At 68.7% G+C, this 55,740-nt stretch carries 59 protein-coding genes and 1 pseudogene (2 of these 60 only partly in view); 26 read left to right on the top strand and 34 right to left on the bottom strand.

Going from position 1 to position 55,740, the window contains the following annotated elements; translation table 11 throughout:
- The 4 genes in view from CA982_RS04150 to CA982_RS04165 are tightly spaced (at most 10 nt apart) and all read right to left on the bottom strand, a layout consistent with a single transcriptional unit that may run on beyond the window.
- A protein-coding gene (locus CA982_RS04150; RefSeq protein ID WP_086534077.1) for a 3-oxoacid CoA-transferase subunit B crosses the window boundary here: on the bottom strand, positions 1–199 show its 5' end (the start). Its footprint begins 461 nt before the window's first position; only the first 199 of its 660 coding nucleotides appear in the window; it begins with the start codon at positions 197–199; the stop codon falls past the left edge of the window.
- A 10-nt stretch (positions 200–209) separates the two neighbouring features.
- On the bottom strand, positions 210–1,043 hold the full coding sequence (locus CA982_RS04155; protein WP_086534078.1) for a CoA transferase subunit A: 834 nt from the start codon (positions 1,041–1,043) through the stop codon (positions 210–212).
- Positions 1,040–1,807, bottom strand: coding sequence for a 3-oxoadipate enol-lactonase (pcaD, locus tag CA982_RS04160; RefSeq protein WP_086534079.1), 768 nt, complete (start codon positions 1,805–1,807; stop codon positions 1,040–1,042). Before pcaD ends, CA982_RS04155 begins: the two co-directional genes overlap by 4 nt.
- A complete protein-coding gene (locus CA982_RS04165) occupies positions 1,804–3,042 on the bottom strand; it encodes an acetyl-CoA C-acetyltransferase (RefSeq protein WP_086534080.1) in 1,239 nt (412 codons plus the stop codon). The genes pcaD and CA982_RS04165 overlap by 4 nt, the downstream gene beginning before the upstream one ends.
- An 89-nt stretch (positions 3,043–3,131) precedes the next feature.
- Here CA982_RS04165 and CA982_RS04170 point away from each other — a divergent pair, with 89 nt between their 5' ends.
- Positions 3,132–4,019 (top strand): LysR substrate-binding domain-containing protein, encoded by an 888-nt coding sequence (locus CA982_RS04170; protein ID WP_086534081.1) that lies wholly within the window; start codon positions 3,132–3,134, stop codon positions 4,017–4,019.
- An 88-nt stretch (positions 4,020–4,107) separates the two neighbouring features.
- Here CA982_RS04170 and CA982_RS04175 read toward each other — a convergent pair whose 3' ends face one another.
- Entirely contained in the window at positions 4,108–4,884 is a 777-nt protein-coding gene (locus tag CA982_RS04175; protein WP_058249749.1) for an enoyl-CoA hydratase, read from the bottom strand.
- A gap of 135 nt (positions 4,885–5,019) precedes the next feature.
- The gene (locus CA982_RS04180; protein ID WP_208617879.1) at positions 5,020–6,126 is read right to left on the bottom strand and encodes an enoyl-CoA hydratase/isomerase family protein; all 1,107 of its coding nucleotides are present in this window, start codon (positions 6,124–6,126) and stop codon (positions 5,020–5,022) included.
- Between the two features lie 44 nt (positions 6,127–6,170).
- On the opposite strand from CA982_RS04180, the gene CA982_RS04185 reads away from it, so the two are divergent.
- Positions 6,171–7,043 (top strand): siderophore-interacting protein, encoded by an 873-nt coding sequence (locus CA982_RS04185; protein WP_086534083.1) that lies wholly within the window; start codon positions 6,171–6,173, stop codon positions 7,041–7,043.
- A 73-nt stretch (positions 7,044–7,116) separates the two neighbouring features.
- On the opposite strand, the pseudogene CA982_RS04190 reads toward CA982_RS04185, so the two are convergent.
- Positions 7,117–7,424: pseudogene (locus tag CA982_RS04190) on the bottom strand (Rossmann-fold NAD(P)-binding domain-containing protein); the annotation flags it as partial.
- A 41-nt stretch (positions 7,425–7,465) separates the two neighbouring features.
- The gene (locus CA982_RS04195; protein WP_086534084.1) at positions 7,466–7,957 is read right to left on the bottom strand and encodes a MarR family winged helix-turn-helix transcriptional regulator; all 492 of its coding nucleotides are present in this window, start codon (positions 7,955–7,957) and stop codon (positions 7,466–7,468) included.
- A 93-nt stretch (positions 7,958–8,050) separates the two neighbouring features.
- On the opposite strand from CA982_RS04195, the gene CA982_RS04200 reads away from it, so the two are divergent.
- The gene (locus CA982_RS04200) at positions 8,051–9,532 is read left to right on the top strand and encodes an MFS transporter (protein ID WP_086534085.1); all 1,482 of its coding nucleotides are present in this window, start codon (positions 8,051–8,053) and stop codon (positions 9,530–9,532) included.
- A 130-nt stretch (positions 9,533–9,662) separates the two neighbouring features.
- Here the strand turns inward: CA982_RS04200 and CA982_RS04205 are convergent, their stop codons facing one another.
- Positions 9,663–10,418: a GntR family transcriptional regulator gene (locus CA982_RS04205; protein WP_086534086.1), complete on the bottom strand. Its 756-nt coding sequence runs from the start codon at positions 10,416–10,418 to the stop codon at positions 9,663–9,665.
- A 34-nt stretch (positions 10,419–10,452) separates the two neighbouring features.
- A complete protein-coding gene (locus CA982_RS04210; RefSeq protein ID WP_086534087.1) occupies positions 10,453–11,604 on the bottom strand; it encodes an acyl-CoA dehydrogenase family protein in 1,152 nt (383 codons plus the stop codon).
- A 151-nt stretch (positions 11,605–11,755) separates the two neighbouring features.
- On the opposite strand from CA982_RS04210, the gene CA982_RS04215 reads away from it, so the two are divergent.
- The 3 genes from CA982_RS04215 to CA982_RS04225 are packed head-to-tail and all read left to right on the top strand — an operon-like array spanning position 11,756 to position 14,795.
- A complete protein-coding gene (locus tag CA982_RS04215; protein WP_086534088.1) occupies positions 11,756–12,589 on the top strand; it encodes an HpcH/HpaI aldolase/citrate lyase family protein in 834 nt (277 codons plus the stop codon).
- Positions 12,586–13,611 carry a MaoC family dehydratase gene (locus tag CA982_RS04220; RefSeq protein WP_086534089.1) on the top strand — a complete coding sequence of 342 codons (1,026 nt, stop codon included), beginning with the start codon at positions 12,586–12,588 and terminating at the stop codon, positions 13,609–13,611. Before CA982_RS04215 ends, CA982_RS04220 begins: the two co-directional genes overlap by 4 nt.
- Positions 13,612–13,655: 44 nt before the next feature.
- Positions 13,656–14,795 carry a CoA transferase gene (locus CA982_RS04225; protein ID WP_086534090.1) on the top strand — a complete coding sequence of 380 codons (1,140 nt, stop codon included), beginning with the start codon at positions 13,656–13,658 and terminating at the stop codon, positions 14,793–14,795.
- Positions 14,796–15,024: 229 nt separating this feature from the next.
- Here the strand turns inward: CA982_RS04225 and thpD are convergent, their stop codons facing one another.
- From thpD to CA982_RS04250, 6 genes are all read right to left on the bottom strand, one after another.
- The gene (gene thpD, locus CA982_RS04230) at positions 15,025–15,978 is read right to left on the bottom strand and encodes an ectoine hydroxylase (protein ID WP_086534153.1); all 954 of its coding nucleotides are present in this window, start codon (positions 15,976–15,978) and stop codon (positions 15,025–15,027) included.
- Between the two features lie 21 nt (positions 15,979–15,999).
- Positions 16,000–16,125: a hypothetical protein gene (locus CA982_RS27055; RefSeq protein WP_279627956.1), complete on the bottom strand. Its 126-nt coding sequence runs from the start codon at positions 16,123–16,125 to the stop codon at positions 16,000–16,002.
- A gap of 90 nt (positions 16,126–16,215) precedes the next feature.
- On the bottom strand, positions 16,216–17,565 hold the full coding sequence (gene hpnE, locus CA982_RS04235) for a hydroxysqualene dehydroxylase HpnE (protein ID WP_086534091.1): 1,350 nt from the start codon (positions 17,563–17,565) through the stop codon (positions 16,216–16,218).
- A 90-nt stretch (positions 17,566–17,655) separates the two neighbouring features.
- Positions 17,656–18,843, bottom strand: coding sequence for a CynX/NimT family MFS transporter (locus CA982_RS04240; protein ID WP_086534092.1), 1,188 nt, complete (start codon positions 18,841–18,843; stop codon positions 17,656–17,658).
- Positions 18,840–19,514, bottom strand: coding sequence for a FadR/GntR family transcriptional regulator (locus CA982_RS04245; protein ID WP_086534093.1), 675 nt, complete (start codon positions 19,512–19,514; stop codon positions 18,840–18,842). Before CA982_RS04245 ends, CA982_RS04240 begins: the two co-directional genes overlap by 4 nt.
- A 64-nt stretch (positions 19,515–19,578) precedes the next feature.
- Entirely contained in the window at positions 19,579–20,232 is a 654-nt protein-coding gene (locus CA982_RS04250) for a DsbA family protein (RefSeq protein WP_086534094.1), read from the bottom strand.
- 121 nt (positions 20,233–20,353) lie between these two features.
- On the opposite strand from CA982_RS04250, the gene CA982_RS04255 reads away from it, so the two are divergent.
- On the top strand, positions 20,354–21,343 hold the full coding sequence (locus CA982_RS04255) for an ABC transporter substrate-binding protein (RefSeq protein WP_086534095.1): 990 nt from the start codon (positions 20,354–20,356) through the stop codon (positions 21,341–21,343).
- A 71-nt stretch (positions 21,344–21,414) separates the two neighbouring features.
- Positions 21,415–22,701, top strand: a complete 1,287-nt coding sequence (locus tag CA982_RS04260; protein ID WP_086534096.1) for a lipase family protein — start codon at positions 21,415–21,417, stop codon at positions 22,699–22,701.
- Between the two features lies 1 nt (position 22,702).
- Here CA982_RS04260 and CA982_RS04265 read toward each other — a convergent pair whose 3' ends face one another.
- From CA982_RS04265 to CA982_RS04275, 3 genes are all read right to left on the bottom strand, one after another.
- Positions 22,703–23,431, bottom strand: a complete 729-nt coding sequence (locus CA982_RS04265; RefSeq protein ID WP_244176122.1) for a GAF and ANTAR domain-containing protein — start codon at positions 23,429–23,431, stop codon at positions 22,703–22,705.
- Positions 23,432–23,556: 125 nt separating this feature from the next.
- Positions 23,557–24,417 (bottom strand): SDR family oxidoreductase, encoded by an 861-nt coding sequence (locus CA982_RS04270; RefSeq protein WP_086534097.1) that lies wholly within the window; start codon positions 24,415–24,417, stop codon positions 23,557–23,559.
- A 62-nt stretch (positions 24,418–24,479) separates the two neighbouring features.
- Positions 24,480–24,728: a hypothetical protein gene (locus CA982_RS04275; protein WP_086534098.1), complete on the bottom strand. Its 249-nt coding sequence runs from the start codon at positions 24,726–24,728 to the stop codon at positions 24,480–24,482.
- A 225-nt stretch (positions 24,729–24,953) separates the two neighbouring features.
- Between CA982_RS04275 and CA982_RS04280 the strand changes: the two genes are divergently transcribed.
- The 5 genes from CA982_RS04280 to CA982_RS04300 all read left to right on the top strand — a co-directional run bounded on the left by CA982_RS04280 (position 24,954) and on the right by CA982_RS04300 (position 29,933).
- Positions 24,954–25,628 (top strand): PAS and ANTAR domain-containing protein, encoded by a 675-nt coding sequence (locus tag CA982_RS04280; protein WP_086534099.1) that lies wholly within the window; start codon positions 24,954–24,956, stop codon positions 25,626–25,628.
- A 247-nt stretch (positions 25,629–25,875) separates the two neighbouring features.
- A complete protein-coding gene (locus CA982_RS04285; RefSeq protein WP_086534155.1) occupies positions 25,876–26,997 on the top strand; it encodes a glycosyltransferase in 1,122 nt (373 codons plus the stop codon).
- Positions 26,990–28,099, top strand: a complete 1,110-nt coding sequence (locus tag CA982_RS04290) for a glycosyltransferase family 4 protein (RefSeq protein ID WP_086534100.1) — start codon at positions 26,990–26,992, stop codon at positions 28,097–28,099. Before CA982_RS04285 ends, CA982_RS04290 begins: the two co-directional genes overlap by 8 nt.
- Positions 28,096–29,076: a hypothetical protein gene (locus tag CA982_RS04295; RefSeq protein WP_086534101.1), complete on the top strand. Its 981-nt coding sequence runs from the start codon at positions 28,096–28,098 to the stop codon at positions 29,074–29,076. Before CA982_RS04290 ends, CA982_RS04295 begins: the two co-directional genes overlap by 4 nt.
- Positions 29,073–29,933, top strand: coding sequence for a glycosyltransferase family 2 protein (locus CA982_RS04300; RefSeq protein WP_086534102.1), 861 nt, complete (start codon positions 29,073–29,075; stop codon positions 29,931–29,933). Before CA982_RS04295 ends, CA982_RS04300 begins: the two co-directional genes overlap by 4 nt.
- Here the strand turns inward: CA982_RS04300 and CA982_RS04305 are convergent.
- Positions 29,905–30,330, bottom strand: a complete 426-nt coding sequence (locus tag CA982_RS04305; protein WP_086534156.1) for an ATP-binding protein — start codon at positions 30,328–30,330, stop codon at positions 29,905–29,907. The two genes, CA982_RS04300 and CA982_RS04305, sit on opposite strands and share 29 nt — an antisense overlap.
- Positions 30,331–30,650: 320 nt before the next feature.
- On the opposite strand from CA982_RS04305, the gene CA982_RS04310 reads away from it, so the two are divergent.
- Both CA982_RS04310 and CA982_RS04315 read left to right on the top strand, forming a co-directional pair.
- Positions 30,651–31,115: a hypothetical protein gene (locus tag CA982_RS04310; RefSeq protein WP_086534103.1), complete on the top strand. Its 465-nt coding sequence runs from the start codon at positions 30,651–30,653 to the stop codon at positions 31,113–31,115.
- A gap of 3 nt (positions 31,116–31,118) precedes the next feature.
- Positions 31,119–32,297 (top strand): zinc-dependent alcohol dehydrogenase, encoded by a 1,179-nt coding sequence (locus CA982_RS04315; RefSeq protein WP_086534104.1) that lies wholly within the window; start codon positions 31,119–31,121, stop codon positions 32,295–32,297.
- A 1-nt stretch (position 32,298) separates the two neighbouring features.
- Here the strand turns inward: CA982_RS04315 and CA982_RS04320 are convergent, their stop codons facing one another.
- A complete protein-coding gene (locus CA982_RS04320) occupies positions 32,299–33,159 on the bottom strand; it encodes a SigB/SigF/SigG family RNA polymerase sigma factor (protein ID WP_086534105.1) in 861 nt (286 codons plus the stop codon).
- A gap of 440 nt (positions 33,160–33,599) precedes the next feature.
- Between CA982_RS04320 and CA982_RS04325 the strand changes: the two genes are divergently transcribed.
- Positions 33,600–34,046 carry an STAS domain-containing protein gene (locus CA982_RS04325; RefSeq protein ID WP_086534106.1) on the top strand — a complete coding sequence of 149 codons (447 nt, stop codon included), beginning with the start codon at positions 33,600–33,602 and terminating at the stop codon, positions 34,044–34,046.
- A gap of 142 nt (positions 34,047–34,188) precedes the next feature.
- Here CA982_RS04325 and CA982_RS04330 read toward each other — a convergent pair whose 3' ends face one another.
- Together CA982_RS04330 and CA982_RS04335 are read right to left on the bottom strand one after the other, a co-directional pair.
- The gene (locus tag CA982_RS04330; protein WP_086534157.1) at positions 34,189–34,872 is read right to left on the bottom strand and encodes a GAF and ANTAR domain-containing protein; all 684 of its coding nucleotides are present in this window, start codon (positions 34,870–34,872) and stop codon (positions 34,189–34,191) included.
- Between the two features lie 139 nt (positions 34,873–35,011).
- Complete coding sequence (locus CA982_RS04335; RefSeq protein ID WP_086534107.1) at positions 35,012–36,199, bottom strand: acyl-CoA dehydrogenase family protein; 1,188 nt, start codon at positions 36,197–36,199, stop codon at positions 35,012–35,014.
- A 151-nt stretch (positions 36,200–36,350) separates the two neighbouring features.
- Between CA982_RS04335 and CA982_RS04340 the strand changes: the two genes are divergently transcribed.
- Positions 36,351–37,358 (top strand): LacI family DNA-binding transcriptional regulator, encoded by a 1,008-nt coding sequence (locus tag CA982_RS04340; RefSeq protein ID WP_208617880.1) that lies wholly within the window; start codon positions 36,351–36,353, stop codon positions 37,356–37,358.
- Positions 37,359–37,388: 30 nt separating this feature from the next.
- Here CA982_RS04340 and CA982_RS04345 read toward each other — a convergent pair whose 3' ends face one another.
- From CA982_RS04345 to CA982_RS04360, 4 genes are all read right to left on the bottom strand, one after another.
- A complete protein-coding gene (locus CA982_RS04345; RefSeq protein WP_086534109.1) occupies positions 37,389–38,063 on the bottom strand; it encodes a hypothetical protein in 675 nt (224 codons plus the stop codon).
- An 83-nt stretch (positions 38,064–38,146) separates the two neighbouring features.
- The gene (locus tag CA982_RS04350; RefSeq protein ID WP_086534110.1) at positions 38,147–39,754 is read right to left on the bottom strand and encodes a solute symporter family protein; all 1,608 of its coding nucleotides are present in this window, start codon (positions 39,752–39,754) and stop codon (positions 38,147–38,149) included.
- Positions 39,751–40,140 (bottom strand): DUF485 domain-containing protein, encoded by a 390-nt coding sequence (locus CA982_RS04355; protein ID WP_086534111.1) that lies wholly within the window; start codon positions 40,138–40,140, stop codon positions 39,751–39,753. The genes CA982_RS04350 and CA982_RS04355 overlap by 4 nt, the downstream gene beginning before the upstream one ends.
- Entirely contained in the window at positions 40,137–40,631 is a 495-nt protein-coding gene (locus CA982_RS04360) for a nuclear transport factor 2 family protein (protein ID WP_086534112.1), read from the bottom strand. Before CA982_RS04360 ends, CA982_RS04355 begins: the two co-directional genes overlap by 4 nt.
- A gap of 158 nt (positions 40,632–40,789) precedes the next feature.
- Here CA982_RS04360 and CA982_RS04365 point away from each other — a divergent pair, with 158 nt between their 5' ends.
- From CA982_RS04365 to CA982_RS04390, 6 genes are all read left to right on the top strand, one after another.
- Positions 40,790–41,398: a TetR/AcrR family transcriptional regulator gene (locus CA982_RS04365; protein ID WP_086534113.1), complete on the top strand. Its 609-nt coding sequence runs from the start codon at positions 40,790–40,792 to the stop codon at positions 41,396–41,398.
- A 123-nt stretch (positions 41,399–41,521) separates the two neighbouring features.
- Positions 41,522–42,715 (top strand): acyl-CoA dehydrogenase family protein, encoded by a 1,194-nt coding sequence (locus tag CA982_RS04370; protein WP_086534114.1) that lies wholly within the window; start codon positions 41,522–41,524, stop codon positions 42,713–42,715.
- The gene (locus CA982_RS04375) at positions 42,712–43,446 is read left to right on the top strand and encodes a hypothetical protein (protein ID WP_086534115.1); all 735 of its coding nucleotides are present in this window, start codon (positions 42,712–42,714) and stop codon (positions 43,444–43,446) included. Before CA982_RS04370 ends, CA982_RS04375 begins: the two co-directional genes overlap by 4 nt.
- On the top strand, positions 43,443–44,315 hold the full coding sequence (locus CA982_RS04380; protein ID WP_086534116.1) for an alpha/beta fold hydrolase: 873 nt from the start codon (positions 43,443–43,445) through the stop codon (positions 44,313–44,315). Before CA982_RS04375 ends, CA982_RS04380 begins: the two co-directional genes overlap by 4 nt.
- Positions 44,312–46,009, top strand: a complete 1,698-nt coding sequence (locus CA982_RS04385) for an AMP-binding protein (RefSeq protein ID WP_086534117.1) — start codon at positions 44,312–44,314, stop codon at positions 46,007–46,009. Before CA982_RS04380 ends, CA982_RS04385 begins: the two co-directional genes overlap by 4 nt.
- On the top strand, positions 46,006–47,247 hold the full coding sequence (locus CA982_RS04390; protein ID WP_086534118.1) for an acetyl-CoA C-acetyltransferase: 1,242 nt from the start codon (positions 46,006–46,008) through the stop codon (positions 47,245–47,247). Before CA982_RS04385 ends, CA982_RS04390 begins: the two co-directional genes overlap by 4 nt.
- On the opposite strand, the gene CA982_RS04395 is transcribed toward CA982_RS04390, so the two are convergent.
- Both CA982_RS04395 and CA982_RS04400 read right to left on the bottom strand, forming a co-directional pair.
- Positions 47,237–47,554 (bottom strand): DUF2470 domain-containing protein, encoded by a 318-nt coding sequence (locus CA982_RS04395; protein ID WP_086534119.1) that lies wholly within the window; start codon positions 47,552–47,554, stop codon positions 47,237–47,239. The genes CA982_RS04390 and CA982_RS04395 overlap by 11 nt on opposite strands.
- Positions 47,547–48,278 carry a tyrosine-protein phosphatase gene (locus CA982_RS04400; protein ID WP_086534120.1) on the bottom strand — a complete coding sequence of 244 codons (732 nt, stop codon included), beginning with the start codon at positions 48,276–48,278 and terminating at the stop codon, positions 47,547–47,549. Before CA982_RS04400 ends, CA982_RS04395 begins: the two co-directional genes overlap by 8 nt.
- Before the next feature lie 92 nt (positions 48,279–48,370).
- Here CA982_RS04400 and CA982_RS04405 point away from each other — a divergent pair, with 92 nt between their 5' ends.
- Entirely contained in the window at positions 48,371–49,003 is a 633-nt protein-coding gene (locus CA982_RS04405; protein ID WP_086534121.1) for a flavin reductase family protein, read from the top strand.
- A 21-nt stretch (positions 49,004–49,024) separates the two neighbouring features.
- On the opposite strand, the gene CA982_RS04410 is transcribed toward CA982_RS04405, so the two are convergent.
- The 5 genes from CA982_RS04410 to CA982_RS04430 form a co-directional block, all read right to left on the bottom strand.
- Positions 49,025–49,972: a PfkB family carbohydrate kinase gene (locus CA982_RS04410; protein ID WP_086534122.1), complete on the bottom strand. Its 948-nt coding sequence runs from the start codon at positions 49,970–49,972 to the stop codon at positions 49,025–49,027.
- A 146-nt stretch (positions 49,973–50,118) separates the two neighbouring features.
- Positions 50,119–50,667, bottom strand: a complete 549-nt coding sequence (msrA, locus tag CA982_RS04415) for a peptide-methionine (S)-S-oxide reductase MsrA (RefSeq protein ID WP_086534123.1) — start codon at positions 50,665–50,667, stop codon at positions 50,119–50,121.
- A complete protein-coding gene (msrB, locus tag CA982_RS04420) occupies positions 50,664–51,146 on the bottom strand; it encodes a peptide-methionine (R)-S-oxide reductase MsrB (protein ID WP_086534124.1) in 483 nt (160 codons plus the stop codon). The genes msrA and msrB overlap by 4 nt, the downstream gene beginning before the upstream one ends.
- Positions 51,147–51,302: 156 nt before the next feature.
- Entirely contained in the window at positions 51,303–52,568 is a 1,266-nt protein-coding gene (locus CA982_RS04425) for an acyl-CoA dehydrogenase family protein (RefSeq protein WP_086534125.1), read from the bottom strand.
- A 12-nt stretch (positions 52,569–52,580) separates the two neighbouring features.
- Positions 52,581–53,669, bottom strand: a complete 1,089-nt coding sequence (locus tag CA982_RS04430; RefSeq protein WP_086534126.1) for a VOC family protein — start codon at positions 53,667–53,669, stop codon at positions 52,581–52,583.
- Positions 53,670–53,915: 246 nt separating this feature from the next.
- On the opposite strand from CA982_RS04430, the gene CA982_RS04435 reads away from it, so the two are divergent.
- Both CA982_RS04435 and dmpG read left to right on the top strand, forming a co-directional pair.
- Positions 53,916–54,809, top strand: coding sequence for an acetaldehyde dehydrogenase (acetylating) (locus tag CA982_RS04435; protein ID WP_086534127.1), 894 nt, complete (start codon positions 53,916–53,918; stop codon positions 54,807–54,809).
- Positions 54,806–55,740: the 5' portion of a 4-hydroxy-2-oxovalerate aldolase gene (gene dmpG / locus CA982_RS04440; protein WP_086534128.1), read on the top strand. The gene runs 121 nt beyond the window's last position; 935 of the gene's 1,056 nt are visible here — the first part of the coding sequence; the start codon lies at positions 54,806–54,808; its stop codon lies beyond the right edge, outside the window. Before CA982_RS04435 ends, dmpG begins: the two co-directional genes overlap by 4 nt.

Below are 55,740 nucleotides of genomic sequence, written 5' to 3' on the forward strand. Positions count from 1 at the left end.
TGAGGTCGGGGTCGACCTCGTCGTCGTAGGGAAACGGTCCGACCCCGAGGATGCCGTTCTCCGCGTGCAGGTGGACACCGGAGTTGTCGGGCATGAGGTCGGGAATCATGGTGGGCAGCCCGATTCCCAGGTTGACGTAGTCACCGGGGGTGAGTTCGCGAGCGGCGCGGGCGGCCATCTCGGTACGGGTCCAGGTCATGTCGACACTCCTAGGCTGACGGCGATGCGGTGGGACGTTCACGGACCGTGCGCTTCTCGATCCCCTTGCGCGCGACCTGCTCCGGGGCGAGCTCGACGATCCGCTGCACGAAGATGCCGGGCAGATGGATCTCGTCGGGTCCGAGCTCGCCGACCTCGACCACCTTCTCCGCCTCGACGATCGTGACGCGCCCGGCCATCGCCGCCGGCGGATTGAAATTGCGTGCGGCGGCATGGAACCGGCAGTTGCCATCGGTGTCGACGACCGCTGCCCGGATGAGTGCGTAGTCGGTGACGATCGACTCCTCGAGGACCATCTCCCGACCGTGGAAGGTCCGAACCTCCTTGCGCGGCGACGCCTCCGCGATGGTGCCGTCGGAGTGGTAGCGCCAGGGCAGCCCGCCCTCGGCGACGAGCGTGCCGACGCCGGTGGGGGTGAAGAACGCCCCGATCCCGCTTCCGCCGGCGCGCATGCGTTCGGCGAGGGTGCCCTGCGGTGTGAGTTCGACGGTGACCTCGCCGGACAGGAACTGGCGACCGAATTCCTTGTTCTCGCCGATGTAGGACGCGACCACCCGGTCGATGCGACGGGCCTCCAGCAGCAGCCCCAGGCCCGCGCCGTCGGCTCCGCAGTTGTTGGAGACGATGGTCAGGTTCGCCGCACCCTGCTCGAGAAGCGCGTCGATCAGGAAGCCGGGGATCCCGGCCAGCCCGAAGCCCCCGACCGCGATGCTCGCACCGTCGGGGATGTCGGCGACCGCCTCGGCCGACGACGCCGCGAGTTTGATCGGGCCGCCGGGACGGTCGAGGACCGTCGTCGTGGCGGCACTGTCGCGAGTGCTCATTGTTGCTCCAGGTGTTCGATGAGTGCGGGTGTGATGGTGTCGGCTTGTTCGGCGTTGGCCAGGTGGGCACAGTCCGGGACCACCAGCAGGCGGCCGTGCGGCACAGCATCGACGATGTCGCGCAACAGATCCGGCGGGGTGGCCGGGTCGTCGGCACCGGCGATCGCCAGCGTGGGGGCGGTGATCGACGAGAGGTCGGGTCGCTGATCCATCGCGGCGATCGCTTCACAGCAGGCCGCATATCCCTCCGCGTGAGTGCCGGCGACCATCGCCTCATACCCCTGACGCGCCTCGGAGTTCGCAGCGAGGTACCCGGGGGTGAACCATCGCTGGACCACGGCCGTGGCGACCGCCGAGGTGCCGTCGGCACGCACGAGCGCGGCCCGGTCGGTCCAGCCCTGTGCCGGTGGCAGATACGCCGCGGTGCACAGCAGGGCCAACCGCTCCACGCGTTCGGGATTCCGTGCGGCGACCCGCATCACGGTCATTCCGCCGAGCGACAGCCCGACGAGGTGTGCGCGTTCGATGTCGAGCCGGTCCAGGAGGGCGATGACGTCGTCGGCCAACTCGTCGATCGTGTACGGGCCCTGCGCAACCGGCGAATCACCGTGCCCGCGGGTGTCGTAGCGGACGACCCGGAACCGCTCCTCGAGCGCGTCGATCTGCGCGTCCCACATCCGATGCGTCGACCCCAGTGAGTTGGACAGCACGACCGCCGGCCCGTCGGGACGCCCGGTGACGACAGCATGGACCTGCACGCTCATCGGGTCGCCTCGAAGATGGCCGCGAGTCCCTGTCCGCCGCCGATGCACATCGTCTCCAGGACGTATCGGGCGTCGCGACGGCGCGCCTCGTGGGCCGCGGTGGCGAGGATGCGTGCGCCGGTCGCCCCGATGGGATGGCCCAGCGAGATGCCGGACCCGTTGGGGTTGAGTCGATCGTCGGTCGGGTCGACCTTCCACTCGGCCAGGCAGGCGAGCACCTGGGCGGCGAAGGCCTCGTTGAGTTCGATGAGGTCGATCTCGTCCAGCGTGAGGCCTGCGCGGTCGAGGGCGGCGGCGGTGGCTCCCACCGGTCCGATGCCCATCGTCTCGGGCTCACACCCGGTGACGGCCCACGAGCGCAGCGCGAGAAGCGGTTCGAGCCCTCGACGCTCCGCTTCGGCGCGCGTGGTGACCACGGCCATGGCCGCACCGTCGTTCTGGCCCGAGGCATTCCCGGCCGTGACCGTCGACTCGGCGTCGATCTTGAGTCGGATGGGACGAAGCGCGCCAAGGGATTCGACAGACGCATCGGATCGCGGATGCTCGTCGCGGTCGACGACGGTGTCGGGACGGCCCCGCCGGCCCGGGATGGTGACGGGCACCAGTTCGTCGGCGAAGCGGCCGCTGTCGTGCGCCGCGATCGCCCGTTCGTGGGAACGGGCCGCGAACGCGTCCTGCTCGGCCCGCGAGATGCCGTACTTAGCACGGAGGTTCTCGGCGGTCTCGATCATCCCGCCGGGAACCGGGTGCGACTCGCCGCCCGCGGTCAGTCGCCCGCGGTCGAGGCGATCGCGGAGTTCGACGCCGCCCTGCTTGATCCCCGACCGCAGGCCCAGCGCGTAATGCTCGACGGTCGACATCGACTCGGCGCCACCGGCGACGACGAGGCGGGCACCTCCGGTCGCGACCGCCGCGGCGCCGGTGAGGATCGCCTGCAGTCCGGAACCACAGCGACGGTCGATCTGCATGCCCGGCACTCCGACACCGAGACCCGCGTCCAGGGCCGCGATCCGGCCGAGCGCCGGTGACTCGCCGTTGGCGTAGCCCTGCCCGAGGATCACGTCGTCGACATCGCCCTCCCCCAGCCCGGTGCGACCCGTGAGTTCACGAAGGAGGTCGGTGGCCAGGCGTGTGACGGGGACCGTCGACAACGCCCCGCCCATGCGCCCGACCGGGGTGCGCAGCGGTGAGCAGACGACGACGTCGGTACCCGCATCTGTGGGGAGAGAAGCCATGGGACCACCGTAAGGACCGGCATCGATATGGAGAAGTATCCATTTGGCAGAAATTGATATGGACCAGATATCAGCGCACACTGGCGAGCATGGAACTGCGACACCTGCGGTACTTTCGCGCCGTCGCCGAGGAGTTGCACTTCGGCCGGGCCGCCCATCGGCTCCACATGGCCCAGCCACCGCTGTCGCAGCAGATCCGCCAGCTCGAGGACGAGCTCGGCGTCGCTCTGCTGGTCCGGTCGACGCGGCGCGTGGAGCTGACCCCGGCAGGTGCTGATTACCTGCAGCGAGCTGTCGCGATCCTGGACTCGGTCGACGCCGCATCACGGCAGGCGCAGCGCATCGCCGACGGACGTCAGGGCAACCTCGCGATCGGGTGCGTGGGTTCGGCCACCTATTCGCTGCTACCCGCGCTGGTGCGCGCATTGAACGACGAACTACCGGATGTGGACGTCAGCGTTCGCGGCGAGATGCTGGCACCTGCCCAGATCGCCGCGCTCGCGGCCGGGGACATCGACCTCGCGTTGCTGCGCATGCCGGTCGACACGACCGGACTGCAGATCGAACCGATCCGCTGCGACCGCCTGATCGTGGCGTTGCCCCATGACCATCCGCTCGCCCACGGCGCACCGGACGCGACCGTGGACCTCGCACTGCTGGCCGGCGACGACTTCATCGTGCACGCGGGCGGCGGGAAGTCGATCATGCACGGGGTCCTGTCGGCCGCCGCCGGACGCGCGGGATTCGTCCCGCGCATCCGGCACGAGGTCGAGGAGACGTCGACGCTCGTGACACTCGTGGCTGCCGGGGTGGGGGTAGCCCTGGTCCCCGAACCCACCTCGGCGCTGGGCGTGCCCGGCGTCGTCTATCGGCCGCTCGACACCGCCGACGAGGTCGAACTGGCCGTCGCGTTCCCGGACGGGCGCCGGACCCCGCTCGTCGACCGGGCTCTGTCGGTACTACGCACCCTCTCCTGATCGTCTGAACCCACCCCTTTTCGGCAGATCCACCCACCGCACAGGGGGTGGAAATGCCGACAAAGGGTGGGTGTGCGGACGTTGTGGCTCAGCGGTGGGTGAAGTTCGGGTCCCGCTTCTCGACGAAGGCAGCCATTCCCTCGGTCTGGTCGTCGGTCGCGAACGTGGAGTAGAACAGCGCGCGCTCGGCGCGGACGCCCTCGACCAGGCTCGACTCGAAGGCGCGGTTGACCGCGTCCTTGGCCGCCGCGGACGCGATGAGCGACTTCGAGGCGATGACCTCGGCGACCTCGATGGCGGCGGCGCGGCAGTCCTCCTTGGGCACGACGCGCGACACGAGGCCGAGGCGTTCGGCCTCGTCGACCTTCATCTGCCGCCCGGTGAGCACCATGTCCATCGCCTTGGCCTTGCCGACGGCGCGGGTGAGACGCTGCGAGCCGCCGATGCCGGGGATGACGCCGAGGTTGATCTCGGGCTGACCGAAGACGGCGTTGTCGCCGGCGATGATGGTGTCGCACAACATCGCGAGCTCGCAGCCGCCGCCGAGTGCGTAACCGGTGACCGCCGCGATGATCGGCGTACGCGCCCGCGACAGCTCATCCCAGGCGCCGAAGAACTGCTCGTTCACCACATCCGCGTAGGACTTCGACGACATCTCCTTGATGTCGGCGCCCGCGGCGAACGCCTTCTCTGAACCGGTGATCACGATGGCGCCGATCCCCTGGTCGACGTCGAATTCGCGGACGGCACCGACGACTTCGTTCATCAGTTCGGTGTTGAGCGCGTTCAGTGCTTTCGGGCGGTTGAGGGTGATGATGCCCACCCGGCCGCTGGTCTCGACGATGATGGTCTGGTGTTCGGTCATGGTGAGTCCTCTTTCGGTCGGTGACGGCCCGGTCGTACGGGGCTGGTCGTACGGGGCGGGATGCTACGGGCTGAACCCGCACGCGGGAAGGTCCGGCATCGTCGCCGTTGGTTCGCGGTGAAGGGCGTTCCTGGGTCAGGCGGTCGGGAACGTGAGGTCGTCGGGCAGCGGCGCGAAGAAGGCGTCGACGGCGTCCTCGGAGAACGCGGCCCACTTCGGGTCACGGTCCTTGTCGATGACCTGGGCGCGGATGCCCTCGGCCATGTCGGGATGAAGCAGGCAGCGCACCGAGACGCGGAATTCACGGACCAGCGTGTCCTCGAGGGTCGCGTCGCCGGCCGCCTCCCGCAACGATCGCAGCGTGACAGCCAGTGCGGTCGGACTTTTCGCGGCGATGGCGTCGGCGGTCTTGTCGGCGAAGGGCGTACCGACCGCGCGGCATCGTTCGATGATCTCCGAGACCGTCTCGGCCGCAAACGCTTCCGCGATCCACTCCCGCTGTTCGGCGAGTTCGGAGGCCGGCGCGTCGACGGCGTGCTCGGACAGGGCCGCCTCGACTCCCGAGTCGCCGATCGCGGCGAGGAACGCCGGGAGCGATTCGGACGGGACGAAGTGATCGGCCAGACCCATCGCGATGGCGTCGGCCCCGCGCAGGTGTCCGGCGGTGAGACCGGCGTAGGTTCCGAGTCCGCCCGGAACGCGTGAGAGGAGGTGCGTGCCACCGACATCGGGCACGAATCCGATGCCCACCTCGGGCATCGCGAGCTTCGTGCGGTCGGTGACGACACGGATGTCGCCGTGCGCGGAGACCCCGACCCCGCCGCCCATCACGATGCCGTCCATGATCGCGACATACGGCTTGGGGTAGCCGGAGATCAGCGCGTTCAGCCGGTATTCGTCGAACCAGAACCGCGCCGACGGCGACTGCTCGGCATCGCGGTCGGTCGACTCGGGATTGCCGCTCAGCGCGGACGCATCGCGATGGATGGCGACGATGTCACCGCCGGCGCAGAGCCCCCGCTCACCGGCGCCGGAGAGAACGACGGCCTCGACCGCGTCGTCGGCGGCCCAGGCCGCGAGGTGCTCGGCCATCGAGCCGACCATCTCGTGATCGATCGCGTTGATGGACTTCGGACGGTTCAGGACCAGCGACCGCGCCGACCCGTTCTTCTCCGTCAAGACCGATGGTTCCGACACGGACGAACTCCTCTCCACACCGACAGGCTTCTCAGATGGTTGCATATCCTAGTAACCCGGGTCCAGCCAACTCAGGTTAGGGTTACCTCATGGGCTATTCCAGAGCACGCGTGTCCGACGTCGCCGACCTGACGCCCAATCTGCGTCGCATCGTCTTCGACGTGGCCGATCTGCCAGGACTCGGCTTGCCCGGCGGCGCCGACGAAGCCGTGGGCATCTACTTCCCGCACGACCCCGAGCGTGTCACACCGGATATGGAATGTCGCGACGGCACGTGGGCCTACTACGACATCGAACCGGCACCCGACGGCCGAAACTACTCGATCCGGTCGGTCGACCACTCCGCCGGGACCATGGTCGTCGACTTCGTCATCCATGCCGCCGGCCCCGCGACGCTGTGGGCGCAACGCGCCGAGGCGGGGTACGACGTGGTGATGACGCACGCGCGGTGCTGGTACGCGCCACCCGCCGGCGTCGAGCGGTTGATCCTCGCCGCCGACCTCGCCGGGCTCCCCGCCCTGGCACGCATCCTCGACGAACTGCCGTCGACCGACGGGGTCACCGCAGTGGTCGAGGTACCCGCACCGACCGAACTGTCCTACCTACCCGAGCGCGATGTCGAGCTGATCACGCTCGTCGGTGGCAACTCCCGCACGCCGAGCCGGCTCGCTGACACGGTCTGCGGGCTCACGTTGCCGACCTCCGGCGCGTACTGCTGGTTCGCCGGCGAGGCCGCCGAGTCGCGCGCGGTGCGCAAGCACCTCCGCGGAAACCTCCGCTGGGACCGCGGGTCCTATGACGTCATCGGCTACTGGCGTGTCGACGCCGAGCGCTGGACGCAGGCCTATGTAGAACGGGGCGCCGAACTCTTCGCCGTCTATCGCCAGGCGCTCGACGACGGCAAGAGCGAGAAGCAGGCCTCGGAGGAATTCGACGAAGCGCTCGAACGGGCGGGCCTGTGACCAGCTAGTACTCGGCGACCATTCCCCTCCTGGGCGCGCGGTACATCGTCCGCAGGAATCGGGGCGCTGCCCGATGGGAGCCGAACACAACGACTTTCGATTCCGTACCGGCGGACAGCGCCGAACGCCAGGCGGTCAGCAGGTCGGTACGCCGAACACGTTGACCTCGACGATCTTCCGCTCCCGCCCGGTCGCGGGGCCCATGCCCGCGGCCAACACGGCCCCATCGAGCCGCCCGCCGGATCGGGCGAGGACCTCATCGGCCGCGCCGCGTCGACTCTCGGGTGTCGACAGATCGGCGATGACCTCGGCGTCCCGCTGATCGACCCCGATCACGGCGTGTCCGTCCGCGCGCAGGGCGGCGGCCACCGACGAACCCATCCCCGACGCCGAACCGGTCACCACGTATGTGCCGGCCGGGGTCACGCCAATCCCCTCTTCCCGCTGTCGGATTCATCGGTCGCGCCGTGCCGGTGCTGGGTCCGCTCGTAGGCATCGTTGAAGGCACGCAGTTCGTGGAGCAGAGCCTGCGGCGAGCCGGGGGCCAGGTCGGCGAAGACCTGCTCGAGCCGTTGGGCGCGCAGCAGACCATCGCGCCGGAACGCCTCCCGCCCCGCCTCGGTCGGGCGGATCAATTTCGACAACGAGTCCTCGACCTCGAATCGCTCGACATAGCCGTGTTTGATGGCGGCGTTGACCTGCCGGTTGACCGTCGACTGCTCGAGTTGGAGGTCGGCGGTCAGCTCACGCAACGTCCGCGGCCGACCGTCGGACAGAATCCAGAGGATCGCGAAGGCCGAGCGTTCCAGCCCGACGCCGGGGTGCACCAGGCTGCGACGCCGTGACATCCGCAGCAACTCCTGCGCCAGGTCACGATGCACCGGCGACTGCCAGGGCGCATGGTCCTCCGACATCTCTCCTCCATCTCTCGACGTGGACAATCTACTGTCCGATTTGCATGTGTACATTACATATGTATGCTGCATACCTCGAAGGAGGTCTCTCCCATGAGCCAAGTACGAGGTTCCGCACCCGAGCTGACCGACGACCCGTCGGACGCCGTCGAGAAGGCACCCGCCGGTGCCATCGGCAGCGTCGTGGTGCTCTGTTTCGGCGGTCTGGTCGCCTCGCTGATGCAGACGCTGATCATCCCGATCCAGCCCGACCTCCCCCGTCTCCTCGGGACGTCGATCGGCAACGCCTCGTGGATCATCACCGCGACCCTGCTCGCCGCCGCCGTGGCCATGCCGATCGCCGGACGTCTCGGCGACATGTTCGGCAAGCAGCGTGTCCTCCTGGTGAGCGCGGTGCTGCTCACCCTCGGTTCGCTGATCTGCGCGCTGGGCGATTCACTCATCCCCCTGATCATCGGACGCGGCGTGCAGGGCCTGGCCATGGGCTTCATCCCCGTCGGGATGAGCCTCATCCGCGAGATCACCCCGCCCCGGATCACCTCGATGGCCGTCGCCGCGATGAGCGCGACCCTCGGTGTCGGTGGCGCGATCGGCCTACCGCTCGCGGCCTGGATCGTCCAGACCTGGAACTGGCATGCCCTGTTCTATGTGGCCGCCGGCCTGGGCGTCCTCGTCACGGTGGCGGTGCTGGTCCTGGTCCCGCGCGTCAACGACGCCGCCGGCGGCCGCATCGACATCCCCGGCGCGATCGGGCTGGCCGTGGGACTGTCCGCCTTCCTCATCGCGGTGTCGAAGGCCAACGACTGGGGCTGGACGTCCGGCGCCACACTGGGACTCGGCATCGGCGGAATCCTGGTGCTGATCGGATGGGGATTCTTCGAACTGCGCCAGCGTGAGCCGCTCGTCGATCTGCGCACCACCGCACGACCCGCCGTCCTGCTGACCAACATCGCGGCCGCGGCAATCGGATTCGGCATGATGGCCCAGTCCATCGTGCTGCCGATGCTGCTGCGCCTACCGGAGGCCACCGGATACGGTCTGGGACAATCGCTTCTGGCCGCGGGTCTGTGGATGGCGCCCGGCGGACTGATGATGATGATCTTCGCGCCCATCTCGGGCATCCTCATCAACCGGATCGGCGCCAAGATCACCCTCGCCATCGGCGCCGCCATCCTCGGATTCGGTTACCTGCTCGCCTTCTTCCTCATGGATGCGGCCTGGAAGCTGATGCTGGCGTCGATCGTGTGCGCCATCGGCGTGGGTGTCGGCTACGCCGCGATGCCGACCCTGATCATGGGTTCGGTCCCGGCCACCGAGGCCGGTGCCGCCGTGGGACTCAACGGACTCATGCGTTCGCTGGGCACCACCATCGCCTCCGCCGTGATGGCGTTGATCCTGGCCAGCGCCACGATCCCGCTCGGCGGCACCGAGGTTCCCGATGAGTCGACGTTCACCTGGTGCTTCCTCGTCGCCGCGGCCGCCGCCTTCGTCGGCATGGCGATCACACTCACCATTCCGTCGCGTCGCGGATCGTCGAATGTGCCGGAAGAGCAACCACTTCCCGCTCGGAGCTGAGACGGGTACCGCTTCGTGCGGGACCCCGCTCTCCTCGCACCTCAGGGAGCGGAAGGGGGTAGCGCTCCTCGCACCTCAGGGAGCGGAGGGGGAACGCTTCTTGCGGGTCAGCGACCAGTGGGTCTACGACTCACTCCGATCGCGGTTCGGTGGTGCGGCGCAGCGTGACCCGGTAGGTGTAGTGCTCGGGGAGGAAGTGGCTGACCGCGAGTTCGACTGCCCGGCCGCGTGAATCGGTGTACAACCGGTCGACGCGCAGCACCGTGTGCCCCACGGGGCAGCCGAGTCGGGCGGCGGTCGCGGCATCGGCGACGGTGGCGGTGATCGATTGCGCGCACTCCTCGATCGGGTGTGCCAGATGCGGTTCGAGCAGGCCGATCATCGTGTGGTCACTGCGCGCACCGGCCTCGACCTCGGGGGCGTCGATCACCAGGCGTGCGACCGACTCCGGCCACCACACGGTGGTCACGACGAACGGGACCCCGTCGTGGAAGCGCTGGAAGACGATGCGGTACACCACGTCGGTGTCCAGTCGCAGCCGGCCCGCGGCTTCGAGATCGACACGGCGCGCGGGTGATTCGAGCACCTGCATCGCCGTGTCCGCGGACAGGTTCATCAGGTCTTCGATCGAACCCAGCTGGCGCAGATACTGACCCGCGTTCTCGGTCGCGAACGTCCCGCGGCCGGGGACGCGGTAGACCGAGCCGTCGGTCACGAGTTCCAGGAATGCGCGGCGGACGGTCTGCCTGCTGAGCCCGTACTCCTCGGACAGCTCGGATTCGGTCGGCAACCGCACGCCGCCGGCGTATCGCCCCGCGACGATCTGCGATCGCAGCTCGGCGGCCAGCGTCTTGTACGCCGGTTCGGGCTGGCCCATGTCACCCACTCATCCCACCGCTTCCGCTCCGATCGACACGAACTCAGATGCCGCCGCGGGACACCAGCTGCGCCGCGATCACGTTGCGCTGGATCTCGTTGGTGCCCTCCCCCACGATCATCAGCGGGGCGTCGCGGAAGTATCGCTCGACGTCGAACTCGGTGGAGTAACCGTAGCCACCGTGGATGCGCACGGCGTTCAGGGCGATCTCCATCGCCACCTCCGACGCGTAGAGCTTGGCCATACCCGCTTCCATGTCGCAACGCTCGCCCCGGTCGTACTGCTCCGCGGCGTGCCAGGTCAGCTGGCGCGCTGCGGTGAGTTTGGTGGCCATGTCCGCCAGGTAGTTGCCGATCGACTGGTGCTTCCAGATGGGCTGACCGAACGACTCCCGCTGCTGCGCGTAGGCGAGCGAATCCTCGAGTGCGGCGGTCGCCACCCCGAGCGCGCGGCACGCGACCTGGATACGACCGGTCTCCAGGCCCTTCATCATCTGACCGAAGCCCTTGCCCGGAACCTCGCCCAGGATCGCCGACCGGGGTGCGCGATAGCCGTCGAAGGACAGCTCGCAGCTCTCGACGCCCTTGTAGCCGAGCTTGGGCAGGTCGCGTGAGACGGTCAGTCCCGGACCGTGTTCGACGAGCACGATCGAGATGCCCTTGTGCCGTGGCCGCGCTCCCGGGTCGGTCTTGCACATCAGGGCGATCAGACCGGATCGCCGCGCGTTGCTGATCCAGGTCTTCGCGCCGCTGATCACCAGCTCGTCGCCATCGGTCTTCGCCACGGTCGTCATCGCCTGCAGATCGGAGCCGCCACCCGGCTCGGTGAGCGCCATGGTGGCGCGTAGTTCGCCGGTCGCCATCCGCGGCAGGTACCGGAGCTTCTGCTCCTCGGAGCCGAACAGCGCCAACAGTTTCGCGACGACGGTGTGCCCGCCCATCGCTCCGGCCAGGCTCATCCACCCGCGCGCGAGTTCCTGGGTGACCCGCGCATAGCACGGCATCGACACCGGCGAGCCGCCGAACTCCTCGGGCACGGCGAGACCGTAGATGCCGATCTGCTTCATCTGGTCGATCCACTTCTCGGGGTACTCGTTCGCGTGCTCGACCTCCTGGACCGACGGCTTCACCTCGCGGTCGACGAAGGACCGCACGGTGTCGACCAGAAAAGTCTCTTCGGCGGAAAGCGAGCTCATGATGGTGCCCCTACGGTGTACGGCCAGATTTGTACGGCCATTTTGTCGATCGTCGCCCCGCCTGTCAACACTTTCAAAGCCCGACGGAGTCTGATAGAACCGGAACGGCATCACATATGGCCGCACATTTGACTCGACCCCTGGAGCACCCGTGCAGAGAAGACGAGCCGTCCTGGTCGCGCCCGCCTCCGACGACCGCAAGGCCCGCAAGGCGCTGGCTTCGATCGCCGACGAGGTCGTCCTCGACCTCGAGGACGCGGTGACCCCGGCGAACAAGGACTCCGCACGCGCAGCGGCCGCCGATCTGGTCGCCGAGTTCGGCGCCGACCGCGCGATCTCCCTGCGCGTCAACGCCATCGACACGCCCTGGGCCGCCGCCGACCTCGCCGCCTGTGCCCAGATGCCCACTCTGACGTCGGTGGTGCTGCCGAAGGCCGACTCGCCGGCCGATCTCCGGTCCGCCGACGAACAGCTCGGCCGGGCGCCGGTGCGCCTGCAAGCGCTGCTCGAATCGCCCCGCGGTATCCGTGACGCGGGCGCCATCTGCGCGGCCACGAACCGGCTGGACGCCGTCCTCATCGGTTACGCCGATCTCGCCGCGTCGTTGGGACGCAGCTCCGGGCTGCCGATGCAGACGTGGCACGTCGTCCAGGACTCGGTGCTGCTCGCCGCGCGGGCGGCCGGCGTGGACGTCATCGACGGACCGCATCTCACCATCGCCGACGACGACACCTTCCGCGACGCCAAGCGCTGGGTCCGCGACCTCGGATTCGACGGCACCTGGGTGATCCATCCCGCTCAGCTGCAGTCCGCCATCGAGATCTTCACCCCGGACGCCGCCGCCGTGGAGGACGCACGACGGGTCCTCGACGCGCTCGAGAAGGCGGCCGCCGCCGGCGCCGGTGCGGCCGAACTCGACGGCCGGATGCTCGACGAGGCGCTCGCTGTCTCCGCGCGACGCGTGCTTGCGAAGGGAGCAGAATGACCGCACCCGACCCGACCGGCGACGCGACCACCGCCGTCGGCGGCCCCTACTTCGACGAACTGTCCCCCGGGCAGATCTTCGACGATGCCCCGTCGCTCACGGTGACCGACGGCCTCGCGGCGGCGCACCAGATGATCCTCGGCGATCGTCTGCGCCTGGCACTCGACGCGCACCTGTCCGGTCGCGTGATCGGTGGTGGCACACTCGCCCATCCGGGGCTGGTCACCGACATCGCGATCGGTCAATCCACGCTGGCCACCCATCACGTGAAGGCGAACCTCTTCTACCGCGGCCTGCGGTTCCTGAGCCACCCCCGGATCGGCGACACGCTGACAACCGTGACCGAGGTGGTCGGGTTGCGCGAGAACACATCGAAGCCGGGTCGCGCGCCGACCGGCCTCGCCGCGCTGCACATGGTCACGACCGATCAGCACGGCGCAACCGTCCTCGACTTCTATCGCTGCGCGATGCTGCCGTTGTCGCCCGGCACCGATGCCGGACGCACCGGGCACGCGGATGACCTGAGCACCATCGGACCGGGACACGACGCGGAACCCGTCATCCCCGCATGGGACCTCGCCACCTTCCGCGAATCCGTACGCGGACAGCACTTCTCTCCCGACCTCGCCGGCCGCTCCTTCACCTCCAGCGCCGACGTGGTGTCCAGCGCACCGGAACTCGCCCGGCTCTCGCTGAACATCGCGGCCACACACCACGATGAACGGGTGGCCGGCGCGGCCGCCGGCGGACGCCTCGTCTACGGCGGCCACACCATCGGACTGGCTCTCGCACAAGCGAACCGGGCCCTCCCGAACCTGGTGACGGTGACCGGTTGGGACTCGTGCGATCACACCGGACCGGTACACGAGGGCGACACCCTCAGTTCGACGATCCTCGTCGAGGAGGCCACGCCGCTGGCCACCGGAGGAGGTGTCCTGCGCCTGCGGTCCACCGTCGTCGTACACGGAGACGACTCCGATCGCGAGGTCCTCGACTGGCGTTTCCGCGTCCTGATGGCCTGATCGTCTGCCGAATCCCCCATTCCACACTCCAGGAGTTTCCGCGCATGAGCTCGCATCCCCGTCCGCTCGAAGGCCTCCGCGTCGTGGAGGTGTCGAGCTTCGTCGCCTCACCGCTGTGTGGTCTGACCTTGTCGCAGCTCGGCGCCGAGGTGATCCGTGTCGACCCGATCGGCGGCGCCGCCGACGTCAACCGGTGGCCGGTCACCGGCGACGGCAACTCGATCTACTGGACCGGCCTCAACCGCGGCAAGAAATCGGTCACCGTCGACTTCCGTGATCCCGCGGGTCAGCGGGTCGTTCAGGACCTCGTCACCGACAGCGGCCCGGGCGGCGGCATCCTCGTCACCAACGCGGGTGGACGGTCGTGGATGAGTCACGAGACTCTGACCGCCCGGCGCCCCGACGTCATCACGCTGGAGTTGCTCGGCCGCACCGACGGCACCCCGGGAGTCGACTACACCGTCAACGCGGCGCTGGGATTCCCGGCGATCACCGGGCCCACCGATTACGCCGGCGTCGTCAACCACGCACTGCCGGCCTGGGATGTCGCCTGCGGCCTCTATGCCGCACTGGCGATCACGGCGGCGGTCCGACGCCGGGATCGGACCGGCATCGGAGCCCAGATCACCCTGCCCCTGGAGGACACCGCCCTCGCCATCGCCGGGACGCTCGGATATCTCACCGAACCGCAACTGGGCGGCGGCACCCGCCCGGCCACCGGGAACGACGTGTACGGCACGTACGGAACCGACTTCGAGGCCGCCGATGGCGGTCGGTTCATGCTGGTCGCGTTGACCCCGCGCCACTTCCGCGGCCTCGTCGAGATGACCGGGACCGGTGACGCGGTCGCCGCCGTCGAGCGGGCACTGCATGCGGATTTCAGCACCGAGGACGACAGGTACACCCACCGCGCAGTTCTCACACCGCTGTTCGCGGCGTGGTTCGCGCGGCACACCACCGCCGAGGTCGAGGCCGCGCTGAGCGAGACCTCCGTCCTCTGGGAGCGCTACCGAACCTTCGGCGAGGTCGTCGAATCGGGTGTACTGGAACGCAATCCACTCTTCGGCGAGTTGGACCAGCCCGGCATCGGCACCTACCTCGCGGCCGGACTCCCCGCGAGGTTCGATAACGAACACCTCTTCGCCGGACCCGCCCCGGACCTGGGTTCGTCGACGGGGTTCTGACCCTTCGTGGCTCGCTTCGCTCGCACCTCAGGGAGCAAAGGTGGGCCTTCGCTCGCACCTCAGGGAGCAGCGGGGGTGCGACCGCACCTCAGGGAGCAGCGGGGGTGCGACCGCACCTCAGGGAGCAGCGGGGGTGCGACCGCACCTCAGGGAGCAGCGGGGGTGCGACCGCACCTCAGGGAGCAGCGGGGGTGCGACCGCACCTCAGGGAGCGATGGGTCGGTCGATATCACCGGTGCGCCAGGTGATCCGGGCGCGGTGCGGTCCCGCCGTAAGGTTCCTGGAGTGCGTTCGACTTCGCGTTGAAGACGACGAACAGATTGCTACGCGGGTAGGGCGTGATGTTCCCGCCGGAGGCATGCAGGCAGTTGGAGTCGAAGTAGAGTGCGGACCCGGCCGGCCCGGTGATCGTGTCGATACCGAGTTCGTCGGCGAGTCTTGCGACGTCCTCTTCCTCCGGCGTCCCGAACGGCGGCCGGTAGGACGTCAGCGACTCGCGGTGGTAGTCACCGGGTGTCGAGCCCACACAGCTGACGAACCGCCGGTGTGAACCGGGAATGATCATCAGCGGGCCGTTGGTCGTGAAGTTGGGTGTGAGGGCGAGGGACACACTCAGTGCGCGCGGCGCGGGCATGCCGTCCTCGGCGTGCCAGGTCTCGAAGTCCGAGTGCCAGTAGAAGGGTCCACCGGCGAAGCCCGGCTTCAGGTTGATCCGGCTCTGGTGGATGGTCACGTCGTCGTCGAGGATCTGCCGGGCGACGCCGACGATCGATTCACGCGAGCAGATCTCGGCGATGATGTCACTGAGTTGATGCACCGCGAACAACGATCGCACGTCACCGCTCGACGATTCGCGGATCACCCGCTCGTCGTCACCGAGCCGCTCGGTGATCGCGTCCACCTCGCGAAGACAGTCGGCGATGTCGGCGTCGGCGAGAACGCTTGTCTCCGTGTGATATCCGCGGTCGGCGTAGCGTCGGAGCTCGGGGGCGGACAGTGGCCCGGGGTTTCCCATGCTCCCCCACACCGTGTTGTGCGGACGCGGCTCGATCTGGCTGCGCTGCGCGAGGCGGGTGCGATAGACGTCGACACTCGCACTCGTCGGCTGTGCGCCCGACGGAACGGTGGCCGGTCCGCGAGTGTCGGCGGTCTCGGAGATCTTGGTTGCTGTGTGAGTTGCCACGATCTTCAACGATCCTTTCCCTCATCCGGCGGGCCGCTCTCGACGCAGATACGCCTCGGCGGCAGGCAAGGTGATGATGTTGTGCACGACCGTCGGACGGCGACGCGTCGCGATCTGCACGGCGTCGGCGGCGCGATCGGTCTTCACGCGTGCCGGGAACGTCCGTATCTTGCACCCTGCCAGGGACGACGGCGCCCCGCAACCATGCTGGTATGCGCGGCGGACAGCACCCTCGACTCAGCCGCGGCGGGCGTACTCCAGGATGATGTCGACGGCCCGGGCCGCGCTCTGGCACGCGCCCTCCATCGTCGTGGTCCAGTCGGTGCGGGTCCAGTCACCGGCGAGGGCGAGACCGTCGACCTCGGTGCGCTGGTCGGGGCGGATGCCCGCGGTTCCCGGTCGTTGCGCGAAGGTCGATTTCGGCATCCGGACCACATGGCTGTGGACCACCTCGGCATCGGCCGCCTGCGGAAAGTACCGCCGCAGCATGTCCATCTGGATGTCGGTGATCTCGGCGTTCGTCTTCGAGATCAGGTCATACGACGCCGATACCGTCGTCGAATAGAAGTGATTGTCGCGCGGTTCGCGGCCGTGCATACGCTGGCGGTCCCAGACCTGCTCCAGCACACCCTCACCGCCGTAGAGGATCTCGCCCCAGTCGGCCATCCCGATCGAGCGGTCGAGGTAGAGGTTCACGCTCACGATGGGCACCGGGGTCAGGTTCTCGACGGCACGATAGATGCGGTCGTGTCCTGGGACCTGATCGAGGAGCCCCTTCACGTTCCACACCGGCACCGCGCAGATGACCGCGTCGGCCGCGATCTTCTCGCCGTCGGCGAGGGTCACACCGCGCACGGTCCCGTCGGTCACGTCGATCGACGACACCACCGCGCGGTGACGGACCTCCACACCGGCATCGGCGAAACGCTTCTCGGCGCCCTCGATGAACAGCGTGTCGAGATCGACGGTGGGGTATCCGATCGAGATCGGCGTCCGCGTCTCCCGAGCCCGCCGGGCTCCCGTCACCAGCAGATCGGCCGGGACCTTGGCCGACGAGATGTCCGGCTTGTCCCCGGTGAGACCGATGACGATGCCGTCCCAGAGCGCGTCGCGCGCCGACTGCGGCAGTCCGATGCGCCGGAACCATTCGTCGGCCGTGATGTCATCGAGCCAGTCGGGTTGCCGAAATGCCTGACGTATCAGGGTGATCTGCGCACGCGCGGTCCGTAGCCGGTCGAGGCCGGTCACCCCGGGCAGGTCGCCGAGCGCCGCGCGGAGCCCGGACAGGCCCGCGAAACCCGATGTGCGGGTCGCCCCGCCGGGCATGCGGACCGTCATGCGCCCCGGGAATGCCACGTGTTGACGGGTGCCCACACTGTCCAGGTAGCGCATGAGGTGCTCGTATCCGCTGGCGAACACGTGCTGACCGTTGTCGGGGACGTCGTCGACGGCGTGCAGGGGCATCGAGATGGTGCGACCGCCGAGCGAACCGCGCCGTTCGAGCACGGTGACGCGCTGACCTGCCTCCGAGAGCCACACCGCCGACGCCAGACCGGCGAGTCCCCCACCCACGACCACGCAATGCATGCGCAACAGATTAGCGGTCAGGGCTGACCGGTATCGAGGTTGCGCGGATTCGCCCGCTGTAGCACCGGAACCGCCCGGACTCAGCCGGAGTCAGCCGGTCATCTTGACGTTCTTGGCCGCCCCGAGCACCGAGAGGGCCTGCGGCACCAACACGAGACCGAGGACCGCCATCGCGAGTGTCCACGACCCCGTGACGTCATGGATTCCGCCGATGACGATCGGACCGGCCGCCGCGGCCAGGTACCCGACGGACTGCGCCATCCCGGACACCTGGCCCGTCTGCTCGGACCCGGAACTGCGCAGCACCATGAAGAGCAGAGCCAGACTGATCGACGAGCCGGGTCCGACCATCACGCAGGCGGCCCAGAACCCCGGCCACACGTCGGTGCTCAACAGGCCGACGAAGCCGACGGCGCACACGGTGATCACCGACAGGGTCACGACACGCTGATCGGCGAAGCGGCCGGCGACGATCGGCGCGAGCAGCGACATGATCAAGGCGACGACCTGCGCCGACGCCAGAACCGCGCCCGCCCGCAGCGGCGACATCCCGGTCTCGACGAGGTACTGCGGCAACCACGCGACGAACGTGTAGAAGATCAACGACTGCGTACCCATGAACACCGTGATCGCCCACGCGATCGGGTTCTTCAGCAACGACGACGTCGGCGCGGCCGAGGTCACCCGGTGAACCATGGGGAGTTGCGGGATCCACACGACGACGGCGACCAGGGCGAGGATCGCCCACATCGCGAGCGCAAGACGCCAGTTCCCGCCCAGCGCGTCGTCGATGGGGACACTCACCCCGGAGGCCACCGCGGCACCGCCGGACAGCGTCATCGAGTAGAGACCCGTCATGAGCCCGGAGCGGTGCGCGAAGTCGCGTTTGATCAGCGCCGGGAGCACGACGTTGCAGGTGCCGATGGCGGCTCCGATGACCGCCGAGCCGGCGAAGAGGGCCGCCGCGGACGGGATCAGCCGCACGAGGATGCCGACGATCAGCACCAGTAGCGCACCGAAGATGACCCGTTCGATGCCGAAGCGGTTGGCGAGGCGGGGCGCGACCGGGGCGGAGAGTCCGAAGAAGAGCACCGGAAGCGCGGTGAGCAGGCCGGCGACCGCGCTGCTGAACCCGGCATCGTCGGAGATCACGCCGATCAGCGGCCCGACGGCCACGACGGCCGGTCGCAGGTTAGCGGCGACCAGCATCACCCCGACCGCGGTGACGATCACCCCGACACCGGTCCGCTCGCGGGTCGACAGAGCCTGCCCGCTCATTCCGGCACCTCGGTGAAGTCGACGTACGCGTACACGGCCGCGCGCGCCGCACCGGCGTCACCCCGTTCGATCGCGTCGACGACGTCGCGGTGCCCCCGCGGGTGCGTCTGCTCGGCCAGCGGACGGCGCAGCACCGCCGGGTGCGTGCGGGCGATGACCTCCGCGATCCCGTCGTACATCTCGATGAGCAGTGCGTTGCCGGAGGCGACGACGAGCTCGGCGTGAAAAGCGATGTCTGCCTCGGTGTATCGATCCAGGTCGCCGTCAGCCAAGGCACGCTCGGTGCGGGACAGCAGCGTGCGCAGTCGCTTCACGTCTTCGTCGTCGGCACGACCGGCTGCACCGGCCGCCGACTCGCTCTCGAGTGCGCGACGCACCTCGAGGAGATCGCGGAGCTCCGACGGAGTGGAGCGCCGTGCGATGGCGCCGGCGAGTGGGCTCCGACCGCGCACATAGGTTCCGTCGCCGCGCCGCGGCTCCAGCATGCCGGCGTGTTCGAGCGCCCGAGCGGCCTCGCGGATCGTGTTCCGTCCCACCCCGAACTGCGCCACGAGCTCTGGCTCGGCGGGAATCCGCTCGCCGAGTGGCCAGGTGCCGTCGGCGATCAGCTCCTGCATTCGTTGCACGACGAGCTCACTGGTCCTACGGGGTGGGGTGATCTGTCCGGACACGAAAAACAACCTAACATCCCATGTTTCGAGCTCCGGCGCCGCCCGGTCGCGCCGCCCCGATGGCTCAGGCGGCGGTGGCCGCCCGGTGTAGCGCACCGGCGAGGTCGTCGATGGTGGTCGGCATGAGGCGCTGATCGTCGAGGAAGAACGTGGGAGTGCCCTGCACGCCGAGGGCCAGACCGTCGGCGACGTCGGCGCGAATCCGCTCCAGCGTGGCCGGACTGTTGTACGCGGAGTCGAACGCGGGCATGTCCAGTCCGAGGTCGAGCGCGAAGCCGCGGAACACATCGTCGGCGGGCACCCGCTGCTCACCCCATTGCGCCTGGGTGGCGAACATGCGCTGGTACATCTGCTCGAATCTGTCCTGTGCCGCAGCGGCTTCGACGGCGCGGGCCGCGCGTTCGGCGTTGAAGTGGCCGGGCATCGGGAAGTAGCGGACCACGAAGGTGATCCGGTCGCCATAAGTGCGCCGCAGGTCCTCGATGATCGGATGGACCGCGCCGCAGGCCTCGCACTCGAAGTCGAGGAATTCGACGAATCGGGCCCGCTCGTCGGCCGGAGCCGTCAGGCGGTGACTGTCCGGGCGTACCAGGCGGTCGGCGGCGACGGCGGTGTCCGCGGGTGCGGGCGCGGGTTCGCGGTCGATGAGCACGGCGACACCGAGGACGACGACGACGGCCGCGAGGGCCGCCCATGCGATCGTGGTCGGTCTGCTCATCCGTCCAACGTAGAAGCAATGGAATCGGCGGCCCGACCGGCCCCCTCAGCAGAACAGCCCGCACAGGCCGGGCAGACATCACGCTTGATCCGAGATGATTGGTTACCCTAACCTAACCTCCATGCACTCGAAACGGCCTCTCACCGTCCCGGTCCTGCTCGTCGCCGTGCTCGTGTTCGCCCTGGGGTGTTCCTCCGGAAATGACGGGAACTCCGGTGGGAACTCAGCGGAGTCGACAGAGCGGACCACTGTCGACCATCAGTACGGGTCGACAGTGGTCGAGGGCACGCCGAAGCGGGTGGTCACCCTCACCGGCGCAACCGCCTGGTCCGACTCGTTGATCAAACTGGACGTCCCGATCACCGCCGAGTTCGTCTCCGCCGGATACTCGGGTCCGGGCAACCGGTTCGCATGGACCCCACCGCACGAGTCGACCGTCATCCCGGTCGACGTCGGCGCCTCGCCGGACGTCGCCGAGGTCGCGAAGCTCGACCCGGACCTGATCCTCGCGGGTTACCTGCCCGACCGTGCGGCGTACGACATCCTGTCGAAGATCGCGCCGACCATTCCCGTCATGAGCACCGAGACCGTCAACGACACCTGGCAGCAGGTGTTGAGCACCGCGGGCACGATCTTCGGCAAGGAGGACCAGGCGTCCGAAGCGCAGACCGAGGTCGACGCGAAGATCGAGGCAATCAAGAAGAAATACCCTGCGGTCCAGGGCAAGACCGCGACCTTCGGTCAGCTCACGCCGGAGCGTCAGTTCGGTGTGGTCACCTCCGACAAAGATCCGTCGGCCAAGTTGCTCGCAGAACTCGGCCTGCGGCTCGACCCCCGCGTCACCACGCTCTCCGACAACGGCCAGCGCGTCATCGTCTCGAGCGAGCGGGTGGATCTGCTCGGTTCCGATCTGCTGATCTTCTGGCCGTTGGTGGGCGGGCCCGAGGTCTTCGCTACGATCCCGGGATGGGACTCGTTGCCCGCGGTCCGGTCCGGCGCAACGGTGTTCCTGACCAACGACACCGCCTCGGCGTTCGGGGCGCCGACGGTCTACTCGGTTCCGTGGGCGGTCGACGCCCTCGAGCCCGCACTCTCGAAGCTCACCGCATGAGCGGTGCGGTGAGCAGCGTCGTCGTTGCGTAACACCCGCCCATACCGGTCCGTTCGGTGCTTAGATGAGCCATGTCGTTCGGGGTGCGCACGAGTTGGCTGCGCGTGGGTGTCATCGGTCTGGTCGTCGGCGTGATCGCCGGAATGCTCGCGAGCGCGCCTCCGGCGCAGGCGACGCCCGGCCCGGGATCGCCGTTGCCGTCGGCCGATCCGTTCTATTCCTACGACGCCTCATTGGCCGGGGTCGCGCCCGGCGCGGTGCTCCGCAGCCGTCCCATGCAATTCCGGACGCCGACGATGTCCACGCCGATCACCGGCTCACAGGTGCTCTATCGCACCACCGACCAGTTCGGCCGGAGCGTGGTGACGGTCGCGACCGTGCTCCGGCCCCTGACCCCGGGCCCCACGCGCCTGGTCTCGTATCACATGGCCTACGACGCGCTCGGGTCTCAGTGCGATCCGTCGTACACGCTCAGCGGCGGGTACACCAACGGCACGGCAACCGCCGAACAAGGCGTCATCGCAGGCTATCTCGCGGCCGGCTACACCGTCGTGGTCCCCGACTACGAGGGCGAGAAGCTGCAGTGGACCATCGGCCGGCAGTCGGGATACGCCGCGCTCGACGGCGTCCGCGCCGCGCAGTCCTTCCTGCGGTTGCCGCAGTCGACCCCGGTCGGCCTGGTCGGCTACTCCGGCGGGTCGATCCCGACACAGTTCGGCGCCGAGGTCGCGCCGCGATACGCCCCCGAACTCAACATCGTGGGTGCCGCCGCGGGCGGCCTGCCCGTGGACCTCGCGCACAACCTGCCCTACATCAACGGCAGCGCGAAGTGGGCGGGCGTCATCCCGGCGCTGGTGGTCGCCTACCAGCGGACCTACCGACTCGACACGTCGACGTTCCTGTCCGCGCGCGGCCGGCAGGTCGCCGCAGACGTCAGCGACGAGTGCATCTCGGAGTTCGCGTCGAAGTACGCCGGACTCACCAGTGCGGACATGGTCAAACCGCCGTACACCGGACTTCTCGACGTCCCGCAGGTCGTGCGGGCGATCAACGACAACATCATGGGTCGTTCCGGCACCCCGGCGACCAAGATGCTTCTCGCGGTGGGCCATTACAACGCGATCGGCGACACCCTGATGATCACCGGCGACGTCATCGGCCTGGCGGACGACTACTGCTCGCGCGGCGTCGACATCACCTACCGGCAGCTCAACGGTCTGACCCACCAGGAAGCTTTCCTGCCGTTCGAACCCCTTGCGCTGCACTACCTCACGGAGAGGTTCGCGGGGGCGCCGACGCAGAGCAACTGCGGTTCGCTACCGCGCGGGAACAGCCTGGCACCGCTTCCGGTGCCCTGAGTCACGTTCGCGGCGGTTTCTCGGCGGCGATGACGTGCTCGGCGAGCTGCGCGAGCGGGATGTTGCGCTCCTGCGAGAGCCGCTTCAGCAGCGAGAACGCATCCGCCGCGTCGACCGAGAATCGCTCCATCAGCATCCCTTTCGCCTGACCGATGACGTCACGGCTGGCCAGCGCACTACGAAACTGCTGCCCGCGCCGGGCCTCGAGCAAGGCAATGGCGGCGTGAGTGGCCAGATCGTTGGCGTGATCCTCGAGCGAGGGACTGGCCAGGCGAGGGGTCTCGGAGTAGAGGTTGAGCGCACCCAGTTCGTGGTCCCCGATGAACAGCTGCATCGACAGGGAGGATCGCACCGGGGTCTCGCGACGCACCGAGTCGACGAACGCCGGCCAGCGCGTCTCGAACTCCACGTCGTCGATCCGGATGGTCCGTTCCCGCCAGATCGCGTCGAAGCACGGACCCTCGTCGTGGGCCTCCTGGAGGGCGTCGACCGTCTTGGGGACCGGACCGGTCGCGGCGGTGGACGTCAACTGCGCGAGCCGATCGGCCGAACCGCGACGGGTGACCAGTGTGACCCCGGCATGGTCGACGCCTGGCAGCACCCGGACGGCCGCTTCGGTGACCTCGAGCAGCATTCCCTCGGGGTCGATCACGTCTTCCCCGGGATCGCCGTGGAGTTCCCGTGCGAGTCGCCCGATCTGATCGCGAATGTTCTCGTTCGAGACGGGCACCGTCCGCCTCTCGTCGTGGTTCCGCTTTCCGTGTCGGCGTAGCAGTGCGACGCCGACATCATCGGATTTTACCCTCGAACCGCTTCATGCGGCGGTCTCATGGGATCTCGATGCGCTCCGGTGATCTACCCCGGCAGAGTCTCGCCACCGATCGGCGCGAGGACTTCGCCGGTGTAGTACGACGACAGCTGCTCGGCTGCGAAGAACACATATGACGGCGCGATCTCGTCCGGTTGGGCGGCGCGGCCCATCGGCGCCTGCGTGCCGAAGTCCTTGACCGCCTCGGCCGGCATCGTGGCCGGGATGAGCGGCGTCCAGACCGGACCGGGCGCCACACAGTTCACGCGGATCTTCCGCTTCATCAGCGACTGGGCCAGCGAGTAGGTCAGCGCGAGAACTGCTCCCTTGGTCGCCGAGTAGTCGATGAGACTGTCGTTGCCGCGCAGCCCGTTGATCGACGAGGTGTTGATGATGGCGCCGCCGCCGGTCAGATGCGGGACCGCGGCACGGGTGGTGTGGAAGAAGCTGTCGATGTTGACGTCGAACGTGCGCCGCCACTGCTCCGGCGTCAGTTCCAGGAAATCGTCGACGATCTCCTGGTAGGCGACGTTGTTCACCAGGATGTCCAGCGCACCGAGTTCGTCCACGGTCCGCTTCACGATGTCGGCGCAGTGCGCCGGGTCGGCGAGATCGCCGCGATAGGCGCGGGCCTGTCGACCCTCCGCCTCGATGAGCCCGACGGTGTGCCGGGCGTCGTTGTCCTCTTCCAGGTAGGCGATGGCGACGTCGGCCCCTTCTTTGGCGAAGGCGACCGCGACCGCTCGGCCGATCCCCGAGTCACCGCCGGTGATGAGGGCGGTCTTGCCCGCGAGCAGATCGCGCCCGCGGTACTCGCGCATCTCGTCGCGCGGTCGGTCACCCATCTCGTCGGTCTCACCGGGGTACGGGATCGTCTTCGCCACGTGCTCGGAATTCTCGTCACTCATGGGCGACGAATGCCCGCGCGGCGGCGGCCGGAAACATCGCCGCCGGCCCCATCGCGGCGGCGTCAGGGATTCTCGTCGGGAATCTCCTGGTCGAGCTTCTCGTCGAGCGACTCGCCTTCGCGCTGTTCGCGGGCCGTCGTGCCGGTGCGGTCGCTGGCCGACCAGTCCTCGGGCGGATCCATGCCCTCCTCGAGCGGATCCTGGCCCAGTCGGTCCTCGTCGAGATCCTCGAAACCGGCCGTCGACGTCAGATCGGGATTGATGCCCTCGGTCGCCGCTGCTGCGCTGTCACCCACGTTGTCGGTGCTCATTCTCGTCCTCTCGTCGTAGCCGGAATCGGCGCTCGGATGCAGCCGGGGTCTCCGGCCCGGGTTGCTCGCAGTACCCGAGCGACACGGTGCCGAAACGATCTCCGCGAGTCCGGCTTCGACGACACGGACCAGGCCGATTCTCGCTCGGCACGACGGCCAGGTAAGCTCATCTTTCGCCCGAGACCGCTGGCATCCATGTTGAATTTGTGGTTTGTAGGGGTGAGGGTGACAGACGCCAACGATCACACCGCCGGCGAGTCCCGTATCAGTCACGTCGGCAGCTTCCGATTCCTGTTCGACACCCAGGAGTGGGAGTGGTCCGACGAGGTCGCCGAGATGCACGGCTACCGACCCGGTGAGGTCACTCCGACGACGGAGCTGATCGCCGGGCACAAGCATCCAGAGGACCGGCAGTCGTTCGAGGAATTGCTCGCGACCATGCTGGACCGCCGCATCCCGTTCTCGAGCCGGCATCGCATCGTCGACACCCAGGGTGAGGTCCGTCACGTCGCGGTCGTCTCGCAACAACTCACCGACGACTCCGGTGCGGTCATCGGCGCCGAGGGTTTCTACCTCGATCTGACGGCGATCGAGGAGCGCGCGGTCAAGGACCGCGTCGACGAGCATGTCGCGCGGTTCCGGGAACACCAGGGCGTCATCGAACAGGCCAAGGGCATGATCTCGCTGGCCTACGGGGTCAGTGCCGATCGCGCGTTCGAGGTCATGCGATGGCGGTCGCAGACCGCGAACGTCAAGGTGAACGAACTCGCGCGGTCGATCGTCACCGGGGTCCACAAGTACGTGGTGCTGCCGGACCCTGTGCGGCAGTCCTTCGACCACCTGCTGCTCAACGCGCACCGCACCGAGGACCAGAGCTCTCCACACTCGAACTCACACTGATCACAACACCGTTCACCGGGTACCTCGGCGGTTTCGCCGCCGGCGATCCGGGGTATTCGTCCCCGAACGAGAACTGGCCGGAGATCGGCAGTCATCGGCGGCTCGCGAAGCCGCGATCGCGTAGGCCCGGTTGAGAACACAGCCGTTGCGACCCGAGTGAACGGATGTGGCAGTGAGCAGTGGGCAGCCCAGCGGAACAGGAACCCTCGAGACCACGGGGGTGAGCACCACACGAGATCGGTCGGTCATGCCGGCGGGTCCCCGCCGGCGCACGGACGTCGGCACCACCCGCGTGCGCGTCGCGTCGGTGCCGCAATCCCATGTGTACGTCCGGCACCTGTCGCCGCTCAACGGAGCGGTCAGCGACCTCGACACCGGACCGGTGTCGGTGGTGCGCCTACCCGATCCGGCACCGGCCGACGGCGCGAAGGTGCCGGGCGGCTGGTGGCCTCCGCTGATGCTCGATCCCGCGTGGATTGCGCGGCATCACACCGAGTTCGACGTCTTCCACATCCACTTCGGGTTCGACGCCATCGAGCCGGCGGTGATGTCGGCGGTGATCGACGAACTGCGCACCCACGGCAAACCGCTCGTGTACACGCTGCATGATCTGCGTAACCCGCATCACCCCGAGCCGGGACGTCACGAAGAGGTCCTCGACCTCCTCGTGCCCGCTGCGGACGAGGTCATCACGTTGACCCCGGGCGTGGCCGATGAGATCGCCCGTCGCTGGCACCGGGAGGCGACCGTCCTCCCCCACCCGCACGTCGTGCCGCCGGGACGATTCGCCGCACGCGAACCGAACACCGACGAGTTCGTCGTCGGCGTCCACGCCAAGAGCATCCGCGCCAACATGGACCCCCTGCCGGTCATCATGACCCTGCTCGAGGCCGCGGCCGACTACCCGGACATGACCGTCCAGATCAACCTGCACGACGAGGTGTTCGTTCCGGGTGAGCACGCCTACAACCCCGACTTCGGCACGACCGCCCTGGCACTGTCGCGGCACCCCTACGCGCGCGTGCGGGTCCATGACTATTTCACCGACGATCAGCTGTGGGACTATCTGCGGAGCCTGTCCGTATCGGTACTCCCGTACCGGTTCGGAACGCACTCGGGCTGGCTCGAGGCCTGCCACGATCTCGGTACCACCGTCATCGCACCGACTTGCGGCTTCTACCGGGAGCAACAGGAGTGCCTGTCCTACGAGTTCACCGAGGACCACTTCGATCCGGACTCGCTGGTTTCCGCTGTGGCGCAGGCCTATACGGCTCGGCGGTCGGCCGCACTGTGGCCGGAGCGACGTGCCCAGCGCCAGTCGCTCGCCGAACACCACGCCGCCCTCTACACCCGGATCCTGGATGCGTGACACGCTGAAGATCGCCATCGTCGCATCGAGCCGCTATCCGATCGCACAGCCGTTCGCCGGCGGACTCGAGGCCCATGTCTGGCATCTGACTCGCGCCCTGACCCTCGCCGGACACGAGGTCACGCTGTTCGCGGGTGCCGGTAGCGACCTCCCGGTCGACTCGGATCGCCTGCGCGGCGAGCTGTTCGAGCCGTCCGCGGCCGCACGCTCGGATGTGTCGATGCCTCAGCTCGAAGCGCTGCAGGATCATCACGCGTATCTGTCGCTGATGCTCTCGTTCACGCGCAACCCCGGCGACTACGACGTGATCCACAATCACAGCCTGCACTACCTCCCGGTCGCCATGGGTCCGGCGGTGCAGACCCCGATGGTCACCACGCTGCACACCCCGCCGACGCCGTGGCTCGAGTCGGCTCTGACCCTCGCGCCCGGTACGCGGTGCGTCGCGGTCAGCCGGCACACGGCACGGTCCTGGTCGCATGTTCTCGGCGACATCCCGGTGGTGCACAACGGAGTTCAGCTGGAGCGCTGGCCCACCGGTCCGGGCGGGGACGATCTGGTCTGGTTCGGTCGGTTCGTCCCGGAGAAGGGGGCGCATCTCGCTATCGAGGCCGCGCAGCGCGCCGGGCGCCGGCTCCGGCTGGCCGGACCCATCAGCGACACACGGTATTTCGAGCAGCAGATCGCTCCGTCCCTGGGCGGCCTCGTGCACTACGAGGGACACCTCCACCAGCACGACCTGGCCCGGCTGGTGGGGTCCTGCGGGACGACCCTGGTGAGCCCCGTCTGGGACGAACCGTACGGGCTCGTGGTCGCGGAGTCCCTCGCGTGCGGCACCCCGGTGGCGTGCTTCGCGCGCGGGGGTATCCCGGAGATCGTCGGCGACGACGCGGGCGTCCTCGTCCCGCCGGGCGATGTCGACGCGCTGGCACTCGCCGCGGAGCAAGCGCTCACCATCGACCGGCGACTCGTGCGGCGCCGGGCCGAGGAGCACTGCTCCGACACCGCGATGATCGGCCGGTACACCGACATCTACGCCGATCTGGTCGCCGGACGTCCGGTCACCGGCGCCGAGTCGCCGGCCCTGGAGGTACCGGTGTGATCGGTTACTACGTCCACCACCAGGGACGCGGACACTGCTCCCGCGCCACGGCCATCGCCGGCCGGATCGACACCGACGTCGTCGCGCTGACCAGCGCGTCGCTGTCCGATCCGGCCTTCAGCGAGGTGATCACCCTCGACCGCGACGACGCCGACCCCGAGCCCCGCGGGGTCGACGTGCATGGCCTGTTGCACTGGGCGCCGCGGCACGACCGTGGTCTGCGGACGCGCATGGCGCAACTGGCGGAGTTCGTCGCCGAGCGCACCCCGGCGGCCGTCGTCGTCGACGTGTCGGTCGAGGTCACCCTGTTCCTCCGGCTGCTCGGCGTACCGGTGATCGTGACAGCACAACCAGGGGTCCGCGACGACCTGCCGCATCAGCTCGCCTACCGGGCCGCCGATGCGATCATCGCGCCCTGGCCCGCCGAGCTGTATCAGCCGGACTGGCTTCGGGAGCACCTGCCGAAGACGGTCTTCACCGGCGGCATCTCCCGCTTCGACGGACGGCTTCCGGTCTCGCACCCCACCTTTGCCACCGACATACTCGTCCTCACCGGCGCCGGCGGGGAACGCGGGGTACCGCACCCGGCGGCCACTCTGGCCGACGAGCTCCCGGGACGCACCGTCGTCGGGCTCGGACCTGCGTTCGGAACGTGGGTCGACGACCCGTGGCCCTTCTTGTGCAGCGCCCGGGTGACCGTCATCGGTGCGGGTCAGGGAAGCGTCGCCGACGCCGCTGCGGCGGGCCGACCGGCCGTCGTGATCCCCGAGGACCGGCCGTTCGCCGAACAGCGGGCAACCGGCAACACCCTGGCGCGCTCCGAACTCGCGCTCGTGACGTCATCATGGCCGGACACCGAGACGTGGCGGTCGATCCTCGACACCGTCGGGGACTCGTCGCCGGCGTGGTCGCGGTGGCACACCGCGGGTGCCGCCGGGCGTGCCGCGCGCGCCATCGAAGCGGTCGCCCACCGATGACCGGCTCGCCCGACGTGGTCGCGGTGATCACGATCGTGTCGGGGCGACACGTCCACCTGCGGCGCCAGCTCGAGGCCTTCGGCCACTCAACCCACCGGCCCGACGTGCACATCATCGTGGCCATGGACGATCCGGACATCGCCACGGTCGTCGCGGATCATCCGGTGCGTGTCATCCACATCCGCAACGACGACCCGCACACCCTGCAACTCGCCGACGCGCGCAACGCCGGGGCAGCGGCCGCGATCGCGGCGGGGGCGACGATCCTGGTGTTCCTCGACGTCGACTGCATCCCCGGTCCGGACCTGCTGGGGCGGTACCTGCGGTCCTGCGCGGCGACGCCGGACCTCAAGCTCCTCTACTGCGGTCCGGTCACCTACCTGCCATCCGACCAGCCGACCTTCGACGCCCGTGAACTCTCCCGGTTCACCGACCCGCACCCGGCGCGTCCGTCACCGGGATGCGGACAGACCCAGCTCTCGTCGGAACTGATGCTGTTCTGGTCGCTGTCGTTCGCCGTGCGGGCCGCCGACTGGCTGGCCCTCGACGGCTTCCACCCGGGCTACCGGGGCTACGGTGGCGAGGACACGGACTTCGCGATGTCCGCGCGCAACAACGGGTTCCGGATCGCCTGGGTGGGCGGCGCACACGCCTATCACCAGCACCACGCCGTGTCGAACCCGCCGATCGAGCATCTCGCGGACATCCTCCGCAACGCCCGGGTCTTCCACCGGCGCTGGGGCACGTGGCCCATGGAGGGATGGTTGCGCGCCTTCGCCGAACGCGGTCTCGCGGCCTACGATCCAGTCGGCGATGATTGGCGGTTGGTCAGCGGCGGAACTTCGAGAACCGGATGACGACGCCGTGGGACTCCGAGTCCGTCAGCGGTTCGTCGTAGGAGATCGTGTGGGTGTCGGTCACGGTCTGCACGATTCGCCAGCCGAACGTCGACTGCTTGAGCGTCACGCCGCCGACGAGTTCGCCGCGGATCTCCCCGACCACGCCCTGCGGTGACAGGTGCAGCGTGAGCTCGATCGACGAGTCCTCGGCTGCGGCGGAGATGATCTGGGAGCAGATCTCGTCCACGGCCACCTTGGCGTCGATGACGTCGTCGAGTGCCCAGTCGTCGATGTAGAGAGCGGTCTCGACCAGCCCTCGTACCAGTGCGAGGCGATCGGTGGCGGCCGGAACCCGCAGGACCGTCGGCGCTCGGCCGTCGATCGATAGCTGGGACGTCGCGTCGGAATCGGTCATCAAATGAGTCTTCTTCGCCCGTTGCTTGGTGGTGCCGATCTCGGCTGGTCTGGTCATGAGTGCCCCGTGATTCCGTGTTCCAAACCGCGGCTCGAGGAGTTCGCCGCGCTGAGCGTGCCCCCAACACGTCTGGCCACGGTAGCAGAGCATTTCTCGGCACTCGGACCCGATGAGACTGACATCTCGTTTCGTCCCAATTCCGACGAGGCGTCCGCGCGATGACGTTTCATCCCCGGCCCGACGCGGTAACCCGTCCGCACCGAGGCCGGTCGTCCAGCACCGGCCACCGAGCCACAACCAGACAGTGCAGGGAGTGCACCATGCCAGATCTGACACCCGACCGAGAAGTCGCCTCGCGCGAGGCGATCGCCCGACGTCCGGCGCGAAAGTCACGAGGGCTGAAGGCGATCGGCCTCCTCGGCTTCGTCTGCCTCGGACTCATGCTGGTACTCGCGGGCCTCGCGATCGCCGCCGGCGCGGGTGATCGTGATGCGACGGTGTGGCTGGCGGTGGGCGCCGTCCTCGCGGGGCTGCTCGCGATCGGCCTGCTCATCAGCAGCCGGGTCCTGCTTCGACGCCGCGCCGCCCGAGACGGTGATCGCGCCCATCAGGACCCGATCCAGCCGGAGACCACCGCCGAGGAGGCCGAGCGGTACGAGGAACGCTTCCACGACTTCCCGGTCGAACACGCCGGAAAGCGAGAGCGCGGACGGGACGACCGTTTGGACGAGATGCACGACGACGGTCATCGGCACAACCGGCGACACAACGAGGGAAAGGCCTGAAGAATGCGCGCAGTGACCTGGCAGGGCAAACGACACGTGTCGGTCGACACCGTGCCCGACCCGAAGATCATCGAGCCCACCGACGCCATCATCAAGGTCACCTCGACCAACATCTGCGGATCCGATCTGCACCTCTACGAGGTGCTCGGCCCGTTCATGCAGGCCGGTGACATCCTCGGACACGAACCGATGGGGATCGTCGAGGAGGTCGGCAGCGAGACCGGCGACCTGCGGGTCGGCGACCGCGTCGTCATCCCGTTCCAGATTTCTTGCGGCTCATGCCTTTTCTGCCACGACGGGCTGATGACGCAGTGTGCGACGACGCGCGTCACCGACCAGGGTATGGGCGCCGCACTGTTCGGCTACTCCCAGCTCTACGGTTCAGTACCCGGCGGACAGGCCGAGTATCTCCGCGTGCCCCAGGCACAGTTCACGCACATCAAGGTGCCGCTGGAGAAGCCCGATTCGCGGTACGTCTATCTCTCTGACGTGCTGCCGACGGCCTGGCAGGCCGTGGCCTACGCCGAGATCCCCCGGGGCGGGACCGTCACGGTGCTGGGCCTCGGTCCGATCGGCGACATGGCCGCCCGCATCGCCGCGCACCAGGGCGCCCGGGTCATCGGTGTCGACCGCGTACCCGAACGGTTGGCCCGCGCCGAGGCCCGCGGCATCGAGACCGTGAACTTCGACGCGGTCGACAACGTCGGCGACGCCATCCGCGACCTCACCGGCGGACTGGGCACCGACTCGGTCATCGACGCGGTGGGCATGGAGGCCCACGGATCGCCGATCAACAAGGCGCTGCAGAGCGTCGTCGGACTGCTGCCCGACGCCGTGGCCCGCAAGGCGATGTCCGAGGTGGGCACCGACCGGCTCGGAGCGCTCTATTCCGCGATCGACATCATCAAGCGCGGCGGCACGATCTCGCTGTCCGGCGTGTACGGCGGCGCGGCCGACCCGCTGCCCATGCTGACGATGTTCGACAAGCAGATCCGGCTGCACATGGGACAGGCGAACGTGAAGCGGTGGGTCGACGACATCATGCCGCTGCTCTCCGACGACGACCCGCTGGGTGTCGACACCTTCGCCACTCACGAGCTACCGCTCGACGAGGCGCCGCAGGCCTATGAGACCTTCCAGCGCAAGGACGACGGCATGGTCAAGGTGATCCTCAAGCCGTGACTCAGCGGGGCCTGCCGCGGCCCTTGGCTGCGGCGGGCTCTCCGCCGGCCGGCAGGGAGTCGTCGTCCCCCGCGTCCTCGTCATCGTCCTCGACGACGACCTCGGACCGCAGGGTCTCGAGGATGCGTGTCAGCAGACGCGACACATGCATCTGGGAGATCCCCACCTCACGCGCGATCTCACTCTGCGACATCGACTTGAAGAACCGCAGGGTGAGGATCGTGCGCTCGCGTTCGGTGAGTCGCTCGAGTGCCGGCTGGAGCGTGACGAATTCTTCGACGAGTTCCAGCCGTGAATCCTCGTCGCCGAGGGTGTCGGCCAGGGTCCAGCCGTCGGTCGAGGAGCCGGCCTCGGCGTCGATCGAGCTCGCGGTGTAGGCCGACCGGGCGACCATTCCCTCGATCACCTCGCCGACCGGCAGGTCGAGGTGCTTCGCGATCTCGCTCGGGCGCGGCGACCGACCCAGGGATTGCAGCAGCTCTTCGCTGGCCTTGGCGATGTTGAGAGAGGCCTCCTGAGCCCGGCGGGGCACGCGGATGGACCAGGTGCTGTCGCGGAAGTACCGCTTGACCTCGCCCATGACGGTGGGCACCGCGAAGGCGAGGAAGTTGTTGCCGCGCTCGACATCGAACCTGTCGACGGCATGCATCAGACCGATCCGCGCCACCTGCCGCAGATCGTCGATGGGTTCGCCGCGCTCGGAGAAGCGCCTGGCGACGTGGTCGGCCAGAGGCAGGCACCTCGCGATGACCCCTTCTCGCAGCCGGGCACGACTGTCGTCGTCCTTCTCTTCGTGCATTGCACGCAGAGATGGGATGACGTCGCTGTAGTCGTCGTGATCGCCCCGGTCTCCCGACGCCATTCTCACCACCAGACTTCGAAGACAACACGAGAACTGATGCGCAGACCTCGTGCCGCAACCAGAACAGGAACGATGTGCGCACCGGGTTCGACGCATATCCGGCTCCAGCCAACCATGGTCGTACGACAGCGTCCAGCCACGCCGGGTGCGGCCTGGTCAGAGCGATGCATGGCAGGAACACACCGCATAAAAGCTGCCGAAGTGGGCACAACCTTGTACGCAATGCTCGTGCAACGTAGGGTAAGAGATGCGGTTCAGGTAGAAGCTGCGTTCTAAGTGACAGGCGCCCAGGGCCTCTTCGCTTCCCACCATCACGTGTCGATCTTTCTCTGACGGTCGTGAACTTGGGTTACTCAACGCCAAATCGGTGGAGTATCAAGGTCTTCGATCCAGAGGTGATGGTCGTGGCCAAACGCGCACTTGACTGAAACGAGAACATCATGGGTCTCACCTCTTCGACCACCTTCCGTTCGGCCTTCGATCCGGCGATCGAGCCGACACCGACGGCACATCCGCATCAGCTTGTCTCACCGAAATCGTATTGCGTCCAGGGCTTTTCAGGCAGCGTCGACCGCGATTCCGCCGCCGACTTCGCCGCCGCCCTCGACCGTGTGATCAGCGGTCCCGTCGACGGGATCGTTCTCGACTTCTCGGGCGTGAACTTCTTCGGGACCGTCGGACTGGTGCTGCTACGGTCCTTCATCGATGACGCCGGCCGACGCTTCGTCCCGGTCGTCGTCGTGGGCGGTCGCAGCGTGACCCGCCCCCTCGAACTCTGCGGAATGGCGCCCTACGTCCGGGCTTTCGAGACTCTCGAGGAAGCCGGACGCGCCTTGACCCAGAACGAGGTCGGCCCCAGCACGATGGAGTTCACGCTCGCCGAGTAGGTCGGCCCCTGCCCCCTGAGGTGCGAGGAGCGATAGCCGCCGGGCCGAGCAAGCGACGAAGGAGCGCGTCGAGGTCGACGAGCGTCCCCTGCCCCCTGAGGTGCGAGGAGCGATAGCGACGAGCCTCGAAGGGCACGTCGGGTCACCGCTTCGTGGTGATCTGACGTGCCACCTCGACCAGCTTGGTGTTCGAATCCTGCGACAGCCGCTTCAACAGCTCGAACGCGGCGACCGCGTCGATCTCGAACCGCTCCATCAGCATGCCCTTGGCCTGCCCGATCACGTCGCGATTGGCCAGGGCACTGTGGAACTGCTTGTCTTTCTTGACCTTGTTCCAGGCGAGGGCGGCGTGTGTCGCGAAGACGACCCCGATGTCCTCGGCGTGGATGTCGAAGGCGCGAGGCGCGTCGGCGTACAGATTGAGTGCCCCGATCGTCGTGGTGTCGGCGAAGAGCTGAAACGACAGCACCGAGCGGATCGAGGTCTCGGCGAGCGCCCGCTGCCGATACGCCGGCCAGCGCTCGTCCGTCTCGAGGTCGTCGACGCGAACCACCCGGTCGGCCAGCGCGGCCGAGATGCACGGCCCCTCACCGAGTTCCGCTTGGATGCGATCATGCGTATCGGCGACGTCGTGGCTCGAACCGAACGACTCGATCGACTTCCGGTTGGTGGTCACGGTGAGGCCCGCGTACCCGACGCCGGGGATGTCGATGAGCGCGTTCTCGACGATCGTCTTCGCGACCTGTTCGTCGGAATCGTCGCCGTGCAGTTCGCGCGCCAGATCCGCGATCTTGCGGTGGACGTCCTCATCAGTCGGATCGGTCATGGTCGAGCCCCTTTCGACGCCCGACGTGGCACCGACGACCACGGACGCGCATTGTTCGGCGTGCCCACCCAACGTAACCCACTGCGTCATCCCCGTGGGCGGCAAACCGACGGCCGACGGTCACGGGCACGCGTCACGCTCAGCGGAACGCCGAGGAGCCCGTCAGCGCGCGACCGATGGTGAGCTGGTGGACCTCCGAGGTCCCTTCGTAGGTGAGCACCGACTCCAGGTTGTTGGCGTGCCGGATCACCGGGTACTCGAGGGTGATGCCGTTCGCGCCCAGAATCGTTCGGCATTCGCGGGCGATCGCGATCGCTTCCCGCGTGCTGTTCAGCTTTCCGGTGCTGACCTGTTCGGGCGTGAGCTCGCCGCGGTCCTTCAGGCGACCGAGATGGTAGGCCAGCAGGTGGCCCTTGCCCACCTCGAGCGCCATGTCGGCGATCTTGGTCTGGGTGATCTGGTAACCGGCCAGCGGCTTGTCGAACACCTCGCGGGACTGCGCGTACTCGATGGCCGCCTCGAGGCAGTCGCGGGCTGCGCCCATGGCCCCGAAGATGATGCCGAAGCGCGCCTCGCCCAGGGCGGTCAGCGGACCCCGCAGGCCCTCCGCCTTCGGCAGCATCGCCGACGCGGGAAGCCGCACGTCGTCGAACACGAGTTCCGAGGTGACCGAGGCGCGCAGGGACATCTTCTTCGTGATCTCCGGCGCCGAGAACCCGGGCGTGTCGGTGGGGACCACGAACCCACGGATGCCGCCGGGACTGTCGGCGAGATCGGTCTGCGCCCACACCACCGCGACGTCGGCGATCGAACCGTTGGTGATCCACATCTTGGTCCCGTTCAGCACCCAGTCGTCACCGTCGCGCTTCGCATGGGTGCGCATGCCCGACGGGTTGGATCCGAAGTCCGGTTCGGTCAGGCCGAAACAACCGATCGCCTCCCCCGCCGCCATCCGTGGCAGCCACTCGTTCTTCTGTTCCTCCGAACCCCAGTGATGGATGGAGAACATCGCGAGTGAGCCCTGCACCGACACCAGGCTCCGGATCCCGGAGTCGACGGCCTCGAGTTCGAGGCAGGCCAGCCCGTAGGACATCGCACTCATCCCGGGACAGCCGTACCCCTCGAGGTGCATTCCCAGGGCCCCGAGCCCGCCGAGCTCCCGGGCGATGTCGCGGGCAGGTAGGCGGGCCTCCTCGAACCAGTCGGCGATGTGCGGACGCAACTTCGAGGCGGCGAAGTCGCGCACACTGTCGCGGATGGCGATCTCGTCGGCGTCGAGCAGCGAGTCCAGGGCGAAGAGCTGGGGCAACGTGCTGGGGCGGGACATGGAGGACCTCCGTCGAGAGTCGGACACAGGCGCGGACCGCGGGCCGCTGCGAGAACGTTTGCACGAACGATTGCATCGCCTAAGGTAGGTGGTCGACCGTCGTCGGTCAATGTGCATACCCGACAGCGGCACCGGCAGAGGGAGGGACAGCGTGGTGAGTGGTCAGCGCGCGCCCACGCTGAAGGAGATCGCGCAGCGGGCCGGCGTGCACGTGTCCACGGCGTCCCGGGTCCTCCGTCAGGCCGAACCGGCCGACGGCTGGTCGGCCTCGGCGCTCCGGGTGCGCGAGGTCGCCGACCAGCTCGGCTACCAGCGCAACGTGTGGGCGGCCAGTCTCCGGACCCGCAAGACGACCACGATCGGCGTCGTGATGACACGCCTCACCGACGGCGTCGTCGCCACGACCTACCAGGGCATCGAGCAGGCCGCCACCCGGGCCGGCTACTCGGTGCTGCTGTCGAGCCCACCCGACGAGGAGACCGCGCAGCGGCGGGCCATCGAACTGCTCGTCGGCCGGCAGGTCGACGGCCTGCTGTTGAGCGGGCTGCATCGGCCCGGTCGCGACTTCGTCGAGTCGCTGCGGATCGGCGACCTGCCGCTGCTGACACTCACCCGGCACGCCGACGCCGGACTCCCCTTCGTCGGTGGTGACGACGAGCGCGGCGGACGGATCGCCGCCCGACATCTCCTGGACCGGGGACACACCGACGTCGCCGTCATCGCCGGTCCCGGTCACGCCACCACCGCAACCGACCGGCTCCGCGGATTCCGCGCCGAGCTGCGCGACGCCGGGCTCGCGCTGCCCGACGACCGCATCATCGCCTCCGACTTCGAGGTCGACGGCGGCACCGCGGCCGGTTCCGCGCTACTCGATCGTCCGGACCGGCCGCGGGCGATCTTCGCGGTGTCCGACACGATCGCGGTGGGAGTCCTCGGCGTGGCACGCGATCTCGGTCTCCGCGTCCCCGACGACCTCGCCCTGATCGGTTACAACGACATCCCGGTGGCGGCTCAGCTCCCCGTCCCGCTCACGACGGTCCGTTCCCCGGCCCGGGAGATCGGCGAGACCGCGGTACGCGGTCTCCTCGACCTCACCGTCGGACACGACGTCGTATCACGGCGTCTGCCAGTCGAACTCATGATCCGCGGGAGTACCTGAGCCGCCCGCGGACCGCCCTGCGCTCGAACGTCAGGGCACAACCGGCTCGGCCCGTCGACGCATTGCGACGGCGCGGGCGACCGCGAAGGTCGCGGCGAGCACCATCGTCACCACGAGGATCGTGGCGATCCAGGTCGGCGAGGTGGTCGTGTATCCGAACCAACCGGCCACCCCGACGCCGGCGCCCGTCGCCAGGACCGCGCCGATCGGGAGCGCTACCGCCGTCGTCCGTACGGTGGCCCGGGCGTGCGCGTCTCCGGACAATCGCAGGACACCGAAGATGCCGGCGAGCACCAGCACATAACCGAGCACACCACTGACGGCATAGATCACCAGGACGGGATACTCGGCTCCGGTGTCGCCGGCGAACGCGTTCGCCAGCAGGATGATCGCCGGGGCGAGTCCGACCACGACACCGATCAATCCGGCTCCCACCACCCGGACGAGCCGCAACCCGCGCGGCTCGGCGAGGCGCACACCCACCGCCCACAGCACTCCCGCAACGAGCGCACCGGTGACGGCACCGGCACCGGCCGCGACGAGAACCGAATTCGTCGGGTCGGCGGGGAAGCTCGCCGTGTACCCGGTGCCCCACGCCATCCAGATGTCGGGACCACCGACCGAGCCGCCGCCCCCGGACAGCGTCGCGCCCAACGCCGCGACCACCGCACCGAACAGCCCGAACCCGGCGAGTTGCCTCCACATAGGGCCACTATGGCCGGTCTGGGCGTCGTCGTCCTTCCGGACACGCGGATGGGCCCTTCGCGGCTCACCTCGCTCACACCGATTCAGTGCGTCGACGCGGATTCGGCACCGATGCCCGTCTCGGCCCGCACGATCATCTCGGCGAACTTCTCGTCGTCGTGATCACGGTCGGCGGCCCTCTCGGAGAGCAATGAGCCGACGACACAGGCGAACAGGCTCAACGGCAACGTGATGATCACCGGCAGCTGGATCCCGAGGGGCGCCGGCCCGCTGCCCATCCAGAGGGCGTCGGTGAGCATGAGGGTCACGATCGTCGACACGAGACCCGTGAGGATGCCCCACACGGCGCCCACCGCGGTGAACCGTCGCCAGCTCAGGCTCAGGACGAGCGCCGGCAGGTGCGCGCTGCCGGCAACCATGAACGCCATCCCCATGAAGTAGGTGATGTTGGTGTCGTCGCCGATCAGCAGGGTGATGCCGATCGCGAAGATGCTGAACACCACCGCACCGTAGCGGGCCACGCGTGCCTGTCGGTCCTCGTCGACCTCGGTGGCGGTGCTCCCCGACGTCGTCCGCGGCCGGACGAGCGACGGCCAGACGTCACGGGCGAAGGTGCCTGCCGCGGAGATCACCACGCCGGCGACCACGGCGACGATCGAGGCGAATGCCACGGCCGAGACGAGTGCGAGGGCCAGGGACCCGCCGACGGTGCCCGCACCGCCCCCGAGTTCGGTCACCAGCACCGGTGCCGCGAGATTGCCTCCCGGACCGACTTTTTCGGCACCGTTCGCGCCGAGCAACGCCGCCGCGCCGTAACCCATCAGAACCACGATCAGATAGAACATGCTGCACAGCGCCACGGTCCAGCCCAGCGAGCGCCGCGCGGTGCCCGCCTCCGGGACGGTGAAGAACCGGATCAGGATGTGGGCCATCCCGGCCGTGCCGAGCGCGAACGTCAGTGCGTACGAGAGGAGATTGAGCGTTCCGCCGTCGCCGAAGATCACCCCCGGCGTGAAGATCGCGTCGCCTTCGACGGCGTGATCGGTGGCCGAGGAGAACAGCAGCGGGAGGCTGAACCCGAACTTCGCCAGCACACCCAGCGCGATCACTGCGGCGAGGATCGCCAGGATCGACGACTTGATGACCTGCACCCACGTGGTGGCGACCATGCCCCCGACGAAAACATAGACGGCCATGAGGGTTCCGGCGACCAGGACCGACATCCAGAACGGGATACCGGCGATGGACTCCAGGAGCGTTCCGGCCGCGACCAGCTGCGCGAGAAGGACGAAGGTTCCCGTCGCCACGGTGCTGAGCGCGACCGCGACCCGGACACGGCGGGCCTCGGTACGGAACACCAGCACGTCACCGATCGTGTATTTGCCGATGTTGCGCATCTTCTCGGCAAGCAGGAGCAACACCGGGATGAAGGAGATGACGGAGGTGAAGAGGATGACCGTGCCGTCGACGCCCTTGTAGAAGATCAGACCGGTGGTACCCAGGAAACTACCCGCGGAGATGAACTCGCCGGAGATCGCAAAGCCGTTCTGCCAGCTCGAGATCGATCGTCCGGCAGCGAAGAAGCCGTCGGCGCTGCGCGACCGCCGCGCGACGGCGAACGTGATCCACAGGGTCAGCGAGATGACCGCCGCGCAGATCGCGATGGCCAGGACGTCGGTGTCACCGCTCATGCCGGACGCTCCTCGGTGATCGCCGCGCCGGCGGCAACGGCCGACGTGACCGCCAGACTCGCCGCGCCCGCAGCCGGTTGCAGATAGGTGCGACTGAGACGGAAATACACCCCGACCAGCACCCAGGTACCCATGAACTCCCCCAGGACGATCCACAGCGACAGCGGAATCCCGAGGATCAGCGTCGTCCCGAGGACGTCCGGAAAGTAGGCGAAGGCGATGATGAACGCCGCGAACAGGCCCACCGTCGCAAGACCCAGGCCGAGCGTGACCGCGCGACGCCGACGACGCAACTCCGCGATCTCGGGGAGACCGAGTATCTCGGTCCAGCGGACCGCGGCTCCGTCGTGGGTCGTATGCGCCTCTGCAACAGGTATGTCGCTCATGGGTGCACCGCCGCGGCGCGTGCCGTGTCGAGCGCGAACCGATTTTCGTCCCAACCGTCGGCGAGCGGTCCGAAGAAGTGGAATCGCACCCGCTTGACCCGGTAGAGCCACTGCCCGTCCTGCTTGACCAGTGTGTCCGTGTAGCGCCCGGCCGCGATCGAGGCCGCGCCGTCCAGCACGCACGGCTGCCACAGGAACGAGCGCGCCACCGCGTCGTTCCCGTCGACCTCGATCTCCAGGTTGGTGATGAAATGCCAGAAGGACGTGAGACCGCCGTCGGCGAGCCCGGCGAAAAACTCGCGCATCGCGTCCTTGCCCCGCGGATTCGACAGCCCGTCGAACTCACCGTCCTCGGTGAACAGGGTCATCAGGGCGTCCCAGTCGCCGTCGTCGAGATGGCGACAGTACCGGGCGTCGAGGACCCGGATGGCCTCCAGATCCTCGAGCCGAGTCAGCCGTGCCGCCAGATCCTGGTCGGAACCAGATGTCATGAGCGTCCTTCCGATTGTGCGGCCTGCCGCCATCGTGGATTCGGCCAGGTTAACGTTTGTTCACGTGATCCACACCATAAGGCCACGCCGGTCCCCGGTCAACCATCCCCGAGTCGGCCATCGTTGCTGGTGGCACCCACGACGCCTACGCTGGGCGGATGAACAACCGATCGCCATCGACGACGACCACGGCCTCACGCGATCGCATTCTCGACGCAGCCCTCGACGAGTTCTTCACCAGCGGATTCCACGGGTCGACGATGCGGACCATCGGCAATCGCGCAGGGTGCAGCGCCGCGAACGTCTACAACCACTTCGAGAACAAGTCCGATCTGCTGGTCGAGATCCTGCGCACCGCCAGTGACGAGCAGTTCACCGCCACCCGCAACGCGATCCGGCGCGCCGGCAAGGACCCCGCCGCCCAGTGGCGGGCCGCCGTCGGTGCGCACGCACTGTTCGCCGCGCAGCGTCCCCGTGAATGCCTGGTCGCCAACACCGAGCTCCGCTACCTCGGTGAGATCGACCGCAAACGCGTGGTCGGGTCCCGCGACGCCCAGGAGGACCAGTTCATCGCCATCGCCGAAGCCGCAGTCGACCTGGGGATCTTCCATGTCGATCGCGTTCATCAGGCGGTGACGGCTGTTCTCCTGATGTGCGCAGGCATCCCGGTGTGGTTCCGTGCGGACGGCCCGCGATCGGCCGAACAGATCGCCGCCGACTACGCCGGGTACGCCCTCAACCTGGTCGGATACCGCCCGACGCCCTGACGGTCGTTGACCGGGTGACCGCCCAGTGCTTCAATGGTGAACGAGCGTTAATCACTACGGGGGCCGCCTCCCGCTCGCCGGGTCCCCGACTCGACAACCGACGTCGTTCACTAGGAGCTGGCCATGACCCATCGGCCGTCACAACCGCGCACCGACAGCCCGCGCTACCTCACCGAAGACCGCATCGCCATCCGCGACCTCGCACGCAACTTCGCCATGACGCAGGTCCTGCCGGTCGCCAACGAACTCGACCCGGTCCAGGGCACCATCCCGGACACCCTCAAGAAGGCCATGGGCGAGATCGGCTTCTTCGGCATCATGATCCCCGAGGAGTATGGCGGCCTCGGACTCGGCGTCTTCGAATACTGCCTGGTGGCAGAGGAACTCTCCCGCGCCTGGATGAGCGTCTCCGGGCTGCTGGCCCGCGGCAACGGCATGGGCGGCGGATTCACCCCCGAACAGGAGGCCGCTCTCCTGCCACGCGTCGCGCGCGGCGACTACCTCGGCGCCTACGCACTCTCCGAGGCGGAGGCCGGATCGGACGTCGCCAACATCTCGTGTCGTGCGACCCGGGAGGGCGACGACTGGATCGTGAACGGCACCAAGATGTGGTGCACCTACGCCGACGAAGCCGATTACCTCGTGCTGTTCGCCCGCACGGACCCCGACAAGGACCCCGCGAAACCGCACCGCGGGATCAGCGCCTTTCTCGTCGAGAAGGAGCGCGGCGTCTTCCCGCCCGGCATCGAGGGCACCAAGATCCGCAAGATCGGCTACTTCGGTTGGCACACATGGGAACTGTCCTTCGACAACTTCCGCATCCCGGCCCACCGCATGCTGGGCGAGGAAGGCAAGGGCTTCTACCTCGCGGTCAGCGGCCTCGAAGTCGGGCGCGCCCACACCGCCGCCCGCGCCATCGGCCTGGCCCGCGCCGCCCTCGAGGACTCCATCGCCTACCTGCACACGCGACGACAGTTCGGCCACGAACTCGCCGACTTCCAGCACCTGCGGTTCAAGATCGCGACGATGGCCGCCGACATCGAGGCCGCGCGTGCGCTGATGTACTCGGTCGCCACCGACATCGACACCGGGCGGCGCTGCTCACTCGAGGCGTCGATGTGCAAGCTCGTCGCCACCGAGATGGCCGAACGGGTCACGAGCGAGGCCGTCCAGATCCACGGTGGAGCCGGCTACACCACCGATTTCCAGGTCGAACGGCACTGGCGCGACGCCCGTCTGACGAAGATCTTCGAGGGCACCAGCGAGATCCAGATGCGGATCATCTCCGACGAGTTGCTCGGACGGTCCGGCTCATGAGCACGTCGCTCGCGGCGATCCGCGTCGGCGCACGCACCGAGTCCGAGCCGGCCATCGCCGCCGATGTCCTCGACGAGCACGGTCTGACGGCGCCCGCGGGCTCGCAGTCGCTCGGAATCATGCTGGCGGAGTTGCTGACCGGGCCGGCTCCCCACGGTGAACGGGTGGGACTGACCTGGACGACGAGCGCGCGCCTCACCCGGGCCGATCGCGCCCGTGTCCGCACGGTGGTGACCCGTGTGGCGCACGACGGCCTCGACCGGCACGTCGAAGTCGTCGACGAGGCCGGGCGCGTACGCGAGTCGGGCGTCGAGACCTGGCAGACCGCCACGCGGCCGAATCCGATCACCGCACTGGACTTCTGCGGTATCGAATGGGCGACGGACCTACAGTCGCGACTGCATCGGGACGAGGCGTTCACCTCGTCGGTGTCGACCTGGGACGGCACCATCGGTCTACGGTCCGGCGCCCGGGAGGTGCACCTGCGGATCTACAAGGGCCAGGTCATCGACGTCACCCGTCGCTCCCTGCTCGGGGCGACCTTCACCTTCGAGGCACGGCCCGAGACCTGGGTCGAGCTGATACTCGGCGCCGACGACGACTTCATGCGGCGCGCGCTGCGCGGCGAGTTCTCCTCGGCCGGAAACGGTTACGAATACCTGCGATTGACCAGGCCGTTGCACACGATCATGCACCACGCACGCGCGATGGCCCAGGAGGTGCCGGCATGATCGAGGCACGCTACCTCGACGTCCAGGGCGCCCTGGGGTTCGTCGAGATCGTCACCGCCGACGGAGAGGGCACGGGGGCCGGAACCGGCACCGGCGAACCCACTGTCGTGTGTCTGCACACGGCCGGGCAGAGCGGCGTGCAGTGGCGCCGCGTCTCGCAGCGGCTCGCCGATCGCGGATATCGCGTGATCGTCCCGGATCTGCCCGGTCATGGCCGCTCGGAACCCTGCCCGACCGGTCCGGTCACGAGCCTGATCGACTATGCCGACTGGCTGACGGCCCTGCTCCGGCGGCTCGGTGTCGACCGTCCCTACGTGATCGGATGTTCCATCGGCGGCAAGCTCACCCTCGAACTGTCGCTGCGGCCCGAGTTCCCGCTCGCCGGTGCGATCGCGATGGCGGCCGAAGCGGGTCCGGGCCGGGTGAAGATCGCCGGACTGCGCCGCGAGCTCGACGACGTCGCCGCCCCGGCCCGGGCCGACCGGACCTACCTCGGAAGTCTTGCCTCAGTGGGGCGTTCGGTCCCGCCGTCGCAGGCTCATCTGATCGGCCTGATGCACAAGCGCGAGGATCCGGAGATCTCGTCGTCGGACCTCATCGGGTGGGGCAGCCACGACGTGCGCGACCGGATCGCCGATCTCACGTGCCCACTACACCTCATCTGCGGGTCCGACGACCCCTGGATCAACGTCGACGAGGTGCGGGACACCGCGGTTCAGATCAACGAACTCGACGGTGCACCTGCACGATTCACCGAGCTGGTTGGATACGGCCACTACCCGATGGAGGAGATCCCCGACTTCGGCGCGCATGCGGCCGAGTGGCTCACCGCACTGCGCGTCGAGTCCGCGGCGGAGGTGATCTCGTGACCACCACCGCGCGCCCGTCACTGAGCCGCATGCTGGCCGCGCTGGTCGGGCAGGCACCGGATCTGCCGGCCGCCTACGACGTCTGCGGGGACCGGGTACTGCCCGTCACCCGGAGGGAGCTGGCCGACCGGGTCGGTGCGCTGCGGGACGAGTTGTCCGCCATCGGCGTCCGGCGTGGTCAGTGCATCGCCGTGTACCTGCCGAACTGGTCCGATGCGCTGGTGTGGCAGTTCGCCGCATCGGCTCTGGGCGCTCACGTCATCGGCGTCAACACCCGCTACAACATCGGCGAGGTCGCACACATCCTCACCGCCGCGCGACCGGCGGTGGTCGCCGTGCCGGCCGAGTTCCACGGACTCGACCTCGTCGGCACGCTCCGCGAGGCGAGTACGGCGGCCGACCCGACGCCGGTCGTGTCGGTGGTGCCCGGCCCGGCCCGGCCGCAGGTCACCGTCGGCGACTTCGACCTCGGCGCGGGTGCCTGGATCGCCGGAAGCGGTGACACGGCCGGAACGTCGGCGCCCCGGACCCCCGTGACCGCGGCACTGACCCCGGCCGGTCTCGACGACGACCCCGCCGACCATCTCGCGGTCGCCTTCACCACCTCGGGCTCCACCGGCACCCCGAAGCTCGCCGCGCACCGCGATTCGGCGGTGGCCCGGCACGGTCATGCCGACGCGGCCCTCATGGGCGTCCGGAACGGCGACGTGATCCTGGGCGTACTGCCCGTGTCCGGCGTATTCGGCTTCAGCGCCGCCATGGCCGGTCTCGCCGGCGGCGGCGCCGTGCTGATGGAACCCGTCTTCGACGCCGGCGCCACCCTCCGACGCATCGCCGACCTGGGCGTCACCCACGTCGTCGGCGGCGACGACCTGTTCGGCCGGTTGCACGACGCGTGGCAGGCCGGCCCACGCACCGAACTGGGGTCGTTGCGCTGGCTGGGAATCGCCGACTTCCTCGGCCGGTCCCACGAGATCGCGCACTGGGCACTGGCCGAGGCGGGCGCGCACACCACCGGGGTATTCGGCTCGTCGGAGGTGTTCGCGCTGGCGCTCCTGTGGTCCGCCGACGACCCGGAGTCGGTGCGCTGGAACGGCGGCGGCCGACCCGTCGAATCCGCCATCGAGGTCCGTGTCGCGGATCCGCTCGACGACCGTGTCCTCGGTGCGGGCGAGGAGGGTGAGCTGCAGTTCCGCGGACCCAACGTCGTCGACGCCTATCTGGGTGACCCCGATGCGGGCGCGCGGTCCTTCACCGCGGACGGTTGGTTCCGCAGTGGCGATCTGGCGCGCCCCCTCGACACCGGCGGCTTCCGCTACGTGTGCCGGATGGGAGATGTGCTGCGGCTGCGGGGTTTCCTCGTCGATCCCGCAGAGATCGAGCATCGCCTCGCCGAGCACGCGAACGTGCAGACCGCCAAGGTGGTCGGCGTCGCCGGCGCCGGCGGGTACACCGAGGCCGTGGCGTTCGTGGTGCCCGCCGACCCGGACGCCCCGCTCGGCCCCACCGAATTGAAGGACTTCTGCCGCGAGCGGCTCGCCTCGTTCAAGGTGCCCGCGGCAGTACATGTCATCGAACATATGCCGACCACGGTCGGCGGCAACGGCACCAAGATCAGGGCCGTCGAGCTGCGTGAGTGGGCCCAACGCTGGTCCGGACGAGAAGTCGACTACCGCAAAGGATCACCGAAATGACCGTCAGCACGACAGCCACCGCGAACGATGTGGTCATCTGCGAACCGCTCCGCACCCCGGTCGGGCGCTACGGCGGGGCGTTCGTCGACGTGCCCGCCACCGAGCTCGCCGCGCGGGTGATCTCGGAACTGTTGTCCCGCACCGGCGTCGATCCCGAGTCGATCGACGACGTGATCCTCGGTCAGTGCTACCCGAATGGGGAGGCACCTGCCATCGGTCGTGTCGCCGCACTCGACGCCGGGTTGCCGGTCACCGTGCCGGGGTCACAACTCGACCGCCGGTGCGGCTCGGGTCTGCAGGCCGTTCTCGACGCCGCGATGCGCGTCCAGACCGGGGTGGCCGCCCTCGTGATCGCCGGTGGCGTCGAATCGATGAGCCGCGCAGAGTATTACACCGAGTCCATGCGCTGGGGCGCGAAAGGCGCACCCGCAGCCCTCCACGACCGGCTCGCGCGCGGGCGGGTCACGGCCGGCGGCAAGAACCACCCGGTGCCCGGAGGCATGCTGGAGACCGCGGAGAACCTGCGTCGCGAGTACTCGATCCCGCGCTCGGAACAAGACGAACTGGCCGTCGAATCGCATCGGCGGGCGGTGGCCGCGATGGACAGTGGAAAGTTCGCCGAGGAGATCGTGCCGGTCGCGGTGCCCCAGCGCCGGGGTGCGGACCGGGTCGTCGATCGCGACGAGCATCCGCGCGCCGACACCACCGTGGAGTCATTGGCACGTCTGCGGCCGATCATGGGCGCGAGCGACCCCGACGCGACGGTCACCGCGGGCAACGCCAGCGGTCAGAACGACGGCGCCGCGGCATGTCTGGTCACCAGCCGCGCCCGGGCGGAGCAGCTGGGTCTCCAGCCACTCGCACGGCTTGTCACCTGGGCGGTGGCCGGGGTCGGTCCGGAGGTGATGGGCATCGGTCCGGTTCCCTCGACGGCCAGGGCCCTCGCCCGCGCCGGTCTGGAACTGTCCGACATCGACCTGATCGAACTCAACGAGGCCTTCGCGGCGCAGGCACTGGCGGTCACGCGTGAGTGGGGATTCGGCGACGCCGACTTCGACCGCACCAACGTCAACGGCTCCGGCATCTCGCTGGGGCATCCCGTGGGCGCCACCGGCGTCCGCATTCTCACGACGCTGCTCCGTGAACTGGACCGGCGCGGTGCGCGTTTCGGCCTGGAGACCATGTGCATCGGCGGCGGACAGGGACTCACGGCCGTGTTCGAACGGATCACCGGGTAATACGGCCGGCCTGCTCCTGCGCCGCACGGAACATCGCGACGACCGCAACGCGGACATCGGAGCGGTCGCGCACCGGGCGATCCCACGCGAGCCGCACGACCACCACACCGTCGGGGACGGAGACGTCGAAAGTGGCTGCCTCGGCGTCGAATCCGGCCATCACGGCGGAGGTCGCGTCCGGACGGTCGCCGAGGGTGCGGCAGATCAGCAGCGAGTCCTCGGCGTGGTCGTCGTTCATGTGCGCGAGGACGGCTGCCACGACATCCGGGGCGAACTGCGCCGGGCCCGAGGAATTGTCGTCAGTCACGCGCAGGCTCTCCCGCATCGGTGCGCACGAACTTCCCGACCCACCGCTGGAAACGCTCGACGTCGCCGCCCTGCTCCTCGAACCATCCCCATGCACCGCCGCGGGCACCGGTCACGTCGCCGACGACCAGTTCGATGGCTTCGCGCGGGGTACGCAGGATCGGGGCCTCCAGGGTGGTGCCGGCCGGGATCCGCTTGCGGGTCCGCAGTCGTTCGAAGACGCCGGCGATACTGTCCTCGGTCCGGTGGTAGTCGCTGATGACCGACGATTCGTCGACGCCCGCCAGCAGCAGCGCGATGGCGATGATCACCCCGGTGCGGTCCTTGCCGGCCGCGCAGTGCACCAGAGTGGCACCGTCGGTGTCGAACTCGTTCAGCGCGGCGGTCAGCCGGTGGCCGCCCGTCCGCATCATCGCGGTGTAGATGTCGACGAGAGCGGTGTCGGCGAGCCGGTCGACGCGGGCACCCGACGACACCGGACGGTGCACGACCCGCACGTTCGACGGCCACGTGACGGCCATCCGGCCCAGCTCGGTGGGGTCGCGCAGGTCGACGACGGTCGCCGGCGGCCAGGGCATGCCCACCGGGTCCTCGTCGTCGGGATACGGGGCGTCGCTGCGGATCAGCACGTTGGCGGCGGTGAGGCCGCCACCGGCGACCCGCATGCCGCCCAGATCCCGGATGTTGGCGAAAGTCCGCAGGTCAGGGGCGGAGGAGAGGGTCACAGCTATCCCGATCGTCGAAGTGCGCGGTGGTCGGTCGCACCTCACCTTACGCAGGCGGCGGCACGTCCGGCCGCTGACGTACCGTTGCGACGGTGACGACCTATCACTCCTACGAACCGTCGCACGGTCATCGGCTGTCGCACGATCCCGTCAACGCGATCGTCGCGCCGCGACCCATCGGCTGGATCTCCACGGTGTCCGGCACCGGGGTGCGCAATCTCGCGCCCTACAGCTTCTTCAACCTCTTCAACTACACGCCGCCGATCGTGGGCTTTGCCAGCGTCGGCTACAAGGACACCGCCGCCAACGCGATCGAGTCCGGCGAGTTCGTGTGGAACCTGGCCACCGACGACCTCGGCGAGAAGATGAATGCCACCTCGGCGGCGGTGCCCGCCGGCGAGGACGAGTTCGAGGTCGCCGGCCTCACACCGCTGGCCGCCGACCTCGTCGCGCCGGCCCGCGTCGGGGAGAGTCCCGTGGCCTTCGAGTGCCGGGTCACCCAGTCGTTCCGATTGCGCACGGCCGCCGACGAACCCGTCGACAGTTGGATGGTGCTGGGCGAGGTAGTGAAGATCCACATCGCCACCCACCTGCTGCGGGAGGACCAGACCTTCGACACAGCCGGCGCGCGTCCGCTGTTGCGTGCCGGTGGACAGGGCGACTACTTCCTGCCGAGCGACGACCACCACCGGTTCATGAAGCGGCCGAAACCCGCCACGCGCTAGCGTCCCGGTCGGCGGGTCCGCTCACAGCGCGCCGCGGATCTCCTCGCCGCTCGGCATCCCGGTCCGGGCACCGACCGAGGCGACGGACAACGACGCCGCCGCGACGCCTCGCCTCGCGGCGTCGACGACCGTCGAACCGCCGGCGAGCGCCGCCGCGAACACGCCGTTGAAGGTGTCGCCCGCCCCGGTGGTGTCGACCACGCGGGCGACCTGCCCGGCGGGAAGTGCGACCACCTCGGAGACCGGATCGGCGATCAGGACGCCCTGCGCACCGAGGGTCACCAGAACCGGGGCACCCGTCCGCGACGCCACCGCCGTTGCCCGTTCGGCCGCCGGCACGTCCGGGGCGTCCCGATCGTCGATGATCAATCGGTGCAGGTCACGAAGCTCCGAGGCGTTGGGTGTGAACACCGGTCCCGATGTCAGCAGGTCGACCGTCGACGGCAACACGGGGGCGGGGTTGACGACGCATCGGATACCTCGCGCAGCGGCCGTCGTCACCGCCGCGGCAACCGCGGCGGCCGGGATCTCGGTGCTGACGAGCACACACCCGGCCCAGCCCGCCGCGCGCTCCACCGCGGCATGCACACTCTCGGCATCGAGGGCGGCATTCGCGCCCGCCCCGACGGCGATCTGGTTCTCCCCCTGCGGGTCGACGACGATCAGCGCCATCCCGGTGGCGACGCCGTCGAGCACGGCCACGTCGGTCACGTCGACGCCGGAGTCCCGCAGTTCGGCGAGTGCCTGCGCGCCCGTGTCGTCGGAACCGACTGCGCCGCAATATCGCACCTCGGCACCCGCCCGCGCGGCGGCGACGGCGGCATTCGCGCCCTTGCCGCCGCCATGCCGCGTCACGGTCGGGCCGACGACCGTCTCACCGGGCCCCGGGAGCCGGTCGGTCTCCACCACGAGGTCGACGTTGACCGCGCCGACGACGAGAAGTCGTATCGCCCGATCGTGAGAAGTCATCGTGCCTCCGAACCCGTGAGCAGCCCCGGCGTCCAGTCCGGCCAGTCGGGCACCCCGCGACCATACCGTCGATGCGACGCACCCCGTCGACGGTCGTTGCCGGACGACCGTCGACGAGCGCCGGCGTTCTCAGCCGATCCTGCGTGTCACCGCGTGGATGCCGCGTCCCGCTTCGGCAGCACCCATCCCGGTCGCGGGAAGTGGCAGGTGTAGCCGTTCGGGAAATTGAGCAGGTAGTCCTGGTGCTCGGCCTCGGCCTGCCAGAACGGGCCCAGCTCCTCGATCGTCGTGACCGCCTTGCCGGGCCACAGTCCCGACGCATCGACATCGGCGATGGTGTCCCGGGCGACCTGCTCCTGCTCCGGTGTCACCGGGAAGATCGCCGAGCGATAGCTGGTGCCGACGTCGTTCCCCTGCCGGTTGCGGGTCGACGGGTCGTGGATCTGGAAGAAGAACGCCAGGATGTCGCGGTACGACGTCTGGGCCGGGTCGAAGACGATCTCGACCGCCTCCGCGTGACCGGGATGGTTGCGGTAGGTGGCGTGGTCGTTCTGCCCGCCGGTGTAGCCGACCCGGGTGTCGAGCACGCCGGGCTGCTTGCGGATCAGATCTTCCATGCCCCAGAAGCAGCCGCCCGCGAGGACTGCGGTCTCGGTGCCGGGGCGGACGGTGATCTGGCCGGTGTCGGTCGTCATGCGTTCTCCTCCTGGATGTCGGTGGTGGTGGTGTTGTCGGTGAACAGGTCGGCGTACTCGCCGTACCCCTCGGCCTCGAGCTCGCCGACCGGGATGAACCGCAGCGACGCCGAGTTCATGCAGTAGCGCTGTCCGCCCGCGTCACGCGGTCCGTCGTCGAACAGATGCCCGAGGTGGCTGTCGGCGCCGGACGAGCGCACCTCGGTGCGCCGCATCCAGAGAGTGCGATCGGACTTGGTGGCGACCGCGTCGGGCTCGATCGGCTTGGTGAAGCTCGGCCAGCCGGTGCCGCTGTCGTACTTGTCGGTCGACGAGAACAGCGGCTGCCCGGACACGACGTCGACGTAGAGACCGGGTTCGTGGTTGTCCCAGTACTCGTTGTCGAAGGCACGCTCGGTGCCGTCACCCTGGGTGACGCGGTACTGGATGTCGGTGAGGCGGTTCAACGCCTCGGGGGTCTTGCGATAGGTGTTGGTCACGTTTCCTCCTGCTGACGCTCCCCCGCTCCGTCGATCGACGGCGCTCGGAAGGCGTCACCGTGCACAACACCACGATGCCCCGATTTGGTCCCGACACGCCAAGGGCCGCCGCCCACCGGGGGTGGGCGACGGCCCGAAGGGTCGTCAGCGCGCAGATCAGCCCACGATGTCGCGACCGAAGATCTGCCGTGCGAGTACCCAACGCTGCACCTCGCTGGCGCCCTCGTAGATCTCCCCGATCTTGCTGTCCCGGTACAACGCCTCGACCGGACCCGACGAGTCGTCGTCGCCGAGTTCCTGGGTGAATCCGAATCCGCCGAACGCCTGTACCGCGTCGCGCGCCATCTGGACCGCGACCTCGGTGCCGCGCAGCTTGGCCATCGCCGCCTCCGGTTCGGGGAAGCGCGTGCCGGAGTCCAGCCGCATCGCCGCCTTGATGTACAGGTCCCGTGAGACCGCGATCTCGGTCGCGCGGTCGGCCATGAGGAACTGCCAGTGCTGCCGGGCCGCGAGCGGTACGCCGAACGCCACCCGTGTGCTCAGGTGTGCCGCCGTGCGGTCGAAGGCGGCCTGCGCCATCCCGACGCCCGCAGCCGCGATCCCGATGCGCCCGTAGGTCAGCGTCTGCAGGGCGACCTTCAGCCCGCCGCCCTCGGTCCCGAGCAGGGCCTCCGGTCCCAGCTCCACGTCGTCGAGGTGGACGTCGGCGGTGATCTGCCCCTTGTTCCCGAGTTTGCGGTCGGGCGTGCCCACTCGGACGCCCGGGGTGTCGGTCGGGACGATGAACGTCGAGAGCCGGTCACCGGTGCGCGCGAGCACCACGACGAACGCGGCGACAACGGAGTTGGTGATCCAGCGCTTGCGTCCGTTCAGCACCCACCCGTCGCCGCGGCGGTGCGCCTGGGTCCGGACCGCCTCGGGTGAGAGATCACTCGACGCGGCCGGCTCGCTGGTGGCGAACGCGCCCACGATCTCGCCGGCGACGACCGGTGCCAGCCACCGGCGGCGCTGCTCCGGCGTGCCCTGGTTGACGGCGTTGCCCGCGAGGATGCAATGGACGTCGAAGATCGCGGCGACGCTGTTGGAGAAGTACGCCAGTTCCTCGGCGGCGGTGGCCGTCGCGGTCGCCGGGTGGGCCAGTCCGTCGCCGCCGACGTCGGCCGCGAAGGGGATGCGGTAGATCCCCGCCGCGGCCAGCCGATCGAACACGTCGCGCGGGAAGCCGTCGAGCCGTTCGTCGCCCCGCGCGATCCGATCGGCCACCGGGGCGACGTCGCGGAGCGCGACCTCCCGAACCCGGCGGCGGACCACCGCGACCTCGCCGGGCGACACGAGGTCGTGGTACAGGGTGTCGGCGATCCGCGGTGGCTGGTCGCGCACGTCGTCGGACGACGACACCGCGGCGATGTCGATGACAGTCAAGGAATCTCCCGATCAGACCGGTGCGTCGGCCACGGCACGGGACCGCTCGATCTCGTCGGGCACCAGTTCGACGACCGCCTCGACCTCCGGCGCGGGTGCACCCGGCCCGAAGTCGGCGAACGCCGTGATGTGCTCGTCGAGCGGAAGCGGATTGGGGGTGCCGTAGGTGAAGTAGGTCTCCCACGGCAGCTTCGCGCCGCCGACGGCCAGACCGGTGTCGATGTCGGACATCTGCCAGGTCTTCGTCTCGGCCGACGGATCGAGATGCAGATATCCGGACTCGCCGAACAACTCGATGCGGTTGCCACCCGGTTCGAACACGTAGAGGAACTGCCCCTGGGTGATCCCGTGCCGGTCCGGACCGGCTTCGATGCGGATGTCGTACTCGCGGAACATCTCCACGGCGTCGATGTTGTGCTGGCCCGTGCCGTAGTAGAAGGCGAGGTGATGCAGTTTGCCGCGCCCGCCGGTCATGTCGCGCATGCAGGCGACCTCGTGGCCGAGGATGTTCGAGCTCATCCAGGCGCCGATCTCGACGTCACCGTCGACGACGCGCTCGGTGGTTCGGAACCCGAGGTGGCGTTCGAACTCGGTCTTGACCGCGGTGACGTCCGAGGCCATCAGGTTGAGGTGGTCGATGCGCTTGACCGGAATCCCCTGCAACGGCTTCTTCGACGGCCGGGTGAGGATCTTGCTCTGCAGTTCCGGTGGCGCGACGTACTTCTCGGCTTCCCACACCAGCGCGAAGTCGTGACCGTCGGCGGTCTTGTACGCGAGCGTCTTGCCGTAGCCGAACTCGTCCTCGTGCCACGAGGTCTCGATGTTCGCGCCCTGCAGCGAGGCGGCACGGCGTTCGAGCGCCTCGGGGGAGCTGGTCCGCAGGCCGGCATGGCCCATCCCGGGTTCGGCGGACTCGGTGATCTTCAGACTCCACGGGTAGGGGTCCTCGTAGGCCCGGAGGTAGACGGACTGGCCTTCGCGCTGGGTGACATACATGCCCAGGAACCTGGTGAAGAAGTCGAGGGTCTCCTGGGGCTCGGGGCTCAACAGTTCGGCTCGCGCGAGGTGCGCGACATCGAAGCGTGCGGCGTTCTCGGTCATCGGTTCTCCTGTGGATCGTGCGACACCGGATCTCGGTGGCTGCTGGCTGATGGGCCTCAGCATGGCGACGAGATGTGACCGCCGTCACCGCCATTCGGGATATCCGAACAACGGTGCCGCCGAGGCGCTCCGCATTCGGACTGCCCGTGCCTTGGCCCCGGAGACGGCGACCGCTCCTTACGTTCGGTGTCGAGCACGCCGACGGCATCCGAGACCGAACGTGCGCACGAGCAGAGGAGACATGCGATGAGCCGGTTGACCGCCGCCATTGTGGGATCGGGCAACATCGGGACGGACCTGATGTACAAACTGCTGCGGTCCGAGTACGTCGAACCGGTCCACATGGTCGGGATCGACGCCACCAGTGAGGGTTTGCGCCGGGCGCGCGAGGAAGGACTCGAGGCGTCGGCCGAGGGCGTCGACTGGTTGCTACGGCAGTCCTCGCCCCCCGACCTCGTCTTCGAGGCCACCTCCGCCAAGGTCCACGCCGCCGTCGCGCCCCGCTACGCCGACGCGGGGATCACCGCGATCGATCTGACGCCCGCCTCGGTCGGCCCCTACGTCGTCCCCGCGGTCAACCTCCGCGAACACGTGAACGCGCCCAACGTGAACATGGTGAGCTGCGCCGGGCAGGCCACCATCCCGATCCTCTACGCGATCAACCAGGCCGCCGACGCCGCCTACGGAGAGATCGTCGCGGCCATCGCGTCGGCGAGTGCGGGTCCGGGAACGCGGCAGAATCTGAGCGAGTTCAGCGAGAAGACGGGGCGCGCCCTGGCGCAGGTCGCGGGAGCGGACCGGGCCAAGGCGATCTCGGTGATCAACCCGGCCGAACCGCCGATGAACATGCGCGACACGGTGTATGCGAAAGTGCGCAACCCGGATCCCGTGGCCATCGAACGCGCCGTGGTCGACATGGTCGCCGAGGTCCAGCGCTACGTCCCCGGTTACACCCTCAAGCTCGTCGACACCGATGGCGATCTGGTGACCGTGATGCTCGAGGTCGTCGGCGCCGGCGACTTCTTACCCACGTACGCAGGCAATCTCGACATCATCACCGCGGCCGCCGTGCAGGTCGCCGAGGTGATGGCGCAGGAGAGGGCCGCGACAGCGACACTTCAGACAGGAGCACTGCGATGACCAGCCAGTCCCCGGCCCGCGGGCCACGATCGGTCACCCTCGTCGACACGACGCTGCGTGACGGGATGTCGAGTGTCTCGCACCGGTTCACCACCCGCGACGTCGCCGCCATCGCGGCCGGCCTCGACCGGGCCGGCGTCCCGACAATCGAAGTGGCACACGGCATCGGTCTCGGCGCGTCGTCGGTCCAGTACGGCTTCGCCGCGGCCACCGACCCCGAGTACGTGCGCGCCGCCGTCGACGCGGTCGACAATGCCGACATCGCGGCCCTCTACGTACCGGGCATCGCGACGCTGAACGAACTGCAGGCGGCGGTGGACGCCGGCATCTCGACCGTCCGCGTCGCCGTCCACTGCACCGAAGCCGATTGCGGGCAGCAGCCTGTCGAATGGGCGAAGGAGAACGGTCTCACCGTGATGACCTTTCTCATGATGAGCCACAAACTCGAACCCGACGCACTCGCCGAGCAGGCGGCCAAGCTCGACTCCTACGGCGCCGACGTCGTGTACGTCGTCGACTCCGCAGGTGCGCTCGTCCCGCGGCAGGCCGGCGAGCGGGTCGCGGCGCTGCGCGAGGCGATCTCCGCGGACATCGGTTTCCATGCCCACAACAACCTCGGTGTCGGGATCGCCAACGCGCTCACCGCCGCCGAGAACGGCGCCACCTACATCGACGGCTCGCTACGGGGGCTCGGCGCCAGTGCCGGCAATGCCCAGACCGAAGTCCTCGCCGCCGCATTCGAACGCGCGGGCTGGGACACCGGCGTCGAGCTGTTCCCGCTCATCGACACCGCCGAGAACGTCGTGGCCCCACTGATGACCGAGCCGCAGATCGTCGACGAGACCGCGCTCGTGCTCGGCTACGCGGGTGTGTATTCCACGTTCTTCCACCCCACCAAGCGCGCCGCGAAGAAGTTCGGCGTCCCCGCCCG

This window comes from Gordonia lacunae (assembly GCF_002149015.1).
GTDB lineage: Bacteria > Actinomycetota > Actinomycetes > Mycobacteriales > Mycobacteriaceae > Gordonia > Gordonia lacunae.

Excerpts from the sequence above, each read along its gene's own strand:
- CA982_RS04220 (WP_086534089.1), top strand. The coding sequence starts at position 12,586 with ATGACCGCACCCGACCCGACCGGCGACGCGACCACCGCCGTCGGCGGC.
- CA982_RS04345 (WP_086534109.1), bottom strand. The coding sequence starts at position 38,063 with ATGTGGAGGCAACTCGCCGGGTTCGGGCTGTTCGGTGCGGTGGTCGCG.
- msrA (WP_086534123.1), bottom strand. The coding sequence starts at position 50,667 with ATGACGACCGACACCGGCCAGATCACCGTCCGCCCCGGCACCGAGACC.
- CA982_RS04175 (WP_058249749.1), bottom strand. The coding sequence starts at position 4,884 with ATGACCGAACACCAGACCATCATCGTCGAGACCAGCGGCCGGGTGGGC.
- CA982_RS04370 (WP_086534114.1), top strand. The coding sequence starts at position 41,522 with ATGACCCATCGGCCGTCACAACCGCGCACCGACAGCCCGCGCTACCTC.
- CA982_RS04210 (WP_086534087.1), bottom strand. The coding sequence starts at position 11,604 with ATGAGCTCGCTTTCCGCCGAAGAGACTTTTCTGGTCGACACCGTGCGG.
- CA982_RS04315 (WP_086534104.1), top strand. The coding sequence starts at position 31,119 with ATGCGCGCAGTGACCTGGCAGGGCAAACGACACGTGTCGGTCGACACC.
- CA982_RS04325 (WP_086534106.1), top strand. The coding sequence starts at position 33,600 with ATGGGTCTCACCTCTTCGACCACCTTCCGTTCGGCCTTCGATCCGGCG.
- pcaD (WP_086534079.1), bottom strand. The coding sequence starts at position 1,807 with ATGAGCGTGCAGGTCCATGCTGTCGTCACCGGGCGTCCCGACGGGCCG.
- CA982_RS04365 (WP_086534113.1), top strand. The coding sequence starts at position 40,790 with ATGAACAACCGATCGCCATCGACGACGACCACGGCCTCACGCGATCGC.
- CA982_RS04155 (WP_086534078.1), bottom strand. The coding sequence starts at position 1,043 with ATGAGCACTCGCGACAGTGCCGCCACGACGACGGTCCTCGACCGTCCC.
- CA982_RS04290 (WP_086534100.1), top strand. The coding sequence starts at position 26,990 with ATGCGTGACACGCTGAAGATCGCCATCGTCGCATCGAGCCGCTATCCG.
- CA982_RS04350 (WP_086534110.1), bottom strand. The coding sequence starts at position 39,754 with ATGAGCGGTGACACCGACGTCCTGGCCATCGCGATCTGCGCGGCGGTC.
- CA982_RS04305 (WP_086534156.1), bottom strand. The coding sequence starts at position 30,330 with ATGACCGATTCCGACGCGACGTCCCAGCTATCGATCGACGGCCGAGCG.
- CA982_RS04285 (WP_086534155.1), top strand. The coding sequence starts at position 25,876 with ATGCCGGCGGGTCCCCGCCGGCGCACGGACGTCGGCACCACCCGCGTG.
- CA982_RS04185 (WP_086534083.1), top strand. The coding sequence starts at position 6,171 with ATGGGCTATTCCAGAGCACGCGTGTCCGACGTCGCCGACCTGACGCCC.
- CA982_RS04225 (WP_086534090.1), top strand. The coding sequence starts at position 13,656 with ATGAGCTCGCATCCCCGTCCGCTCGAAGGCCTCCGCGTCGTGGAGGTG.
- CA982_RS04380 (WP_086534116.1), top strand. The coding sequence starts at position 43,443 with ATGATCGAGGCACGCTACCTCGACGTCCAGGGCGCCCTGGGGTTCGTC.
- CA982_RS04260 (WP_086534096.1), top strand. The coding sequence starts at position 21,415 with ATGTCGTTCGGGGTGCGCACGAGTTGGCTGCGCGTGGGTGTCATCGGT.
- CA982_RS04375 (WP_086534115.1), top strand. The coding sequence starts at position 42,712 with ATGAGCACGTCGCTCGCGGCGATCCGCGTCGGCGCACGCACCGAGTCC.
- CA982_RS04170 (WP_086534081.1), top strand. The coding sequence starts at position 3,132 with ATGGAACTGCGACACCTGCGGTACTTTCGCGCCGTCGCCGAGGAGTTG.
- CA982_RS04240 (WP_086534092.1), bottom strand. The coding sequence starts at position 18,843 with ATGAGCGGGCAGGCTCTGTCGACCCGCGAGCGGACCGGTGTCGGGGTG.
- CA982_RS04330 (WP_086534157.1), bottom strand. The coding sequence starts at position 34,872 with ATGACCGATCCGACTGATGAGGACGTCCACCGCAAGATCGCGGATCTG.
- CA982_RS04200 (WP_086534085.1), top strand. The coding sequence starts at position 8,051 with ATGAGCCAAGTACGAGGTTCCGCACCCGAGCTGACCGACGACCCGTCG.
- CA982_RS04195 (WP_086534084.1), bottom strand. The coding sequence starts at position 7,957 with ATGTCGGAGGACCATGCGCCCTGGCAGTCGCCGGTGCATCGTGACCTG.
- CA982_RS04250 (WP_086534094.1), bottom strand. The coding sequence starts at position 20,232 with ATGAGCAGACCGACCACGATCGCATGGGCGGCCCTCGCGGCCGTCGTC.
- CA982_RS04275 (WP_086534098.1), bottom strand. The coding sequence starts at position 24,728 with ATGAGCACCGACAACGTGGGTGACAGCGCAGCAGCGGCGACCGAGGGC.
- CA982_RS04430 (WP_086534126.1), bottom strand. The coding sequence starts at position 53,669 with ATGACCGAGAACGCCGCACGCTTCGATGTCGCGCACCTCGCGCGAGCC.
- CA982_RS04410 (WP_086534122.1), bottom strand. The coding sequence starts at position 49,972 with ATGACTTCTCACGATCGGGCGATACGACTTCTCGTCGTCGGCGCGGTC.
- CA982_RS04165 (WP_086534080.1), bottom strand. The coding sequence starts at position 3,042 with ATGGCTTCTCTCCCCACAGATGCGGGTACCGACGTCGTCGTCTGCTCA.
- CA982_RS04320 (WP_086534105.1), bottom strand. The coding sequence starts at position 33,159 with ATGGCGTCGGGAGACCGGGGCGATCACGACGACTACAGCGACGTCATC.
- CA982_RS04270 (WP_086534097.1), bottom strand. The coding sequence starts at position 24,417 with ATGAGTGACGAGAATTCCGAGCACGTGGCGAAGACGATCCCGTACCCC.
- CA982_RS04360 (WP_086534112.1), bottom strand. The coding sequence starts at position 40,631 with ATGACATCTGGTTCCGACCAGGATCTGGCGGCACGGCTGACTCGGCTC.
- CA982_RS04335 (WP_086534107.1), bottom strand. The coding sequence starts at position 36,199 with ATGTCCCGCCCCAGCACGTTGCCCCAGCTCTTCGCCCTGGACTCGCTG.
- CA982_RS04180 (WP_208617879.1), bottom strand. The coding sequence starts at position 6,126 with ATGCAACCATCTGAGAAGCCTGTCGGTGTGGAGAGGAGTTCGTCCGTG.
- CA982_RS04255 (WP_086534095.1), top strand. The coding sequence starts at position 20,354 with ATGCACTCGAAACGGCCTCTCACCGTCCCGGTCCTGCTCGTCGCCGTG.
- CA982_RS04355 (WP_086534111.1), bottom strand. The coding sequence starts at position 40,140 with ATGAGCGACATACCTGTTGCAGAGGCGCATACGACCCACGACGGAGCC.
- CA982_RS04390 (WP_086534118.1), top strand. The coding sequence starts at position 46,006 with ATGACCGTCAGCACGACAGCCACCGCGAACGATGTGGTCATCTGCGAA.
- CA982_RS04310 (WP_086534103.1), top strand. The coding sequence starts at position 30,651 with ATGCCAGATCTGACACCCGACCGAGAAGTCGCCTCGCGCGAGGCGATC.
- hpnE (WP_086534091.1), bottom strand. The coding sequence starts at position 17,565 with ATGCATTGCGTGGTCGTGGGTGGGGGACTCGCCGGTCTGGCGTCGGCG.
- CA982_RS04300 (WP_086534102.1), top strand. The coding sequence starts at position 29,073 with ATGACCGGCTCGCCCGACGTGGTCGCGGTGATCACGATCGTGTCGGGG.
- CA982_RS04435 (WP_086534127.1), top strand. The coding sequence starts at position 53,916 with ATGAGCCGGTTGACCGCCGCCATTGTGGGATCGGGCAACATCGGGACG.